Consider the following 57,671-nt stretch of genomic DNA (forward strand, 5'->3'; position numbering starts at 1 on the left):
CTTATCGGCCAGATCCGAAGACCCAACCTCGCGTTCGCCATCAAGCGCCCACACTTATCGACTGTAAATTTTTAAAGATCGCGTCGCTCAACCAACCAGCACCGAAAGAAGCCTTTCTAGCACCGCCTGTCTTGCGTTGCTGCGTCAGCAGCAGAGAAACGAGATTATGCAGAGTCTTTCACATCACGTCAACTGTTTTTTAGCGCTCACGCTATCGAACCGCCACCGCACCTGCCCCCTGCAACCCCGGCGCAAACCCACTCGCCACAAGGCCCCGCTTCCCTTCGCTCAGTCGCATCGACTGCGCGAAAGGGCGTGATTCTAGGCGCGTTCCGAACGCGCCGCAAGCGAAATTTCGCAGCGGCACGCGGCGGCCATTTCGAGCCTATCAACGAGGGCCCGCCCGGCGCACACCGCAACCCTTGACGACACCGTGCGCTTGCGGGTTCCATACGGGCTCCGCGAGTCATCGCGCCCCGTTCAAGCAAGGGGCAAAGGCCGCGGCGAGGCCTCTCGCGCCTATCGATCTATGTATCGGCCTATGAAACGAACCACTCAATGAGCCAGCAACCGAACTACGCGCACCTTCTCGAGCAGATCTATCGTGATATCGCCCCATGGCGAACGAAAGGCCGCATCGCCAATTACATACCCGAACTCGCCAAGGTGCCCGCCGAGCGCTTCGGCATGGCCGTCGTCACCTTGGATGGGGACGTCTTTACCGTCGGCGATGCGCACGAGCGCTTCTCCATTCAGAGCATCTCCAAGCTCTTCGCCTGCACGCTCGCCTTTCAATTGCTCGGCGACGCCCTCTGGCAACGCGTCGGGCGCGAGCCGTCGGGCACGGCGTTCAATTCGCTCGTGCAGCTCGAAACCGAGCGCGGCCTGCCGCGCAATCCGTTCATCAATGCCGGCGCGCTAGTTGTCACCGATGTGCTGTGCCGACGCTTCGTGCGCGCCGAAACCGCACTCGTGCAATTCGTGCGGCGGCTGTCCGGTGCGCCGGATATCGATTACAGCTCCCGCGTCGCGCAGTCCGAACTGCAGCATGCCGAGCGCAATCGCGCGATGGCGCATTTCATTGCGAGCTTCGGCAACCTGGAAATGCCCCCGGAAACCGTCGTCGACGCCTATTGCCGCCAGTGCGCCATCGAAATGAATTGCGTGGAACTGGCGCGCGCGGCCCTGTTCCTCGCCAATGGCGGCGTGTCGCCCGCGACGCAAGAACAAGTATTGGATCCCAGCCCGGCCAAGCGCCTGTCGGCGCTGATGCTGACCTGCGGCACCTATGATGCCGCCGGAGACTTCGTTTTTCGCGTCGGCCTGCCGGCCAAAAGCGGCGTCGGCGGCGGAATCGTCGCCGTGCTGCCCGGCGAAATGGCCGTCTGCGTCTGGTCGCCGGGCCTCGACGCCAATGGGAATTCGCTTGCCGGCACACTCGCTTTGGAATGGCTGACAACGTATTCCGGACGATCCATCTTCTAAAGCACGAGGTCTCGCGCGGTGGATCTGGCGCAACGGCGAGAGGCTACCGACGCGCGCCAGCCTGCTCGATGGACAGGCCGCCCGCGGCAACAATCGCCAAGATCGGCCCCTCTCTGCCAGCCATCGATGGAACGATGGCTGGCAAGGGGGCGCCTAGTGCTGGTGGATCGACGAAAATCCTGGCCGGCAGTCACGCCACATATCCCGCGATGCTGACGAATTGGCACAAGCTGCCGCCGAGCACGAACAGGTGCCAAATACCGTGTCCGTGCCGGATGCGCTCGTCGTTGATGAAAAAGTAGATGCCGGCGCTGTATATCACGCCGCCGGCAAGGAGCCACGCCGTCCCAGCCGGGGGAAGCGCATGGATCAACGGGCGGAAAGCCACCAGCGCAAGCCATCCCATCAACACGTAAAGCATCATCGAGACGCTGCGGGTGCGCCGCCCGAGCGTCAGTTCCTGCGCGATGCCCAGCGCAGCGAGTCCCCAACTCACGCCGAACAGAGACCATCCCCACGGCCCGCGCAGCGTGACGAGCGTAAATGGCGTGTAGCTGCCGGCAATCAGCAAATAAATCGCGGCGTGATCGCATTTCTGCAGAACGGCTTTCAGCAGTGGACGGCGCACGCTGTGATAAAGCGTCGAAACGGCGTACAGCACGCACAGCATTGCGCCGTACACGCTGAAGCTCACCACCTTGTACGCATCGCCCTCCACGGCGCCCATGGTCACGAGGGCGGCGAGGCCGGCCACCGACAAGACCGTGCCCACGAGATGGGTAATGCTGTTGAAACGCTCACCGACATGCACGACGCCATCCTCCCACCGGTGCATCGACACAAAGAGGATCGATCATACCGGCCCAGAGACGAACGCGGCGCGGCGGGCGGACCTTTTGACGCACCCGGCGAGCAACCGCCACTTCGCGGTGCGTCGATCGTCGACCGCCCTCGCCAGCAGATTGCGCTCGGTTTCGCACCGTCGTCTGTTAGCGAAGCCCCGGGAATCGTCCTAATCTTTAACCGTTAGGGCAGCCGTTCCGCCGGCGGCGGCGCCACCCCGCGCCGAGTGAAAACGATGAACACCCACCCGTTGCCGAGGATTGCGTCGGCGCTCGAAGCACCGCTAGCCACGCGCGTACGGCTCGTTCGCCGCTTTGCGACCTGCGTTGCCCTTCTAGCCTACGTATGCGTGTGCGCCGGCCTCGGGGCGGCGGCGCCCGTCAGCGGGCCCGGCGCCACGGATAGCCGGGTCGTCGTCATTCCTGTGATCGGCGCCATCGGTCCCGCCAGCGCCGACTTCATCACACGCTCGCTCGCGAAAGCCGCGGCGCAGCGGGCGCAACTTGCAGTCATAGAACTCGATACGCCGGGCGGGCTCGATACCTCCATGCGGCAGATCATCAAGGCCATACTCGGTTCGTCCGTGCCCGTGGCCGCATTCATCGCGCCTGGCGGCGCTCGCGCGGCAAGCGCAGGTACCTACATCGTGTATGCCAGCCACATCGCGGCGATGGCCCCGGGCACGAATCTGGGCGCGGCCACGCCGATCCAGCTAGGCGGGCCGGGCGGCGCCGCGCCTGGGACGCCGAACGCGCCCGATGGCCGAACCCGAGCCGCTTCCGCCCCAGTCGCCACCGATTCGCGATCGACCGAGACGCGCAAGCAGATCGACGACGCGGCCGCCTACATTCGTGGACTCGCACAGCTGCGCGGGCGCAACGCCCAGTGGGCCGAGCGCGCCGTGCGCGAGGCCGTCAGCCTATCTGCCAACGAAGCGCTCGAACAGCACGTCGTCGACCTCACGGCTCGCGATCTGCCCGATCTGCTCGGCAAGCTCGACGGCCGCACGGTAGAGACCAAGAGCGGCCCGCACGTACTGGCAACGGCTCACGCCGCCGTCGTCACGCTCGAACCCGACTGGCGCAGCCAAGTGCTGGCGGTCGTCACGGACCCGAACGTCGCGCTGATTTTGCTGACCATCGGCATGTACGGCCTCTTTTTCGAATTCGCCAATCCAGGGTTCGTGCTGCCGGGCGTTGCCGGCGCCATTTGCCTCTTGATCGGTTTATTTGCATTGCAGTTGCTCCCGATCAGCTATACCGGCCTTGCGCTGATCTTGCTCGGCATCGCTTTCCTGATCGCGGAGGCGTTCCTGCCGACGTTCGGCACGCTCGGCTTCGGCGGCATCGTGGCGTTCGCCGCCGGAGCGCTGATGCTCATCGATACCGAGGCGCCCGGCTATGGGGTGCCGCTCTCCTTGATCGCAGCCATCTCCGCGGTCGGGGTGGTTTTCGTCTTTTTCGTTTCGAACTTCGCCTATCGCGCGCGACGGCGGCCCGTGGTCACCGGAAGCGAAGCCTTTATCGGCAGTCTGGGTGAGATCATCGACGGCCCCCTGGCGCCGGCGGATGGCCAGCCCGGCAGCGAGAACGTCGGGTGGGCCCGCGTGCACGGTGAGCGCTGGCGCGTATGCGCGCCGACACCGATCGCGCCGGGCGCACGCGTTCGCGTCACCGGCCGGCGGGGGCTGACGCTCACGGTCGTGCCCATAGAAGAACTACCAAAAGGAGTGTCGCCATGATCGGATTCACCTACAGCTTCGGCACGTTGCTGCTTTTGATCGTCCTCGTCGTCATTGCTTCGTCGATCCGCATTTTTCGCGAATACGAACGCGGCGTCGTGTTCATGCTCGGGCGTTTCTGGAAAGTCAAAGGGCCGGGGCTCGTCCTGATCATTCCGGTCGTCCAGCAGGCCGTGCGCATGGATTTGCGCACCATCGTCTTCGACGTCCCGCCTCAAGACGTCATTACGCGCGACAACGTGTCCGTGAAGGTCAACGCGGTCGTGTACTTTCGCGTCGTCGACCCGGAAAAGGCCGTGATTCAAGTCGCGAAATATTTCGAAGCGACGAGTCAACTGTCGCAAACGACGCTGCGCGCCGTGCTCGGCAAGCATGAGCTCGATGCGTTACTGGCCGAGCGCGAGCAGCTGAACGCCGACATTCAGCAAACCCTCGACGCGCAAACGGACGCCTGGGGCATCAAGGTGTCGAACGTGGAGATCAAGCACGTCGACATCAACGAGTCGATGATTCGCGCCATCGCGCGCCAGGCCGAAGCCGAACGGGAGCGCCGCGCCAAAGTCATCCATGCGGACGGCGAGCTGCAAGCGTCGCAAAAGCTGTTGGAGGCGGCGCAAACGCTTGCGCGCGAGCCGCAAGCCATGCAACTGCGCTACCTGCAGACTCTGACGACGATCGCCGCCGACAAGAATTCCACCATCGTCTTTCCGCTTCCGATCGACCTGCTCTCCACCCTGCTCAATCGCCGCTGAGCCCTCGCCACGCCTCCTCGGGCGCCATGCGGCATGCGACGTGCATGCCGCGGCTGGCCTGCGCCAATAATCGCCATTACACTGTGCGGCTGATTTTTCAGCTACGCGCAACATACGACAGGAGACACGCGCCCATGGAACAAGCCAAAGCCTTTTCGTTGCTGGAATCGGCAAGACGCTACTTCGGCTTCGCAGAGGCAGGCACCGACCTGCGCACCGAGATCTTGGCCGGCGTCACGACCTTTCTGACGATGGCCTACATCATCTTCGTCAACCCAGCCATTCTCGGCGATGCGGGGATGCCCAAAGACGCCGTCTTCGTCGCCACGTGCCTCGTCGCCGCCATTGCGACGTTGATCATGGGCCTCTACGCGAATTACCCGATCGCCTGCGCACCAGGCATGGGACTGAACGCCTATTTCGCGTATACGGTCGTCAAGGGCATGGGCTTCACTTGGCAAGCGGCGCTCGGCGCCGTGTTCATTTCCGGATGTCTATTTCTGATCGTGACGCTGTTTCGCGTGCGCGAGGTGATCGTCAATGGCATACCGCGCTCGATCCGCGTCGCCATAACCGGCGGCATCGGGCTCTTCCTCGCGATCATTTCGCTGAAGACGGCCGGCATCGTCGTCGGCAACCCGGCCACCCTCGTCACGCTCGGCGATCTGCACAAGCCTGCCGCGATTCTCGCGACGATCGGCTTCTTCGCCATCGTGACGCTCGATTTCCTGCGCGTGCGCGGCGCGATCTTGATCGGGATTCTCGGCGTGACCGTGCTCTCGTTCTTCTTTGGCGGCAATGAGTTTCACGGCGTCATGTCGACGCCGCCGTCGATCGGCCCCACGCTCTTGCATCTGGACGTGCGCGCCGCGCTGTCCACCGGCATCATCAACGTGGTGCTCGTGTTTTTCCTCGTCGAACTGTTCGATGCAACCGGCACGCTCATGGGCGTGGCCAATCGCGCCGGGCTGCTCGTGCAAGGGAAGATGGACCGTTTGAACAAGGCGCTGCTTGCCGACAGCACGGCTATCGTCGCCGGCTCGCTGCTCGGCACCTCCTCCACGACGGCCTATATCGAAAGCGCCTCCGGCGTGCAAGCCGGCGGGCGCACGGGGGTCACAGCGATCACCGTCGCAGTATTGTTTCTGGCGTGCCTGTTCTTTGCGCCCCTGGCCGGCGTCGTGCCCGGCTATGCCACCGCGCCCGCGCTACTCTATGTTTCCTGCCTCATGTTGCGCGAATTGGCCGATTTGCCTTGGGACGATGCCACCGAGGTCGTGCCCGCGGCCCTCACCGCCCTCATGATGCCGTTTACCTATTCCATCGCCAATGGCGTGGCTTTCGGGTTCATCACCTATGCGGGTCTCAAGCTGCTGACGGGTCGCGCTCGGCAGGTGAAGGCGGTAGTCTGGATCATCGCCGCCATCTTCCTGTTCCGTTTCTTTTACTTAGGCTCGGAGTGACCGGGGAGCGCCGCCCGCGGGCGGCACGCGCAACGAGGCCGCCGCGACGCGGCGAGCGCCGGCGTGGCGAGGGTGTGGCGCAGGTGCACCGCCGATAAGCACAAACCGGCGTTCAGGCGCGAGCGTTGGCTTCGTAAAAGCGGACGTAGCCGCTGCGCAGCCTCGCGCACTGCCCGCCCGTCTCCGAAAGCAATCTGCGCGTGGCCGCTTCGATCCGCTGACGATGCGCGTCGAAGGCGCCGACCATATCTTCGAGTCGCGGGGACGCCGCGCCGAAATGGTCTTCGAGCGCTTCCGCCGTGATGCTGCACCAAATCCGCTCCCCGTTTACCACCGCGGGAAACGCCACGATCAACTCACGCCCCGAATACTCGGGGGCTTCTTTGGGAAAACTGATCTGCATGGGATTCGCCTTTGCCGTGACGAAAACACGCCGATAACCGCGCCGGTGGGAGGTGCTTCCTTCTTGCTGGAAGCGCGGGCTGCCGGCAGGGACATAGCGACATCCACGCCGATTGAATACACTCTAGGACTTTTATGCAGACGAGCAAGTTTTCCTTGCCAATCTGGCGAAATCGGCCATTGATCCAACAAAACGGCATGGCATTTGCATTCGACGCTTCCGCCACTTTCGTTTTCCTTTCGTTTCTGATGAAATCCCGGGGCGGGTCCGCCTTCCGACAAGGCAACTCGTACCGTTTCGCGCTTTCCCGTTCGCCCGGCCCATGACCGCATCGTCTGCTACTCGCGTCCCCATCGTTCGCATCGACCCGCAGGGCTACCGCTTCGAAGCGCCCGCCTCTCTTACGCTGCTCGAGGCGGCCGCCTGCGCCGGGGTACGGCTGCCGCGCTCATGCCGCAACGGAACCTGTCGCACGTGCTTGTGCAAGCTCGTGTCGGGAGAGGTCAGCTATCGAATCGATTGGCCCGGCGTGAGCCGCGAGGAACAGGGCGAGGGATGGATCTTGCCCTGCATTGCGATAGCCGCTACCGATCTCGTCATTGCCGCACCCGACGCCGAACCGACCCGGCCGGCGCATGCTTCGCAAAGCCGGCGCGGCGCACGCCGCTTTTGAATCCCATCGATAAACACGGACGCCACCCCATGGATTTCGACGTCGTCGTTCTCGGCGCAGGCATCGTCGGCGTGTCTTGCGCCATTCATCTGCAGGATCGCTCGCGCCGCGTCGCGCTCGTCGATCGCCGCGCCCCCGGAGAAGGAACGAGTTTCGGCAACGCCGGGCTGATCGAACGCTCGGCAGTGGTCCCTTACGCTTTCCCGCGCAGTTTGAGCACCCTCGCTCGGTACGCGCGCAATCGCTCTACCGATCTCTATTGGGACTACAAGGGGCTGCCGTCATTCTTGCCCTGGCTCGCACGATATTGGTACGAGTCGGCGCCGCACCGCTTGGCCGCGGCCGCGCGCGACATGCTGCCGCTGATCCGCGCATGCGTAGACGAACACGAGGCGCTGATTGCGCGGGCGGGCGCCGATGCACGCGCCCTCGTTCATGACGGCGGATGGATCGAAGCGTTTCGAACGCCCAGCGAGTTCGCCGTCGCCGCCGAGCGAGCGCAGCAGATCGCCGACGCGCAAGGCTTGCACCTCGATACGCTGGACGCCGCGGCGCTGCACGGCCGGGAGCCGGCGCTCTCGGGCGTCTTCTGCGGCGGCCTGCATTGGAAAGATCCGACGCGCGTGACGAACCCCGGCGCGCTCACCAAGGCCTATGCCGGTTTATTCCAAAGCGCCGGCGGCCGTGTATTGACCGGTGACGCCGCCACCGCGCGCGTGGAAGGCGACGGCTGGATCGTGCAGACGACGAGCGGCCCGATCACCGCGCGCGAGGTCGTCGTGGCCCTCGGCCCTTGGTCCGATACCGTTTTCGCCCCGCTGGGCTATCGCATCCCGCTGCGCGCCAAACGCGGGTACCACATGCACTACGAAGCGACCAGCGCCGCGCCGCTCGGCCGGCCGGTTCTCGATCGCGAACAAGGTTATGTGATTGCACCGATGCAACAAGGGCTGCGCCTGACCACGGGCGTCGAAATCGCGGCGCGCGAGGCTCCGCCCACGGGCGTGCAACTTGCCCGCGCCGAAGCATACGCGCGCCCGGCATTCGGGCTCGGCCGACGCCTCGATGCCCAGCCTTGGCTCGGGCTGCGCCCTTGCATGCCCGATATGCGGCCGGTGATCGGCAAAGCCGAGCACCATCGCGGGCTGTGGTTCGCCTTCGGCCACGCGCATCACGGGCTGACGTTGGGTCCTGTCACCGGCAAGCTGCTTGCCGAAATGATGATGGGGGAAACGCCATTTACCGATCCTCGGCCCTATAGCCCCTCCCGCTTTTGACCGAACGCATGCCACCGGATACCGAGGCCTAATATCGGCGGCCGGCGCATTAGTTGTCGCGAAACAACGCCGTTGCGATATCGTGTGCATAAAAGTGTGCAAATTAGCGTAGCGGCGCTTTGATTGTTTCCGTTTTAAGAATGGTGTTTCTACGGATATAACGATAGCGGTTGAGCCCGGACCCGAATACATTTAGGGGGCTCGATGCCAGGAGCCGCTATGAGGACAAAAAAGTCTTGCGCCATAGACGCTAGCCGCGTCCAAATCGAAATACTCGAACAATCCGATACCACACTGATCATTCGCTGGGTCGAGCCGGGCCGCTGTCACTACGGTGAGCAGCGGTGGCGGCGCCGTTCGGCCAATTCGTCGGGAACGTGCGTGGTCTCTCGCCGGGCGATTCGCCGCGGCGATGCCGTGTTTCGCCCAGCCGAACGTCCGGCGCCGGCGAATGCGGGCGCAATGATCTCGGTCGAGGCATTTCTTGCCACGGTCGAGGATTAATTCCAATTGATCTGACGGTTTTCACTACTGTTTTCAGTAGTTGACAGCAATCGTCGATTTACGGCGAATTTTCGCCATAGGCGATCAAGCGTTTGCCCTGCTCGCCATCGTCTTGCTCGCACCGTTCGCGCCGCATCCGCTTCGCGTCCTTGTCGTAATTGATCATGCCGCTGTCGCCTATCGACAATAGGCGCGCAGCTGGGGTGCCGATATTCCTGCGGTAGGCGCTGTTCCTTGCGCTTTCCTGAACGCCCGCACGCGAGTATCGCCATGTTCAAATCGCTTTCGATTCGAGGCGGCCTTGCCGCCACCATAGCCGGTTACACGGCGTTGCTGATGCTCGTCATCGGGGGCGCGCTCGCCCTGCTTTACGCCGGCCGAGAGGATCTTGCCGCCATGTATCGCGACGATACGGCCTCTCTGCTGCACTTGAAAACGAGCTCCGAACGGCTGCTCATGTTGCGCGGCGGATCGAGCGAAGTCGAACAATTGATCAGCGCGGGTCAGCCTGCGCAAAAGCAGATTGCCCGCCTTCATCAATTGCTCGCACAAAGCAATGAGGAACTCGCCGCCTACCAGCACGGGCATGCGCCCGACGCGGCCGAGCAAAAGATTCTGGAAGCATTGCTTGCACGCCGCCAAACGCTGTTGACGCAGACCTTCCAAAAGGCGCTGTCGCAATTGGACAGCGACAACATGGTCGATTTCCTCGCGACGCAGCGCGAGGCGTCGCCCGCATTGTTCGCGGACTATCAAGACGCGATGACGGCATTGGAAGACGTGCAATTGGCTCGACAGAAATCGCGTTTCGAGCAAGCCGACGCGCGTTTTCATCGCGCGTTGTGGGTGCTTGGCGCAGCCGCCGCGATCGCGCTGATACTCGGTTTGCTCATGCAACGAAGGCTGGCTCGCGCCATCGTTACACCGGTCAATTCGGCCGTCGAACACTTCGATCGGATCGCCCTAGGCGATCTGACCCACGACGTCATCGTCGAACGCGCCAACGAAATGGGGCATTTGCTCGCCCGCCTCGGCCAAATGCAAACCGGATTGGCGCAAACGGTGGGCCAAGTGCGCGCCGGCGCCGAAGCCATTGCAGGCGACGTGCGCACGATCGCCCACGGCAACATGGAGTTGTCGGATCGCACCGAAGAACAAGCGTCATCGCTGGAACAAGCGGCGGCCAGCATCGAGCAATTGACCGCCACCGTGCGGCAAACGGCCGACAATGCGCGCAGCGCGCGCGCCTACGCGGGCAACGCGGCCGAAATTGCCATAAAGGGAGGCGACGCCATGGCGCGTGTCGTCTCTACGATGAATGCGATTTCGGCTAGCTCGACGCAGATCGCCGGTATCGTCGGCGTGATCGAAGGCATCGCGTTTCAAACGAACATTCTCGCGCTCAACGCAGCGGTCGAAGCGGCGCGCGCAGGAGAAAACGGACGCGGCTTCGCGGTCGTCGCCTCCGAAGTGCGCAACTTGGCGCAGCGCTCCGCAGCGGCCGCGAAGGAGATCAAAGCGCTGATCGGCGATTCGACGCTGCGCGTGGACAGCGGCAGCGCGCTCGTCGGCGAGGCCGGCGCGACGATGACCGAACTTACCGACGCCGTCGATCGCGTGCGCACCATCATCGCCGAGATCAGCCTCGCCTCGGAGCAGCAGTCGATCGGCATCGAGCAAGTCAATGCGTCGGTCTCGCACATGGAGCAAGCGATGCAACGCAATGCGGCGTTGGCCGAGGAGGCGTCGGCAACTGCCGTGTCGCTCGAAGATCAGAGCCGGCGCCTCGGCGAGGCGGTGTCTCGGTTCCAACTGCCGTTGAGCGCGCACTGACGCCCGGATACCATCGCCACGGCGATTCGGTTCTATCGTCGCGAAGCGCGCCCTGCTCTACTGGCATATGCCGCGCGAAGGTACGCATACGGGTATCGCGCGCTTTCTCATGGAGACCAGGGCTATTCCTATGTCCACACCTGACCGTTCTCATCAATTCATACTGACGCTCGCTTGCCCGAGCGCAGCGGGCCAAGTCGCGGCCGTTGTCGCGCTGCTCGACAAACACGGCGGCTATATCGACGAGTTGTCGGTTTTCGACGACGATCTCAGCGAGCGCTTCTTCATGCGCTGCGTCTTTCACGGCGCGCGCGGACAGAATGCGCCGCTGGATCTGAAGGCGCTCAAAGCCGAATTCACGCCGACTGCCGCTTCATTCGATATGACGTGGGCGATTCACGATGCGAATGTGCGGCCCAAGGTGCTGCTGATGGTATCGAAACTCGAGCACTGTCTGGCCGATTTGCTATTTCGTTGGCGCATGGGCGAATTGAAGATGGACATCGTCGGCATTGCGTCGAATCATACGACGCTCGAGCCGATGGCCGTTCAGCACGGGCTGCCGTTTCACTATTTGCCGTTGACCGCCGACACGAAAGCGCGGCAGGAAGCGCGGCTACTCGATCTGTTCGATACGACGGGCGCCGAGCTGATGGTGCTCGCCCGATATATGCAGATTCTGTCTGAAGCGACGAGCCGCACGCTGGCGGGCCGCGCGATCAATATCCATCACTCGTTTCTGCCCGGCTTCAAGGGCGCAAAGCCCTATCACCAAGCGCACGCCCGCGGGGTGAAGCTTATCGGGGCGACGGCGCATTTCGTCACGGACGACCTGGACGAAGGGCCGATCATCGAGCAAGTGGTCGAGCGCGTCGATCATTCGCATAGTCCCGAGCGGCTGCTGGCAGTGGGGCGCGACGTCGAATGCATCACGCTTGCGCGAGCGGTGAAGGCTTTCATCGAGCGGCGCGTATTCATCAACGGCGAGCGCACGGTCGTTTTGCAATAATGCAATAACGCAGTAACTCGAACCTCGATCCAGCGATAAAAAAACGGGGTACGGCGGCCTCAAGGCCACGTACCCCGTACAGGGACACTCAATTCTTAGGATTACTTAACGTCCGCCACCCAGCTGGCGACGCGATCGGGGTGAGCCGACACCCATGCCTTGGCCGCTTCTTCCGGCTTCGTGCCGTTCTGCGCCGCGAGCATCACGCTGTCGATCTCACCCGGTTTCCACTGGAACTTCTTCAAGAACTCGACCACCTGCGGCGCCTTTTTGTCGAGTTCGGGGTTGATCACGCTGTCCACATGCTCCGCGCCGCCGAACACCTTCTTCGGATCTTCCAGGAACTTGAGCTTCCATTTGGCGAACATCCAATGCGGCGCCCAGCCCGTCACGACGATCGGCTTGTTCGCATGGATATCGCGTGCCAACTCGGCCGTCATCGCGCTGCCCGAGCTCGGCATCAATTGATAGCTGAGGTTGTATGCCTTGATCGCATCGTCCGCTTTCTTCATCACGCCCGCGCCCGCATCGATACCCACGATCCGTCCGCTGAAATCGCTCTTTTGGGCCTCGAGATCGGCGATCGTCGTCGCTTTGACGTCGACCGGCACCACCAAGCCGATTTTGGCGTCAGTGAAGTTGGCGCCGACGTCCTCGACCTTCGATTTGTATTGCTCCCAATACGCGCCGTGCGTGGCCGGCAGCCAAGCCGACAGCGTGGCGTCGAGATCGCCGCGCGCCACTCCGCCCCACATCACGCCGGCCGCTACGGGCACGAGCTTGACCGGGTAGCCGAGCTTCTTTTCGATGACCTGCGCAGCGACATTGGACGTCGCCACGCTATCGTCCCATCCTTCGACGTAACCGATCTTGATGGTCGGCTTACCGTCGGCAAACGCCGGCGCCGCACTCGCTAGCGCCGCGCCCAATGCGGCGCTCAGCAGCAATCGTTGAAGCAGTTTCATAGTGGTCTCTCCTGGTCGTCCATCCGCGGCGCGGGTGATACAGGCTTTAGATTGAATAGCCAAAAATCGTCGGTGAGTGCGTTTTCCGACATGCGTTTGCACGCAAGCGACCGCCGGATGTCGCTATTTGTCGACGACTAGATCGCTGAGCGGTTTGCTGCAGCAAAGCAATACCATCCCTTGATCGATCTCGCGCTGACGGATGCCGCCGTTGTGGCGCATGTCGACCTGCCCCGAGACCAGTTTCACCTTGCACGTCCCGCACATGCCCTGCGTGCACGACGACGGCAGGCGCAAGCCCGCCCGCTTGGCGGCGTCGAGCACGTGTTCGTTCGCGGCGCACTCGATGTCGCGGTGAGTCTTGGCGAAGGTCACGGCATATCGGGTCTCGCCGGATGCAGCCTCGCCCTCCACCGGCGCGCTCGCGCCTTCGCTGGCCGCGGCCTGCTCGGCAGGCGAAAGGGAATCGAAAGAGAAGCTTTCCTCGTGGTAACGCGCGCGATCGAAGCCCGCTTCATCGAGCAGGTCGCGCACCGCCTTCATGTAAGGCGCCGGACCGCACGTGAAAATCTCGCGTTCCATGAAATCCGGCGCGATCAAACGAAGCAAAGGCAACGTCAGGAAGCCGGTGACGCCAGGCCAATTCGTCCGCTGGCCAATGCGCTCGCAGACAAAGGACGTCCGGAAACGCTGCTGATTCGACGCGATGAGATCGAGCTCGCGCGCGAAAATGATGTCGTCGGGCGTACGCGCGCTATGGATAAAAACGATATCGCGATCTTCGCCGAGCTCATGGTGAGAGCGGCTCATCGACATCAGCGGCGTGATGCCCGAGCCCGCGGATAAGAACAGGTACTTGCCCGCGGGATGGCGCGCGCACGTGAATTCGCCGGCCGGCCCCAACACCCGCACGGCGTCGCCGGCGCGCAGGTTCTCGTGCAGCCAATTCGATACCTTGCCGCCCGGCACGCGCTTGACCGTGATCGAAATCGTGTGCGGGCGAGTCGGAGCCGACGAGATCGTATAGCAGCGATTGATCGTCTCGCCGTCGATTTCCAGTTCCAGCGTGATGAACTGCCCCGGCTCGAACGAGAAGGTCTTTCCCTCGCGCGACATGAAGAAAAAGCTCTTCACGTCGTGCGTTTCCTGCCGCACTTGGCAGCAGACGAGCGTTTCCTCGTCGTCGCTGCTCCACGGCGCGCCGAGCGCGCGCCAGAATGCGGGGCGCGCGAGGCGTCCTTCTTGCGGCTCTAAGGTTTGCGCGTCTCGCATCATGCTATGCCTCGTCACTTGCTGACCGACCGATCGTTAGGCGCCGACGTGAGCGCCGAGGCGGCCGATATACCAATCGCAGAATTTTTCGACGAGCCCCTCCGTGAACGGCGAGTACGGACCCGGCTCATAGGCGCTGCTGCCCGCGCCGCGCTGCGAGAATTCGACCAGCGTACGGTCTTGCGCGTTGGTCGCATTCCACACCGCCGTCAGGTTCGGGACGTCGTAATCGACACCCTCGACCGCATCCTTATGCACCATCCACTTCGTACGCACGAGCGTTTTTCCGGCCGAGAGCGGGATCACCGAAAAGGTGACGATGTGATCGCTCATGAAGTGGTGCCACGAATTCGGCTGGGTCCAGAACGACAGGCCGCCCAAATCGGCGCGCTTGAATTCGCCCAGCAGCTTTTTGGAGGCGACTTTCGCATCGAGCGTTTGCGATTCGCCGCTTCGATCGAGCGGTAAGCGCTGGGTGCGAAAACCGGTGACATCGCTCAGCCGCTCGATTTCGACCGACGGCAGACTCATCGCTTCCCACTGGGCCGCGCGCTCGACGCAGGTGCGCTGAAATGCGGCCATACCTTCGGCATTGGCCGGCGACGGTTGATAGCCGAAGCCGTATTCATAGAGCGAGACGGTCAACTCAGGATGGTTCGCGACGCAGTGATAGCACTCGCGATTGTTCTCCATCGTCAGCTTCCAATTGCCTTCCTCGATGATGTCCACTTGCGCCGCGATCTTGCAGTTGGGAAGGTCATGGGGCAGCAGGTACGGCTCCATCGCGGCGCGCATGACCGAAAAATCGGTGGGGGGCTCCGGAGCCAGGCAAATGAAGATCAAGCCGCCCAAACTCTCCACGTGGACCGACTTCAGGCTGTGCTTGCAGCGGTCGAACTTCTCGCCCATGTGCTCGGCGAACATCAGCGCGCCGCTCAGGTTGTAGGTCCAACTGTGATAGGGACAGACGATGTTGCCGACCGTGCCGCGTTCTTCGTTGCACAGGCGCGCGCCGCGGTGGCGGCAAACGTTGTGGAATGCGCGGATCGACATGTCGTCGTCACGCACGATCAGCACCGATTCGCCAGCCAGCTCGACGGTCACGTAGTCACCAGGCTCGGGGATATCGGGTTCGACCGCTACATGAATCCAGTGCTTGCGAAAAATCGCTTCCATATCGAGCGCGAAAATTTCTTCGCTACGGTAAAACGGGGCTTCGAGGCTGTAGCCTTTTTTGCGCCGTTCGATGAGCGCGCGAATGTCTGCGGATACGGTCATGTCTGCTCCGGATGCTTTTGACTTGCTGTACAAGTGCTTGTCGCTAAGTTCGTGTCTTCGAGGCCGGGCGGCCTTTCGATTCAATAATCGACGAGTCGATGCTCTCGCAAATAACTGAGGATCACTTGTGCTTTTTCGACCGAAGTCCCCTCAATTACGACGTTTCCGCCACGGCTTTCCGTCGTCGTGGCCGTCAACATGCGCGCATGCCCGGAACGCTTTTCAGCTGCGGCGAGCTTGATCGGTTTGCGCTGCGCCGGCCCGATTCGCCACGCGTGCGCGTCGCTGTCGGCCAAAGCGGGTTCGAGATGCGACTCGATCGCGCCGGCCGCCGCGCGCGCATACGCATAGCGCGGCGTCACGGCCGCCTGCGGATGGACCGCGACGACGGCGGGCAGGCTCGCTTCGATGCTGCGACGAAAGCCCTTCGGCAGGAACTGCGTGATCGCTACGGCGTCTCGTTGAACGGCAACGTCTAGCGCCGATTCGACCAGCGCATATCCCAGGGCATCAGCCAACCGATACGGAAGCATGCCCGTATCGTAGGCGCCTTCCGCGCGGGTGCCCGTCAGGACCAGCGGGACGCCCCGCAAGTGCCGCGCCAGCAGCAGCGCCGCGTCGTCGGTATCGCTGCAGGCCAATACGTCGATGCGCGACGCGCCCAATGCCAGATAGTCCGTCAACGCCAAATTCGATGCGTCCCCGGCATGCAGCACCTCTAGCCGAGCGCCGTGTTTCTGCGCTAGCGTGCGGGCGATTTCGAGCGCGGCGGCGTCGTTGCGGCTGTAGCACGAGACCCCGCTCACGCGGTGGCGCCCCACCGAAACCAGTACGGCGATCCGATCCAGCTTCTCTATCGTATTCATGCCGCGACCCCTTCACGAACGTTGCCGCTCGCCTGCACCACAGGTAGATGACTCGCTTGCTTGGCCCGCTCGACCTGGCCCGTCAGCGCCTCGATCGTCGATTGCGCATCGGCGATCACGGTGAGATTGGCGCGCTTGACGATCGGTGCGCTGCCGTCGAGATTGACGGCGATGACGTGCCGGCAGTCCTTGATCCCTTGCAGATGCTGAACGGCGCCCGATATCCCGAAGGCGATATAGACGCTCGCGTTGACGGTCTTACCCGTCGCGCCGACTTGTTTGTCGCGCGTGAAGTGGCCATTATCGACCGCCACTCGGCTCGCCCCGATCGCCGCACCTAGCGTTTTCGCGAGTGCTTCGAAAGCGGCGATGTCGGTCACGCCGTTGCCGGCGGAAACGATGAAATCGGCCTCCTCGAGCGCCACTTGTGCGGCGTCGAGTTGCGTCGTGCCTCGGTCGACATATCGCGTCACATCCGACGGCGCGTTGGCCGTGCTCGGCGCCGCCACGCGTTCGCCGGCGCCGACGAACGGCAGCTTTACCGCCACGGCCTCGGGATCGAGCAGGATGACGTCGGGCCACGCACGCGTCGCAAACGACGCGCCGGCCTGCACATAGCAGCCGACATGCTCGGCGTCGATTTCGACCACGTGCGTCGCAATGCTGGCCTTGGCCCGCGCGGCGTAACGCCGGCCGAGATCGCCGTCTCCTGTGGCGTTGTCGGGCAATAGGACATGCGCGGGCCCGAACGCGGATACGCAGTCGCGTAACGCCGCGAGTGCACGATCGGGCGCGAATGCGGGCCGCGCCAACTCAGGCAATTCGACGATCCTATCCGCGCCGAGCGCGGCGGCATCGTCCGTCAACTCCCCGAACACGACCAAGATCACTTCCGTTGCCGCATCGGCCACGATGGCCGCCGCGGCCACCACCTGCCGCGCGTGCTCATCGAGCGCGCCGCGATCGCTGTGCGCGGCGACGAGCAGCGCGCGCGCGCCGGCTTCATGCACGCGGCGCGGCTTCACCTTCTGCGCATGGGCGCCATGCAACGCGGCATGCGCCGCTTCGTCCATGGCGCCCGCGATGTGTTCCGCACCGAGCGTGATGCGCTTGAGCCCCGATGGCGCGATGATGAACGGCCGGCGCGGATCGATTCGTTTGACGTTATTCATGGCCTCACTCCAGCGCGGCGGCGACGAGCTCGGCGACGTCGAGCACTTCCGGCCGCGGACCCACCACGCCTTCGAGCATCGCGGTACAGTTCGGGCACCCCACGGCGACCACTTCCGCGCCGATCGCGCGGGCGTCGGCCATGCGGATGTCGGGAATCCGCGCCTTGCCCGGAATGTCGGTCAGCGGCGCGCCTCCGCCCCCGCCACAGCAGCGTCCGCGCATGCCGTGGCGCTCCATCTCGATCACCTTGATACCGATCGATTTGAGCAGGCGGCGCGGCGCCTCCGTTTCGCCGTTGTAGCGGCCCAGGTAGCACGGATCGTGATAGGTGATGCGCTTGTCGGCCAACGCGGCGGAGGCCTTCGGTGAAAGGCGGCCCGCTTGCACGAGCTCGGCGACCAGGCTCGTGTGATGCTGAACCTCATAGCGCGCGCCCAACGCTCTGTATTCGTTGCGCAGACTGTGCATGACGTGCGGATCGGCCGTCACGATTCGCTTGAAGCTGAGCGCGCCCAGCGTCGACATCATCCGTTTCGCCATGCGCTGAAACGTGGCTTCATCGCCCAACCGGCGCGCGACGTCGCCCGTGTCGGCCTCGGCCCCGCCCAGCACCGCGAAATCGACTCCCGCCTTGTTCAACACTTTGACGAGCGCGCGCAGCGTGCGTTGGTACCGCATGTCGAAGGCGCCTTCACCGGCGATCAGCAACACATCGACGGCTACGCCCGGTTGTGCGACGCGAGCGTTCAGGTCGACCGCCCAGTCATATCGCGCCGCGATGTCGTAGCCGCCCGCACTCCCCGTCTCGCGCAGATTGGCGAGCACCTCGGGCGCCTTTCCCGGGACGTCGCCCTCGGTCAACGTGCGATGGCGTCGCATGTCGACGATGGCGTCCACATGCTCGATCAGCATCGGGCATTCTTGAACGCATGCACGGCAGGTGGTGCATGACCAGATCGTGTCCGCTTCGATCAAGCCGGAGACGATGGGGCCGTTCGGCTGGCCGCCGTGACGCCCGACCGCGATACCGGGCGTGGGGCTACCCGCATACGTTGCATCGGTGCCGCCCACCATTCCGGTGACGAGGTCTTGAATCAGCTTCTTCGGATTGAGCGGCTGGCCTGCGGCGAAGGCCGGGCAGGCTGCCTCGCACTTGCCGCATTGCACGCACGCATCGAAGCTCAACAATTGATTCCAGCGAAACTCGACCGGTTTCTCGACCCCATAGTCGCGATGCTCGATATCGGGCAGCTTCAGTGCGGTCGGGGGCGTTGCTTCGCCGTTTCCGGTGTACGACTCCCGCGTTTGGGCAAAGCGTTCCTGGCGGGGATGGAAAGCCAGGTGCAGCAAGCCGGCGATCGCGTGTTTCATCGGGCCGCCCTTGGCTGCGCCCATCGTCATCGCAAATGCGCCGACGCCGATCAGCACCGCACAAATCACGGCGAACCCCCGCGACATCGCGGCGGCCGGCACGAGCGTAAAGAGCGCGAGACCTAGTGCAAACGAGCCGAGCAGCCAGGGCAACGTGTTCCAGGGGCCGCGCGACAACCGGGCCGGCACGTCCTTCGCTCGACGACGGCGCCACACGAAGACCGCCCCGATCAGCATCGCGAGCGCCGCGAGGAAAATCAGCTTATCGAGCCACGGCGAGTAGATGGCGAGGCCATAGTTGACGAACACGAGCGCCAGCGCGGCGATCGCGCCTCCGGCCGTGGCGACGTGGGTCTTCGCGATATACGGGTCACGCGCGACGACATGATGCAGATCGACGAAATAGCGCTTGGGAATGGCGAACAGGTTCGAAACACCGAACGCGCCAGGCGTCGTGGCTCGCCCGAGACGCCAGTACGCCGAACGTTTGGCGACGGCGAAGACGAGCCCGCCGACCGACAGCCAAAGCAGCACGGTGATGAGAAATGCCGGGCTCATGATCAGAAGTCCTTGCAAAGCCGCAGCGAGTCGTAGATTGCGCCGTGAATGTTGTGCATCGAAATGCAATCTCCCACGCGGAACAACAGGAACCGGCCATTGCCCAATTCCTCGGACAAGCAAGGCTGCGGCTCGGCGGCAAAGAGCTTGTGCACATCGATTTGCCCGCGATTGAGCGACTCCGGCTTGAGCTTCCAATAGAGCGAATCGTTAGGAGTGCTACCGTTTTCGATCACGACTTGATCGACGGCGCGCTCTTCCTGCTCTTCCGTGTACTCGTTGCGCAGCACGGCGATCTTCTTGCCGTCGTCCTCGTAGACGCGGTCGAGCCAATAGTTCGGCGTATGGATCACGCCCTGAGCGTAGAGTCGCCGATAGAAGATCGGGAAAGTCGTGCCGCCGCAATCGTCGGCAACTTTCACGTCGGGGGTGACGATCTCGACCTTCGAGCCGCGGCTCGAAATGAAATCGGCCACGCCCGCGCCAGCATGTGTGCTGACGCCGTCGTAGACGAGCACGTTCTGCTTCGGTTCGACTCGCCCGGAGAGGATGTCCCACGAACTGACCGCCAGCCCTTCGGCCACACCCCACTGTGCGCCCTGGTCGGAGAACGCACGGCCGCCCGTGGCGAGCACGATGATGTCGGGCTTCTCCGCCAGGATGGCTTTGTCGTCGGCCTCGACGCCCAAACGGCGGTCGACGCCCAGACGCTTGGTCTCCATATCGAACCAGCGCACGATGCCCGCCATCTGCTCGCGCTGCGGCGCTTTCGCAGCGAGCAGAATCTGCCCGCCGACTTCAGTGTTCTTCTCGAACAGTACGACGTCGTGCCCGCGCGAGCGCGCGACGCGCGCCGCCTCCAGCCCGGCCGGCCCCGCCCCCACGACCACGACTTTGCGCTTCGGCCCGCGCGATTTCTCGATCACGTGCGGCATCGTCGCTTCACGCGAGGTTGCGGCGTTTTGCACGCAAAGCACGTCGAGGCCGTTGTATTGCCGGTCGATGCAATAATTCGCGCCGACGCACTGCTTGATTTCGTCCTCTCGCCCATCGCGGATCTTGATGACCATATGCGGATCCGCGATTTGCGCGCGCGTCATGCCCACGAGATCGATCATTCCCGATGCCAGCAACCGTTCGGCTTGGCCCGCGTCGCGAATGCTTTGTGCGTGCATGACGGGGATATCGACCACCGATTTGATGCCGGCCGCCAGATGCACGAAGGGCTCGGGCGGCAGCGCCATCGGCGGCATGCAGTTCGCCAACGTGTTGTGCGTATCGGCGCCCGAGCCGATCACGCCGAGGTAATCGATGAGGCGCGTCTCGGCCATCGCATGCGCGATTTCCTTCAATTGTTCGTGATCGAGACCGTCCTCGTGAAACTCGTCGCCGCACATGCGCAACCCGACGACGAAGTCGGGCCCGACGGCTTCGCGCACGGCCGTCAACGCCTCGACGCCGAAACGCAGGCGATTGGCGAGGCTGCCACCCCACTCGTCGGTGCGAAAATTCGTGCGCGGGCTCCAGAACTGATCGATCAAGTGCTGATGCGCGGCGGAGATCTCGATCCCATCCATGCCGGCCTGCTTGACGCGCTTGGCCGCAGCGGCGAAATCCTGAATGATGCGGCGAATTTCTTCTACTTCGATCGTCTTCGCATTGCCGCGATGGACGGGCTCGCGCACGCCGGAGGGTGTCATCAGGTGCGGCCAATGCTCGCCGTGAAACGCGGAGCGACGACCCATATGCGTCGCTTGAATCATGATCTTCGCGCCGTGGCGGTGCATCGTCTCGGCAAGCCGGTTCAACGGATCGATCACGCGATCGGTCGCCAGGTTGACCGACTTCCACCAGCCTTGTGGGCTGTCGATCGACACGGGGCTCGAGCCGCCGCAAACCGCCAAGCCCACGCCGCCCTTCGCTTTTTCCTCGTAGTAGCGGATATAGCGATCGCCGGGCAGGCCGCCCGGCTCCGCATAGACTTCCGCATGCGCCGTGCTGACGATGCGATTGCGCAGCGTCAGTTGGTTCAGCGTCATCGGTTTGAACAGATGGGGGTAGCGCATGTCGATCGACCTCGAACGAATTCTGTGACGAGCTTTACTGCCGTAACGCCTTGACGCGTTGTAGCTGCGACGACGAGCGTCGTATTAATGGGGAAGCGGCGAGACCTCGAACACGCAGTACTCGTGCCCTTCGCCGGCGCATTGCGTTTCCTTCGATTGCGAGCGGGGGCCCTTGCGCCCGCTCGCATCGGTATCGTTGACCCAATCCATTGCCCCGGCGAACCAACCGGCGAACATGTAGCAAAGCTTGCCTTCCTTCTCGGGCTGGGCGAGCACGAACGAGGAATGACGCAACTCGATCCGCGCGTGCGCGCTCGCCGGGTCCGCCTCGGAGATCTTGAACAGCCCCCAGCCGCGCTGCGAGAGGCGTTTCAGATAGTGTTCGAATACCGCCATGCCGCTCAGGCCGTGTTGCTTGGCTTCCTTATCGCACCAGTGATAGGCCGACTTGTAGCCTGCCTTGTAGAGAATGTCGGCATAGGCCTCGCGTCCCAGCGCCTCTTCCACGGCAACGTGGTTGTTCGTGAAGAAATGACGCGGCACGTAGAGCATTGCCAGCGCGTCCGTCGTCCATACGCCGGTATCGGGATCGACGTTGATCGGAAGTTGCGGTTGCATGAGAAAGGTTCCTGACTAATCGACTAATCGGTAATGGCGCCTCACGCGCCCCACACGTCGCGGAATACGCGCACCCAGTTCTCGCCCATGATCTTGCGGATCCGCGTCTCGCTCCACCCTGCGCGTTCCATCGCGGCCGTGAGATTCGGGAATTCGCCGATGGTCCGGATGCCTTCCGGGTTGACCACCTTGCCGAAGTTCGTCAAACGGCGATAGCGGCCCTTGTCGTGCGTGAGCCAATCGAAGAAATCGACGCTGTAGCCTTGCGTGAAATCGGTGCCGATGCCGACTGCGTCTTCGCCGATCAAGTTGACGACGTAGTCGATCGCTTCGATATAGTCCTCGACCGTCGCATCGATGCCGCGCTTGAGGAACGGCGCGAACATCGTGACGCCGACGAAGCCGCCGGCATCGGCGATTTCCTTCAGCTGCGCATCGCTCTTGTTGCGCGGATGCTCCTTGAGCCCCGACGGCAAGCAGTGCGAATAGCAAACCGGCTTCTTCGAGAACGCGATCGCCTCCGACGACGTGTTGCCGCCGACATGCGAAAGATCGACCATGATGCCCACGCGGTTCATCTCCGTGATGACTTCGCGGCCAAAATCGGAAAGGCCGCCGTCGCGCTCATAGCAGCCCGTGCCTACCAAATTTTGCGTGTTGTAGCAAAGCTGCACGACGCGCACGCCCATATCGGCGAAGGCTTCGATGTAGCCCAGGTTGTCCTCGAACGCGTGCGCGTTCTGAAACCCCAGGATCACCCCGGTTTTGTTCTCGCGCTTCGCGCGTGCGATGTCGTCGGTCGTGCGCACGAGCGTCAAGATTTCCGCGTGCTCGCGAATTTGCTGCTTCATGAGCGCGATGTTGTCGACGGTTTTGGCGAAGCTCTCCCAGACCGAGACCGTGCAATTGGCGGCCGTGATGCCGCCCTTGCGCATGTCTTCAAAAACCGATCGTTCGAACTTGGAGATGTTCAAGCCGTCGATGATGATGCTGTTCTCGTGCAAAGTAGACATCGATTGCTCCGGGCGTGGGCTAATGCAATGAAAATCGGTATGAGCCGCTAAAGGTGTAGCGTCCAACTCGCGGGCGCCTCAATAAATCGGGTATTGCTCGCACAATGCAAAAATCTCGCGCCGCACGCGCTGCTCGGTCTGCGAGTGGCCCTCGGGGTGGTGCGTCAACGCCTCGAACACCTCGAGAATCAAGCGGCCGATCTGCTCGAACTGCTCCGTGCCGAAGCCGCGCGTGGTGCCCGCGGGCGTACCGAGGCGAATGCCCGAGGTCACCGTCGGCTTCTCGGTGTCGAACGGAATGCCGTTTTTGTTGCAGGTGATGCCGGCGCGCTCGAGAGCAGTCTCCACTTGGGTGCCTTTGAGGCCCTTCGGCCGCAGATCGACGAGCAGCAAATGATTGTCGGTGCCGCCCGTCACGAGATCGACGCCGCCTTCGCGCAGCACCGCGCCCAGCGCCTGCGCGTTGGCCAAGACGCGATCGATGTAGCGCTTGAAGCCGTCTTCGAGCGCCTCGCCGAAAGCCACGGCCTTGCCCGCGATCACATGCATGAGCGGCCCGCCTTGCAGCCCCGGGAACACGGCCGAGTTGATCTTTTTCGCGATGTCTTCGTCGTTGGTCAGTACGAAGCCGCCGCGCGGGCCCCGCAGCGTCTTGTGCGTGGTCGAGGTGACGACATGGGCATGCTCGATCGGATTGGCGTGGCGCCCCGCCGCGATGATGCCCGCGATGTGCGCCATATCCACCATCAGCTTCGCGCCCACCCGATCGGCGATGGCGCGAAAGCGCGCGAAATCGAGTGCGCGCGGGTACGCGGAAAAGCCCGCGATGATCAGGCTCGGGCGATGTTCGTCGGCCAGCGCCTCGACGCGGTCGTAATCGATAAGCATCGTGTCGCGGCTCACGCCATACTGCACGGCGTTGAACCACTTGCCCGAAAGCGCAGGCTTGGCGCCATGCGTGAGGTGGCCGCCCGCGTCGAGCGACATGCCCAGGATGGTGTCGCCCGGCTTGGCGAGCGCCAGCATGACCGAGCCGTTCGCCTGCGCGCCCGAGTGCGGTTGGACATTGGCGAACTGGGCGCCGAACAATCGCTTGACGCGCTCGATCGCGAGCGACTCCACTTCGTCAACGAATTCGCACCCGCCGTAATAGCGCTTGCCCGGATAGCCTTCGGCATACTTATTCGTCAGCACAGAACCTTGCGCTTCCAGCACGGCCCGGGAAACGATGTTCTCCGATGCGATCAGCTCGACCTGCGACTGTTGTCGCTCGAGTTCGCGAAGGAGCGCCGCGCGCACGGGCGCATCGCGTTCGGCAAGTGTCTGCGTGAAAATCGGCTCTGTATTCGACATGGCGGGTCCGTATTGATGGCGCGGCGCGCTTGTGCTGCGGCGCCGCCGCCGTTCGTTGGCGACGACTCTATTCTTGTCGTTCGCCCATTTGGCGGATTGACGAATTCAGACGCGTTCTTTGCCTTTTCCGACACGGGCGTCCGTTTTGGACAAGTTTGGCCGGATGCGGCGGAAGTGAAGGCACCGCCCGTCGTCGCCTCGCTCGCTCCATCGGTCGCGCTCATTGGTCGCAGCGCGATCGAACCCGCTTTGCGTTTGGTGCCGCGCACCATTTAGGCGTCGAACGATCTCGCATCAACGCCACTGCAGGGCAGTGCACGCACGTTTGCGGTGCAACATTAAAGCGCATGCCCGCGCATCCTAGGGTTAAGCCGTATGGCATGCTTGTTGCCCTGGAACCCACAATGAAAACGCGCCTTTGGCTCGGAAAGACCAGCGGCAGCACACGATTCGGATTCGAAGGAACACCCCACATGTCGCCTGATCGCACTGCGTCGCTTTCAAACTTCGCGTTCATGGCTTTGCCCAACTTCACGATGATCGCGTTCTCGAACGCGGTCGAAGTGCTTAGGATGGCGAACTACCTCAGCGGCCAGGAGCTTTATCGCTGGACCGTCGTGAGTCCCGATGGCGGCCCGGTCACGGCCAGCAATGGCCTGGCCGTCGAGACGGCGCCGGTCGCATCGCTCCAGCAGCAACCGGATGTCGTGTTCGTGTGCGGCGGCGTGGACGTCCAACACGCGACGACGAACACGCATCTATCGGAGCTGCGCCGCTTCGCGCGCTCGGGCATCGCACTCGGCAGCCTTTGCACCGGCACTTACGCGCTCGCGCGCGCGGGGTTGCTCGACGGTTACGCGTGCGCGATCCATTGGGAGAACATGTCCGCGCTGAAGGAAGAGTTTCCCGGCACGCGCTTCTTGAAGGAGCTGTTCGTCATCGATCGCGATCGCATCACCTGCACGGGCGGGGTCGCGCCGCTCGACATGATGTTGCACCTGATCGCGCCGCGAATCGGCACGCCGCGCGTCACGCAGATCGCCGAGCAATTCATCGTCGAGCATGTCCGCGATACGAGCGCTCAGCAACGGATGCCGCTGGTCGCACGGTTAGGGTCCGCGAACAAGTCGTTGTTCGAAGTCATTGCGTTGATGGAGAACAATATCGAGGAGCCGCTATCGCGCGAAGAGCTCGCGCGGCTCGCGAACATGTCGCAGCGCCAGCTTCAACGCTTGTTCAGAGAACATCTGGGCATGACGCCCACGCACTACTACCTGACGCTACGCCTGCGCCGCGCGCGCGAACTGCTGTTGCAAACCGACATGTCCATCATGCACATCACGATGGCCTGCGGCTTCCAATCGGCCTGCCACTTCAGCAAGAGCTATCGCGATGCGTTCGGCACCGCACCCACGCGCGAACGCCGCAAGCAAGTGGCGCCGTTCGCCGGTGCGCCGAGCGCTGCGCCGATAGCGCCTGCGCTGCACGTTTGAACCTCAATCGATAGCAAACGCATCGCGCAGGCGGTGCGCGATCTCTCCCGCCTGCGCGGGCGATCCTACGTTCGTGAACCCCATCAGTAAGCCTTGGCTGCCGCGACGCGGCGCCGCCGTCGCGTACCGCTCCGAGAGGGCCTGGCACGCGAATCCCGCGCTTTGAGCCCGGCGCGCCAGCGTGCGATCCCCAACTCGTGCGCGAATGCGCACGACCAGATGCATGCCGCCACGGGTCGGGTCGACCTCCAGCCGCTCGCCGAGCGCCTCGCGCAATGCCTGCACCAGCCAAGCGCGACGCCGCGCATAAAGGGATCGCATCTTCTTCAAATGACGGGCAAAGTGCCCTGCCGTCAGCATCTCGGCCACCGTCTCCTGCAACAAGCGCGAACCGCGGCTGGGCGCCGCGCGAAGCGCGCTTTCGAATGCGGGTGCGGTTGCCTTCGGGGCGACCACGTACCCGAGCGATAGCGCGGGGAACAGCACTTTCGAAAAGCTCCCGCCATAGACGACGCGGTCGCGCGCATCGAGGCTTTTGAGCGCGGGCAAGGTAGGCCCGGCGTAGTGAAACTCGCCGTCGTAGTCGTCTTCGAATATCCAAGCCTTCGCCCGCGCCGCCCAGTCGAGCAACGCGAGCCTGCGCGATACCGTCATCGAGACGCACAGCGGCGCTTGGTGCGACGGCGTCACCACCGCCATTCGGGCGTCGGGCGCTTGCTCTCGGCCGGCCGCGTCGATCAGGCCGTCGGCGTCCACCGGAATCGGGTGGGCAATCCACGATCCGCGTTCCAACACCGTGCGCGTGGGCGGATAGCCCGGGTCTTCGATCCATACCGTATCGCCACGCCGCAGCAGCACGCTCGCCGCCAACGTGAGGGAGGCGCAATAGCCTGTCGTGACGAAGACCTGATCCGCGCTGCACAGAACGCCGCGCGACACGAGCAAATATGCGGCGATGGCCTGCCGAAGCGAGGCCTCCCCGCACGGATCGCCATACCCGAGATCGGCTGTCGAGGTGGTCCGAACGCGGCGTGCCGCGAGCCTTGCCCACACCTTGCGCGGAAATGCATCGAGCGCGGGGATGCCCAGTTGAAGCGGCAGAGGCAAGGGCGGCGGCAGCGGCGAACGAGCCCGCCGCGACTGTGACGCGGGCGCCTTCGGCTTGGGCGCCGTCGCGGCCCGCCTCGCCGGCGCCGGGGTGTGAGTGCGGGCGTCACGCAACGAGAGCGGCAGATGCGGCGAGACGATCGTCCCGGCCGGCCCGCGCGCCAATAGATAGCCTTCCCCGGCCAGCCTCTGGTACGCGGCCTCGACCGTGCCGCGCGCCACGCCCAACTCGCTCGCCAGCGTTCGCGCTGACGCCACGCGTGCCCCGGGCGCGAGCACGCCGGTCTCGATCGCCATCAAGATGCGCTCGTAGATTTGGCGTGCGAGCGGCACTCGCGTTCGCCGGTCGATGGGGGAAATCGACGCACTCCGAAGTATTTCGCGCTGCGTGAGCTTTGACGATGGCCTAGTCATTTCACCTGATTTTGGTTCTTTTCACTGGTGCATCGTACGCGCAAACTCGCACGATCCACAACCGAGGACCCAATCCATCATGCGAGAAAAAATCTTCCTGGCCGGCGCAGCCGGCGCGATCGGCGCCGCACTCACGCCGTTGCTGGTCGAAGCTGGCTATGATGTCTACGGCACGACCCGGCGTCTCGATCGCACGGACTGTATTCGGGCGGCGGGCGCCCATCCGATCCTCGTCGACGTGTTCGATCGCGAAACGTTGGCCGATGCCATCGAGCGCATCGCACCGACGATCGTGGTCCATCAATTGACGGACCTGCCGCCCGGACTCGATCCCAAAGCCATGGGGGATGCGATCGCGCGCAATGCCCGCATCCGCGCCGAAGGAACCGCCAACCTAGTTGCAGCGGCGCGCGCCGCCGGCTGCAAACGTATCGTCGCGCAAAGCATCGCTTGGGCCTACGCGAGCGGGCCGGCGCCGTATGCGGAGTCGCAGCCGCTCGACACCGAGGCGCAAGGGGCGCGGGCCATCACGGTCAACGGCGTGATCGCGCTCGAGCGCTGTGTCTCGAGCTTCACCGAATCAGGCGGCGTCGGCACTGTGTTGCGCTACGGGAATCTGTATGGCCCGGGAACGGGCCGCGAGACGGCTCAAGGGGCGAGCCCGCTGCATGTCGAGGCTGCCGCGTGGGCCGCCTTGCTTGCCGTGCAGCTCGCGCGCAGCGGCGTCTTCAACATCGCGGAAGACGGCGCGGAAGTGACGAGCGAGAAAGCCAAGCGCGACCTAGGCTGGCATGCGGATATGCGATTCGCGCAGTCCTCCGCGCAATGAACGGTTCGCCGATGCGAGCCTAGCGGTCTGCTTCGCGCCGGCGCACGGAATGCGCAGCACTTGCCGCCGGGTATTCGGTCACGCCCCGCTCTTGGCCGAACCGGCGGCGCATAGCATCGCGACGCCGGCTTCGGCCGTCGCCCGCAGCGCTGCGCGCTTGTCTCCGCCACGCGAGCGTACCGCTAACGTGTGCAGGATGGCCGAAGCGATCTTCGCCAACATGGCCGCATCCGCATCGGTAGCCAATTCGCCTCGCGCTTGCGCGCGAACGAACCGCGCCTCGAAGGCACGATCGAAGGCTCGAAGCCCCTTTGCGAGGATCTCGCGCACGGCGTCGTCATTTACCGCCTCGACGGCCGCGGTGCCAATCAAAAAGCACCCCTTCGGCGGGCTACCGGCGCGAAAGTAAAGGCCCAGGGCAAGATCGTAGACATGCCGCAGCGCATCCGCGAGCGGCGCGTCGCCGCTCAACGCTCCTTCCATCGCGATCCGATTGACTTCGACATAGCGCTCGAGCGTGGCGAGATACAGCGCACGTTTGTCTCCAAACGCGCCGTATAAGCTCGGGCGATTCATGCCCATCGCGGCGCTCAGGTCGTCCAGCGTCGTCGCGCTATATCCGTTTTGCCAGAATGTGTCGCGCGCCCGCTCCAACGCCTCCTGAGCGTCATAAGCGCGTGGACGTCCGCGCGAGCGCCGCGCGCTCACCTCATCTTTTTGTACCATATCGAATAAAAATGCTTGACGCAATGAATTTATGTTCAATATAGTACAAAAACCGAACGATGAGGAGATGGGACATGGAACTGTACTTTTCGCCGCTCGCCTGTTCGCTGGCTACGCGCATTGCGCTTTACGAAGCCGGGTACGAGGCCCGCTACGTGCAGGTGGACACGAAGCGCAAGCAGGTGCTCGGAGGGGGCGATTTCTTCGAGATCAACCCGTTGGGGCAAGTGCCAGTCCTCCGCACGGACGAGGGGGCACTGCTGTTCGAGAACACGGCCATCTTGCCGTACGTGGCGGATCGCCTCCCTGCTGCCAAGCTTGCGCCCGCCGGCGGGTTCGAACGTGCCAGGCTACAGCAGTGGCTGGGCTTCATCAGCACGGAATTGCACAAGGCGCTGTTCGTGCCGATGCTCGATCTCGCGGCGCCGGAGGACGTCAAATACTATGCGCGCGAAAAGGTCGCGCTGCGGATGAGCGTGCTCGAACGACACCTGAGCGCCCGGGAATGGTTGCTCGACGCGTTCAGCGTTGCGGACATTTACCTGGCGGTGGTGCTCAATTGGGCGCGCTACTGCGATGTCGAAATCGCTCATTGGCCGGCCGTCCACGCCTATTTCAAGCGGGCGTTGGCGCGGCCGGCCGTGGCGCGAGCGTTCGAAGAGGAAATGGCGCTTTATCGGGAAGCGCTCGTGCGCGAAAACGCGTAGCCCACGGCACGGCACTGCGAGACACTGCACAACATTGCGCGGCGCGCACCCTCGCGCCGCGCAGCTTCCTTTGCGCTCGGCTCAATCGACGAGATCGAGCACGCTGAGCCCATTTGCTTCGCAGTACTGACGATAGGCACTCAACTGCGTCGCGGCGGAAACGCGGTTGCGCACGGCGCCATCGGCGCCCAGGAACTCGACCTCGCCGTATACCACTACGAATACAGTCAACGGCGCCTCGCCCACCACTTTCCACCAATCGGTATTACCCGGCGGCTCATACACGTACTCGCCCGGGCCGACGCGTTCCCCCGTGCACAGCACCCGCTCGCCTTCGAGATTGAATGCGTGAATCTCGCCCGTGTGCCGATGCAGAGGCATCGTTGCGCCGGGGCTCATGCGCATCATCTCCACGAAGCCGCGCCCATCGGCGAAGAAACGCAGCGGCTTCCACGACTTGACCGGCGATTCGGGAATCCACGGCATGTCGTGTGCGTTCGCGATGCGCGCGGGAAGATATTGGATCGTCGATTCGAATTCGCTCATGAGCGTGGCTCCGGTACGTGCGGCAAAAGCGCCGTTTCACGACCCCACTTTAGCGGTACACTGGTTCGTTTATTGAGCCGGCTCTCATACGTTTCATGGAACCAGTTTTCGCGTTTCCGCTCTCGTTCGATAAGCGTGGCCCACAGACCCTCGCGCGGCGGCTCCACCTCCAGCTGCGCGCCGCGATCGTCGAACAGCGGCTGGCCGCCGGGACACGGCTGCCGTCGACGCGCCGCGTGGCGCAGGCTTATGGCATCGCGCGTAATACCGTCATTGCCGCCTACGACTTGCTGATGGCCGAAGGTTTCATCGTGACGCGCCCGGGTGCGTCAGCCGAGGTGGCAGATCTGGCGAAGTGGCGGCAGGTGGCCCCCAGCAAGCGCACACGAACACGGCCCGTGCTACCCCCCTCCATCGATTGGCGCGAAGCGGAATCAAGCGAGGAGCATGCCGCCTGCACCGCGACGGCGACGGCTCGGCCGCCCGCGGCGTCCGCTCGCGGCTTCCACCTGGGCCTGCCCGATCATCGCTGGTTTGCCGCGGACGTTTGGCGCCGCTTGTTGCTGCGCTCGAGCAGCTTCGCGCTGGCCGACGCGTTCGGCTACCCGCCCGCCGAGGGCCGCCCATTACTGCGCGCCGCAATCGCGCAGTGGGTCGCCTACACGCGCGCAGTGGTCTGCACGGAGCGAGATCTCGTGGTCACATCGGGCGCGCAACAAGCGTTCGACCTGCTCGCACGCGTGCTCGTCACGCGAGGCCATACCAAAGTCGCTGTCGAAGACCCCGGTTATCCACCGCTTCGCGCCGCCCTGCTGGCGGCGGGCGCGCAACTCGTTCCGGTGCCGGTCGACGAACATGGGCTCGTCGTCGATCGGCTGCCGATCGACGTCCGGCTCGTTTGCGTCACGCCATCTCACCAGTTCCCGACTGGCGTCGCGATGTCGCTGGCGCGTCGGCAAGCATTGCTCGACTTCGCACAGCGCACCGGCGCCGTCATCATCGAAGACGACTACGACGGCGAATTCCGTTATGGGACCGATCCGCTCGATGCACTGCAAACGCTCGACCGCGACGCGAAAGTGATCTACGTCGGCACGTTTTCGAAAATCATGTTTCCGTCGTTGCGGGTGGGTTACGTCGTGGCGCCACCATGGTTGATCGGCGCCTTGGCCGCGGCTAAACAATGCACCGACAACGGCGGCAACGTGGCACTTCAAGAAGCGCTCGCACGCTTCATCCTCGACGGCCACCTAGCGAAGCACACACGCCGGATGCGCAAGCGCTACGCGAGCCGGCGCGATGCGTTGCTGAGCGCAATCGAGCGCGAGCTCGGCGATTGGTTGATAGCGGTCCCGCCTAGCGCAGGCATTCACTTGTTCGCAAAGTATCGGGACCGCCGCCAAACGAAGCGCATTATGACGCTTGCTGCGCACCATGCTATCGGTGCGCAGCAAGCCAGCGACTTTCTCATCGATCGGCAAGCGGCTGGCGCAGGCATGGCGTTCGGCTTCGGCTGTATTGACGAAGCCGACATCGAGCGCGCGATCGGACGATTCGCAAGAGCGTTGCACGGCGGCGACGGAAACACCGATCGATGAGGTCCACCGGTCATTGCATCGGCCGCCGATGCGCTTCGAACGTATGCTGCGCATCTGCGATAGGGCCTCATTCGCATGCTCGCGAGTATTCGTGCGCCTTCGTCGTCGATCCCGGTATGAGCCGCATTAAGCGAAGACAGCGGCAGGTCCGCCAAATATTTCAGCCCGGCCGACGAGGTGGCACTACCCCGGCACTCGCTCAGATCGATATGGCGCAATGACGGCGGCAGTCCCGCCAAATCGTCGGCCGCAAAAGTGCCGCTCAGACGCAGGCTTTGCGGCCGCATTCCTGTTTGCTTTAGCTTCGCGAGGTCCTCGCCGCAAGTGATCGTCAGGGGTACCTCTGCCGCGCGGCGCAGATGTTCGTTGACTGACCGCAACGCCCAACGAGCGGTCCTCCCGCTGTAGAGGAACGTCGCCTCCCATGCGCCTGCGGGAAAGTTTGGCATGTTGGCTGGGGCAGATGGCAAACGGTCGGCCTCCGACACGCTGCGACGGTGACGAGCTGCGCCCGTTCGCAAACGATCAGGCGATGCACGTTCGGGAGCGGCCGCCCCGGGCGGTACCCAGCCGGGTGTCAGCATTCGGGGCCCGCGCCTGCGGGAGAACCAGCGGCGAGTCGGAAGTGTTTCGGCGCTCTCGTTCGCTTCGGGCGGCATCGGTTGGAGTCGAGCTCGGTCGCGAGCTTCGGCCATGTGCGGCTCACGAGGCGGCGCCGGCGAGCGCGGCGCAGGCGCCGAACTCGCTGGCGCCGCGCCGTTTCTGGAAGCAAAGTGGCGCAGCATCGCAGACGCCGTCGCAGTCAGCGAGCGGGACGAAGAAGCGCCAGTGCTGCCGCGAGCGGCGGCCAGCGGCTCTGCGTGTGCGCCACTTTGCGCGCCATCGGCCGCGAGTTCGACCGCCGCCTGAGAAATGTCCTGTCGCGAAGTTCTCGATACCATTCACTGGCTCCATTTCCTAATCGCAGGACAATGAATGAATCTCGCGGCGTAACTGGATTGAAATAACGAAACCTCGGGGAAAGCAGCGAATCGAGTGGATGAAGACCACGCCGCGTAATTCGACGTTTGTCGAAAAGCTCGGAACCCCGAGCCCGCACCGCTTATGCCTCCCGCGCCGACTCCTCGTCTTCAGCGATCGACTCCATCGGTTTTCGCGAGCGCCGCGCGATTGCGGGCAACGTGTCGGACGTCCGTATCGGGCCGGCGGTGCGCGTCCAGTTCGGCGCGCGCAGATGGTCGAAGGCGGGATCGTCGAGGACTTGCTGCTCGCGATCCGTGCAAAAGCGCGCGAGCGCATTCGCAAACTGCCGCGGATCGACGTGATAGCCCATTCCAGGCGGTCCGCTGGTTTCCGGACGGCCACCGCGGTAACCGTCCGTGTCGGCCAAGCCGAGCTTGAGTTGAACGAGCCCGGGGTAGCGATAACCACCCGGCCCCTTCATGATCCCCATCAGCCCTCGCCGCGGATCCTTCGCATAGTCGAGCGTAACGGCAACGCCGCGCGGCTGCTCATAGTCGACGCCGAGCGTGCCGCCCTTCGTTGCACGGCGAGCCTGGTTATCGTTCAACAGTTGCGGATCCATCAAGATCATCGATGGCTGCTTCGGCAGCAAAACCCGGCTTTCGACGGTCGCGCGAAACGTTTGTGCCATCGCGCCGCCCATCGAATGGCCCCCGATGAAGTCGAGCTCGACATGGTCCGGGTGCGACAAGATCTTCGCAAACAACTCGCCTGCGCGCTTCGCCGCACGGTCGACTTCTCCGATCCGGCCGAATGCACTGCCGATGTCCTGCCGGAAATCCCGCGCGTTTTGCGTGCCGCCGAAGAAAACGCGCAGGCGCAACGGCTCTAGAAGTCTCCCGCCCGGTCCACGCTCAGCAGCAACTCGCAAATGTGCGATGTCCATTACTCTCCTGAGCTCGTCGCGCTCTTGCGGCGATAGCGGAGCATTCAGCGCTTCGTGATCGAGTGCGGCGTTGTCGTAGTCGGCGAGTGCTCGGTCGATGTCCGACCGCAACCGCGCGAACGTCTCGCGGATCGCGACCTTTTGCTTCACGCGTTTTTCGTGGTCCAGCGACAGCTTGCCGAAACCGAGTGCCTCCGATAGTGCTTCGACATTGCGATCGTCGAGCTCATCGAACGCACGTTTTGGATCGTTGACGAAACTCAGCTTGGGACCGGACTTGAGGGAGTTGATCGATAGCCTCTTCGCGTTCACCGAGGCCGCCGCCAACCTGAGTTGCGGCTCGATACGAAGCTCCTCCTGGGGAACCAGCCGCTGGCTCGCCCGCGACGCACTGTGAGACACTGGCTCGTGGTCCCGCAGGTTGCCCAAAAATGGAGTTTCACGCGCCGCCAATTCGAGAAAGGCTTTCGCTCCGGCCGCCGTTTTCGGAATGACGTCGGCCGCCCCGCCGAATCGGGCTGTCAGAAGCTGTGCGAAGGTACGGTTCGACTCGTTGCGAACGCCGATGTCCGGATTGTGTTCGAGTACGGCGAGCACCGCGTCGCGCGTACCCGCCTGCGCGATCCGCATGATTGCCGTATTGCCATTTCGATCTCGGGCATCGATCGGCGTCCCGGCGCGCAGCAGCGCGTGGGCGACCTCAGGCGAACGTGCATCGAACAACGCCGTCGCGCCACGACGATTCGACGCACTCGCGTCCGCGCCGGCGGCAAGCAACCGCGATACGATGTCCACCCCGCGCCCGGCGGCCAGATGCAGTGGCGTATTGCCGAGCTCGTCGCGTACGTTCGGATCCGCGCCATGATCGATCAACGCCTTCGCGAATTCGAGATTGCCGCCCGTCAGTGCATTCACCAACAGTGTCGCGCCGCTGTGGTCGGGCGTATCCACGAGCTCAGGAGAGCGCGCGAGGATGTCGTTCACCCGGGCGGATGGGAAATCGAGGTCCCACGCCATGTCGAGCAGCGCTTCGCGATCTTCTTCGATCCGGGCGCCGCTCGGATCAAGGTCGATACCGCCTTCGGCGCGTGCGCGGTGCATGTCGAGCTTCGGCGACAGACCGCTACGAACCGACGACGAGCGCGACTGTCCGCTCAGCGAGGCTCGCGGGGAATCGGCTTTGCTGGACGGCGGCGTCCAGACCGCCGCCGCGCGAATCGCGGCGACCGCCTCCCGAAGCTCTTCGTCATCAAATGACGAAGCGCGCGGCGGGGGACGATGCAGTGACGACGGTATCGCGTCCGGCATCACCCGTCGCGCGTTCTGCCGCTTCAGTGCGCCGAGCGCTGGCGCGACCGTCATTTCGCGGCTCGAGCCGCCGCGCGTCTTCGGTGCCTGTTGGGACGCGCCGGCACCGGATGGCGCGGTCGATGTGCCGAGCCAGGCGCGAACGCGGGAAATCGGATTCTTCATCGGCAGGACACCTGATCGGACACATTGACGGAGCGTGAGTGCTTCGTCCCATTGTGTCCGTGCCTGCACGATTCATATCGCATGGCGCGACGAAAACTCGCGCCTGTCGGCGAATGAATCCCCTCGCACCATCAATGTCGATAGTTGAAGAATTCGCCTTCAGCCCTTCCTTTATTTCTCGCCCGAATACCGTGTGTCTCCATCCCCCGGAGCGCGCCGCTGCCGCGGCGCCCCCCCGGATACCGTTGGCCCTATGCCCTCACGCTCAAGCCGCCTGGAGCATGCCGTGCGGGTCGATGACGAACTTGCGCGGCGCGCCGCCGTCGAATGCGCGGTAGCCCTCGGGCGCTTGATCGAGCGAAATGACGGTGACGTTGACGATCTTCGCGATCGGCAATTTGTCCCACAAGATCGCCTGCATCAGATTGCGGTTGTATTTCATCACCGGCGTTTGGCCCGTATGGAACGAATGGGACTTGGCCCAGCCAAGGCCCAGCCGCAAACTCAAGCTGCCGCGCCGCGCCGCTTGATCGGCCGCGCCCGGATCGTCCGTGACGTAGAGGCCGGGGATGCCGATGGCGCCGGCCGCACGCGTGATCTCCATCAGCGAGTTCAACACGGTAGCCGGCGCTTCTTGCGTGTGCGCGTTGCCGTGCCCATGCGCTTCGAAGCCCACGCAATCGACGGCGCAATCGACTTCCGGTTTGCCGAGAATTTGCTCGATCTGCTCGCCGAGCGAAGCGTCGAGCGACAGGTTCACGGTTTCGAATCCCATTGCCTTCGCGTGCTCGAGACGCTGCGCATTCATATCGCCGACGATCGTCACCGCCGCGCCGAGCAAACGCGCCGACGCCGCGGCCGCCATCCCGACGGGGCCTGCGCCGGCGATATACACGGTCGAGCCGGGTTTGACACCCGCGGTGACGGCGCCGTGATAACCCGTCGGCAAGATATCGGACAAGCACGTCAGATCGCGGATCTTAGCGAGCGCTTGATCGCGATCGGGAAACTTCAGCAGATTGAAATCGGCATACGGCACGAGCACGTACTCGGCTTGCCCGCCGATCCATCCACCCATATCGACATAGCCGTAGGCGCCGCCCGCGCGCGACGCATTGACGTTCAAGCAGACGCCGGTGTGCTGGTCCTTGCACATCGGGCAGCGGCCGCAGGCGACGTTGAACGGCACGGAAGCGAGATCGCCGATCTTGAGTGTCTCGACGTCGCGCCCCACCTCGACCACCTCGCCGGTGATCTCGTGGCCGAGCACGAGTCCAACGGGCGCCGTCGTGCGGCCGCGCACCATGTGTTGATCGGAGCCGCAAATATTCGTGCTGACGACCTTCAGAATCACGCCGTGCTGGATCGAGCGGCCGCTCGGATCGACCATCTTCGGATAGTCGATCGACTGCACTTCGACCTTGCCCGCGCCTTGATACACGACACCTCGGTTGCTGCTCATCGCATTCGTCTCCTTTCGTCTCGATCGCCGACCGGCGATCCTCTTGCGGCGGATTGCGCGACGCCGTGAATCGCAAAAATGCGGGATGCGCGCCACTCGCTCGCTGCCGTTTGCAGCGTAGTCCGCAACGGGCCGTCGCGATCGTACAAAACGCGACACGCGCTTGCTAGAACACGACACGCGGCGTGCGATCCGGTCCAGATCGATTGAACGGCAGGCGCAAAACGCCTATCGTGGAAGCCTTCGAAAGACTGACGAAAAATTCTGGAGAGTTCGATGACCTTGTCCTCCGTCTACGGTCCGCAGCGTCTTTACATCGGAGGGGCCTACGTCGATGCGACATCCGGCACGCATTTCGAAACGTTCGACCCGGCAACGGGCGAGCGTTTGGCGACGCTCGAACATGCGAGCGCCGCCGATATCGACCGCGCGGTGGCGTCGGCACGCGAGGGTCAGGCTACGTGGGCCTCGCTCGGTGCAATGGCGCGCTCGCGCATTTTGCGCCGCGCGGTGGAGCTGCTGCGCGCGCGCAACGACGAACTGGCCGAGCTCGAAATGCGCGATACGGGCAAACCGATCGCCGAAACGCGCACAGTCGATATCGTGACGGGCGCCGACGTGATCGAGTACTACGCCGGGCTCGCGCCCGCGCTCGAGGGACGCCAGATCCCCTTGAGAGAGGACTCGTTCGTCTATACGCGGCGCGAGCCGCTCGGGGTTTGCGCCGGGATCGGCGCATGGAATTACCCGATTCAGATCGCCTGTTGGAAATCGGCGCCGGCGCTCGCCGCGGGTAACGCGATGATTTTCAAGCCGAGCGAAATCACGCCGCTCTCGGCGCTCAAGCTCGCGGAAATCTACACGCAAGCCGGCGTGCCGCCGGGCGTCTTCAACGTCGTGCAGGGCAACGGCGCCGTCGGTGCAATGCTGGCCGAGCATCCGGCAATCGCGAAGGTATCGTTTACCGGTGGCGTGGAGACGGGCAAGAAGGTGATGTCGCTAGCCGGCGCATCGTCGTTGAAGGAAGTCACGATGGAACTCGGCGGCAAGTCGCCGTTGATCGTGTTCGACGATGCCGATCTCGAACGCGCAGCCGATATCGCCGTCACCGCGAACTTCTTCAGCGCGGGCCAGGTGTGCACCAACGGTACGCGCGTATTCGTTCACCGTTCGATCATGGCGCGATTCGAAGCGCTCGTCGTCGAGCGCGTCAAGCGTATTCGCATCGGCAAGCCCTCCGATCCCGAAACGAGCTTCGGGCCGCTCGCAAGCGCCGCTCAGCTCGACAAGGTGCTCGGCTATATCGAGAGCGGCAAGCGGGAAGGCGCGCGCGTACTCATCGGCGGCAAGCGTATCGTCGACGGCGAATTCGCCCGCGGCCAATACGTGGAGCCGACCGTATTCGGGCAATGCCGCGACGACATGCGCATCGTGCGCGAAGAAATTTTCGGCCCCGTGATGTGCCTGCTTGCGTTCGACGAAGAGAACGAAGCCATCGCGCGAGCGAATGCAACGCAGTACGGTTTGGCGGCGGGGGTCGTGACCGAGAGCCTCGCGCGCGCGCATCGCACGATTCACCGTCTGGAAGCGGGTATCTGCTGGATCAACACGTGGGGCGAATCGCCGGCCGAGATGCCGGTCGGCGGCTATAAGCAATCGGGCGTCGGTCGAGAAAACGGCATCGGCACGCTCGAGCATTACACGCAGATCAAATCGGTGCAGGTGGAACTCGGTCCTTATCGGCCGGTGTTCTAAGGTGTGTTGCCAAGGAGAGCGCTCGTGAGTGCTAACGAATACGACTACATCATCGTCGGCGCGGGGTCGGCGGGCAACGTGCTCGCAACGCGATTGACGGAAGACGCCGATGTCACCGTCCTGCTGCTCGAAGCGGGCGGCCCGGACTATCGCTTCGATTTTCGCACTCAGATGCCTGCCGCCCTTGCCTATCCGCTGCAGGGCCGGCGCTACAACTGGGCCTACGAGACCGAGCCCGAGCCCCACATGAACAACCGCCGCATGGAGTGCGGGCGCGGCAAAGGGTTGGGCGGTTCCTCGCTGATCAACGGCATGTGCTACATCCGCGGCAATGCGCTGGACTACGACGGCTGGGCGCAGAACGAAGGCCTGGAGGACTGGAGCTATCTCGACTGCCTGCCCTACTTCAAAAAGGCGGAAACGCGAGACGTGGGGCCGAACGATTATCACGGCGGCGACGGGCCCGTGCACGTCACGACGAGCAAACCCGGCAACAACCCGCTGTTCGGGGCAATGGTCGAGGCCGGCGTGCAAGCCGGCTACCCGCGCACCGACGATCTCAACGGCTATCGACAAGAAGGCTTCGGCCCAATGGACCGCACGGTCACCGCACAGGGCCGCCGGGCCAGCACGGCCCGAGGCTATCTGGATCGAGCCCGGCAGCGGCCGAACCTGACCATCGTCACGCATGCGCAAGCCGACCGCGTGCTGTTCGCCGGAAAACGCGCGCACGGCGTGGCTTACCTTCGCGGCGACGCGGCCGCGACCGCCTACGCTCGCCGCGAAGTACTCGTATGCTCCGGCGCGATCGCATCCCCGCAATTGCTGCAGCGCTCAGGCGTCGGCCCCGGGGAGTGGCTGAGCGAACTCGGTGTCCCGATCGTGCTCGATCTGCCCGGCGTCGGCCGCAATCTGCAAGACCATCTCGAGATCTACATGCAGTACGAGTGCAAGGAACCGGTCTCGCTCTATCCCGCGCTGAAGTGGTACAACCAGCCGGCGATCGGCCTGGAATGGCTGCTCGAGGGAACGGGCATCGGCGCAAGCAATCAGTTCGAGGCTGGCGGCTTCATTCGCACGCGAGACGACGACCCGTGGCCCAACATTCAGTACCACTTCTTGCCGATCGCGATCAACTACAACGGATCGAACGCCATCGACATGCATGGGTTCCAAGCGCACATGGGATCGATGCGCTCACCTAGCCGAGGCCGCGTCAAACTTCGCTCGCGCGACCCGCGGGCTCACCCGAGCATTTTGTTCAACTACATGGCCGATCCGCTCGATTGGCGCGAGTTCCGTGACGGCATTCGCATCACGCGCGAGATCATCGCTCAACGCGCGCTCGATCGCTATCGCGGCCGCGAGTTGAGCCCGGGCGCGGAGTTGAAAACCGATGCCGAGCTCGACGCCTTCGTCCGCGCCCGCGCGGAAACCGCCTACCACCCGTCGTGTTCGTGCGCGATGGGTTCCGACGATATGTCGGTCGTCGATGCTCAAGGCCGTGTGCATGGCGTCGAAGGATTGCGCGTGGTCGATGCGTCCATCATGCCGCGCATCACCACCGGCAACTTGAATGCGCCCACCATCATGCTCGCCGAAAAGATCGCCGATCGCATTCGAGGCCGCACACCGCTGCCGCGCGTGGATGTGCCATATTACGTAGCGAACGGCGCACCCGCGCGAGCCGCCGCAGGCATATCCGGTCGGACGGACCCGCGGCCGTCGCCACCCATGCGGTCGAAAGCGGCCGTCGCCGGTTGAAGCAAACGCACGGACGGATTCAAAGCGAGCCGGTCGTCGAACGGCCCGGCAAAAACATCAGGCCGATGGTGTGCGGACGCTTGGGGGTCGTGCTGCCGACCTTCGGGCAAAGCGGCGTCTTCACGCTAGGGGCGTGTTCGTTCGCATTGGCGGCCATTGCAGTCACCGCGATGGGCATCGAGACGAAGGACCTTGCGCTCGAAGCATTGGGGCAGTCACGCGACGACAGTGCGCCATCTTCCCTTCGAGCTCGCATGCCGAGCGAAATCCCCTTCGATCGATTATGAACAAAACTGCAACGGTGACTTCTTCAAATAGGTATTAACCCTAGGCCTCCGAATCTCTACACTGCAGTCATCGGTTCAACGCAACGAACACGATGCAACAGCAAACATAAACAACTTTTGGAGGTAGTAATCATGAAATCGCTCGTCCAAGCAGTCGTTATCGCCGCCGCCTTTGCCGCTCCCGTAGCCGCTTTCGCGCAATCGAACGCCCCGGTGACACGCGCCCAAGTCAAGGCTGAACTCGTGCAGTTCCAACAAGCAGGTGGCCGCACGAACTTCAGCAACGATCCGCGCTACCCGGAAGACGCGCAAATCGCGCAAGCCAAGGTCAACGCGCAAAACGGCAACGATCAAGGCTTCGGCGGCGTCCAGGCGGGGTCGTCGGCGTCCGGCGCTCCGGCCCGGGCCGACAGCGTGAAGCCGATTTTCTTCGGCAACTGATTTCGCCATTAGAAGGCCGTCGGGCCGCCGGTGAACGGCCCGGTCGGCGGCATCAAAACATCTTCGCCGAGTCGAATGGAACAGCGGTCGCTGCATCGTAAAGAGAGCGCGCCGACTCCACCTCGATACCTCCGCCGCCGGTGACCGGCGGTTTCGCCTAGCCCTTTATTCGGCTAGGCGCTTTTTGCTCGGTTGGCAGCGTCGGCCCGGCTAGCCAGTGGGCTAGCGCCGCGCGCTGCAACTGACCCATTACTAAAACCGCTACGGCGATATCTTCGGCGACCACATGCGGCAGCAGGCTTCGGCGCGACGGCATCGGCAGAAGTCGGCAAACCGTACGCGCCCGGCATCGTCACGCCGGGTTCGGTTACTGTCGCAGCGAATCGAGGTCGATCACGAAGCGGTACTTCACATCGCTCTTGAGCATCCGCTCGTACGCTTCGTTGATACCCTGCATCGGAATCATTTCGATATCCGATGTAATGCCGTGCTCGCCGCAAAAATCGAGCATTTCTTGGGTTTCGGCAATGCCCCCGATGAGCGAGCCGGCCAGCCGGCGGCGCTTGAAGATCAGGTTGAACACCTGCGGCGACGGGTGATCGTGCTCGGGCGCGCCGACGAGCGTCATCGTCGCATCGCGTTTGAGCAGCGCGATGAATGGATTGAGATCGTGCTGCGCGGCCACCGTATTGAGGATGAAGTCGAAGCTGTTCAAGTGGGCCTGCATTTGCGCCGGATCTTTCGAAATCACGACTTCGTGTGCACCGAGGCGCTTCGCATCTTCGATTTTCGACGGCGAGGTCGTGAACAGCACGACGTGCGCACCCATCGCGCGCGCAAGCTTCACCCCCATGTGGCCGAGGCCGCCCAAACCGACGATGCCGACTTTCTTGCCGGGGCCCGCGCCCCATTGGCGCAGCGGCGAGTAAGTCGTAATGCCGGCGCACAACAGCGGCGCGGCGCCCGCGGGGTCGAGGTTGTCGGGCACGCGCAGAACGAACGCTTCGTCTACGACGACACTCGTCGAATAACCGCCGTAGGTCGTCTCGCCGCTCACGCGATCGACGCCGTTATAGGTGCCGACGAAGCCGTTCTCGCAGTACTGCTCCAGGCCCTCGGCGCAGCTCGCGCACGTCCGGCAGGAATCGACGAGGCACCCTACGCCAACGAGATCCCCGCTTTTGTAACGCGCGACGGCAGGGCCGACTTGCGTGACGCGGCCAACGATTTCATGGCCCGGAACGACGGGATAGACGGTGTTGCGCCATTCGTTGCGCGCTTGATGCAGATCGGAGTGGCAGACGCCGCAGAACAGCACCTCGATTTGCACATCATGCTCGCGCAAGTCGCGGCGTTGAATGTCGAACGCAACGAGAGGAGAATCGGCGTCCTTTGCCGCGTAGCCGTGGGTCGTATACATATCTGATCACTCCTGCAAGGATGCGACGCTTCGACATGAAGCATCGCAGCAGCACATAGTAGAAAGTCCCACGCCCCTACGGAATGCCTGAATCTATCGAACGTTTGCCTATTTCTCTCCGCGGCAAGCGAAATCGCCGAATCGGCGCTATATTTCGAGCCCGATTCTCCTAAATTTTGCGTTCGACGGCCATGTCCCTCCCCGCCTCGACCCCTTCATTCGTCAGTCCTGCGCAAGCGCGCATGGTGGAACTATTGGCCACGCTCGCCCCCGGCGAGGGCTACACCTATTCGGCGCTCGACGGCGTGAAGTTCATGCGAACGAACGTATCGATCCCGCGCGTGCCGGTCATGTACGAGCCGTGCATCGTCATCGTGGCTCAAGGGCGCAAGCGCGGCTTTCTCGGCAGTCAGGCGTTCATCTACGATGCGCAGCACTATCTGGTGCTGTCCGTGCCGTTGCCGTTCGAGTGCGAAACCGAAGCGACGCCGCACGAGCCGATGCTGGCCATTTCGATTCGCATCGACTTGAGCGTGATAGCCGAAATCTTGATGACGCTCAACGATACGCGCGGCCCCATGGACAGCGAGCCACGCGCCGTCTACGCGACGCCGCTCGATCGCACGCTGAGCGACGCGGTGTTGCGATTGCTCGAGTCGCTAGCTTCGCCCCACGACGCGCGCATCCTCGGTCCTTCGATCGTGCGCGAAATCTGCTATCGGGTGCTGACCGGATCGCAAGGGGACATGATCCGAGCGGCGCTCACCCATCAGGATCATTTCGGCAGAATTGCAAAAGCCTTACGACGCATCCATACCGGCTTCGCCGACAACCTCGACATCTCCACGCTCGCACGCGAAGCGGGGATGAGCCCCGCCGTGTTTCATGCGCAGTTCAAAGCCGTGACGGAGACCTCGCCGATGCAATACGTGAAGACGACGCGGCTACATCAGGCGCGGTTGCTGATGATGCAGAACGGACTGAACGTCAGCGCCGCGGCGACGCGCGTCGGTTACGAAAGCGCCTCGCAATTCAGCCGCGAATTCAAGCGCTTGTTCGGGTTGAGCCCGGTCGATGACGTCAAGCGCTTGCGCGGCGACGATCTCCCTCGTGCCGGCGCCCACGCGGCTGCGACGCAAGCCAAGCGCAGCGCCCTGCGGCGGGTGGCCGGCGAATAACCAGCGAAGCGCCACCGAGTCGCACGGGGCATGGCGCGTGGCGCGCGCTGACCGCGCCCCGCACTCAGCGCGTCGCGTCGCCGAACCGGTATTCGTGCGTCAGTTCGTCGAGCTTCGCCTTCAATTGCGGATCGAGCGCCAGGTCCAGCGCCGCGAGCGTGTCGCCCAACTGCTCCGGCCGGCTCGCGCCGAGGATCGCGGAGGTCACGACGTCGTTCGCGAGCACCCATGCAACTGCGACCGTCGATAGCGTCAGGCCCGCGTCCGCCGTCAACTGCTTGAGCGCTTCGATGGTCGCGAACTCGCGCTCGTGCCAATAGCGAGACTGATATAGCGCTCCCGCCGTGCCCACGGTGAAGCGGCCTTCGGGCGGAGGCGCCTCGCGCCGGTGCTTGCCGGTCAACAACCCGCCCGCGAGCGGGTTGTAAGGCAGAACCGCCAAGCGTTCCTCCTGCGCAAGCGGCAGCAACTCGCGTTCGATCTGACGAAACAGCAGGTTGTAGCGAGGCTGAACCGAAACGAAGCGCGCCGTGCCCAACGCATCGGCGCGCCCGAGCGCGCGTGCCAGGCGATACGCCAGAAAATTGGAGACGCCGACGTAGCGTGCGCGGCCCGTGCGCACGATTACGTCGAGCGCTTCGAGCGTCTCGTCGAGCGGCGTATCGAGATCGTCGGAATGGAGTTGATAAAGATCGACGTAATCGGTACCGAGCCGCTTGAGCGAGGCGTCGATGGCGCCGAGCAGATGCTTGCGGGAAGCCCCTCGGTCCCACGGGGACGGGCCCATTTCGCCGACGGCCTTCGTCGCGAGCACGAAGCGATCGCGTTTGCCCTTGAGCCAGCGGCCGACGATCTCCTCGGTGCTCCCGACACGCGATAGACCGCCCCCGAGCGGGTAAACGTCGGCCGTGTCGATGAACGTCACGCCGGCATCGGCTGCCGTATCCATGATGCGGATGGACGTCGCCTCGTCGATCTGAAAGCCGAACGTCATCGTCCCAAGACAAACCCGCGACACGTTGAGCCCGGTCGCGCCGAACTTGCGGTATTGCATTCACTATCTCCCGAAGCGAGCCGCAATGCGCGGCGAAAGGGCAAGGATAACCCTATGCCGCGGCGGATGCGTCGGGCCCGTGCTGGCGCCGCCGCCGCGCAAGCGCACGTTCGCCCGCCCCTCGCGCCCATCGAATGCGGCGGCAATGGGCCGAAACAGCGCCCGATCGCCGTTCTATTCGACCCATCGCGTTGCAACGATTGGCCTTACCCTGCATTAGTCGAAGAGGGTCTCCCCACCCGTCCCGAATAGGAATCGGAATCGCAATGCAAACGCCTTCTTATCCGTCCAACGAAGCCGCCCGAATCGCGGCGCTGCACTCGCTGCACGTACTCGATACGCCGCCCGACGAGCGCTTCGACCGCCTGACCCGCTTGGCCAAGGCCCTGTTCGACGTGCCGATTTCCGCGGTTTCCCTGGTCGATGCCGACCGGCAATGGTTCAAATCATGCACTGGCCTGCCGGTGCGGCAAACCGCGCGTGACGTGTCGTTCTGTGGGCACGCGATTCTCGAGGACGCGCTGTTCGTCGTCGAAGACGCCTTCACCGATCCGCGCTTCGCGGACAACCCGCTCGTGACGAGCGCGCCGTGCATTCGCTTTTACGCGGGCTTCCCATTGACGCTGCGCACCGACGTTCATATCGGCGCGTTTTGCATCGCCGATACGAAACCGCGCGGGTTCGATCCGAAGCAGCGCGCGTTGCTGCGCGATCTGGGCCGAATCGCCGAACGCGAGCTCGAGGCTCTGGAACTGGCCGCGACCGACGATCTGACCGGCCTTTACAATCGGCGCGGCTTCGAAGCGATGGGACTGCACCTCCTGCGGTTGTGCAAACGCGCGCAATCGCGCGCGTCGTTGCTCTTTTTCGATTTGAATGGGTTCAAGCTGATCAACGATGGCTACGGCCACGCGGAAGGCGATCGCGCGATCGTCGGTTTCGCCGACGTGTTACGCGCATCGATGCGCGAGACAGACGTGCTCGCGCGGCTGGGCGGCGATGAGTTCGTGGCGCTCGTCGTGGGCGTCGACCCGGGATCGGAGGCACAAATCATCGAACGCGTGCAACGAGGCGTGCACCGTTACAACGCTGAGGTGCGACGCGGATACGACCTGCGGTTCAGCGTCGGCCTCGCGCCCTACGATTCGTCGGAAGAACCTTCGGTGACGCATTTGATCGATGTCGCGGACCATGCGATGTACGCGAACAAACGCGCCGGGCAAGCAGCGCGTGCGCTGGATGCGCAACTCATGCACGAGTGAATGACGTACAGACCGTCCCATTTAATAAAAATAGAAAATAAATCACGGTCTCGCGTCAAATTTTCAGATTCCGAATAACACCCGGAATACATTACCTCAATCACCGCCACCAAATCCCATCGCCCACTACAAATAATCGTAGCCCGCACCGCGGCATAATCGACACAGAAATAAAATTTTGAAAGGAAGTTGACACGCGCGATAGTGCGCCCCTAATCTCTCTGCATCGCCGCCCCGCCGCTCGGGCACAGTTCGGATGGCATGCGCATCATCGCCTGACGCCACGGCTCGGCGCCCCCCCGAAAGACAGTCCTGTTCTATTTTGTTTTGTTCGCGCCTTATATCGCTTTTAATTAGCAGTCCTATCTAACTATGCAACCTTAGGTTCAAGCGTAAAACGAGCCTGGGCTATGCACGCCCGAGAATATCGAACGACTCGATCGCTCGCGGGCACTGCTTTGCCTTCTCGAGATAGCGGGGAAAAGAAATTTCATATCGCAGCTGAATGAACACTTTCCAGTCGAGGGTTGAAAAATGCGCTTTTCCTTTCCACTGAATACACTCAACACCAAATTGCATTGCATCTCGCTGGCCGCGGCCCTGGCGTTGGCCGGGTGCGGCGGGGGAGACGGCTCGTCCGCGGCGGGCACGCGCGCAGGCGCCGCCACGACGCCTTCCACGTCGCCCGCGGCCGTCACCTCCCCTGCAACGCCAGTTGCGGCGACGCCCGGGATCGACAAGACCGTCGCGCCGGTGGAGATGCCGGACACCGTCACCCCCGTCAACTACCGGCTGTGGTTCCGGCCCAATCCAGCGCTGAACGCGTTCGACGGGCGCGCCGACGTCGAGATCAAGGTGCTCAAGAGCGTCAATGCCATCGTCGTGGCCGCACACCGGCTCACGTTCACGAACGGCACGCTGATGTTGCAACCAGGGAACATTGCGCTGATCGCGACGCCGCAAGACGACGGCGACTACTATCAGTTGCGCCCCGCGAGCGGGCAGATCGCACCGGGCACCTACTCGCTGCACATGGAGTGGAAGGGCATCATCAACTTCAAGACTTACGACGATCCCGCCACGAAGACGGGCGGCAGCTGCGGCAACGATCCGTATCCGGGTTGCTCGGCCGCCGAAGGCGTGTTCCGTATCGACTTGAAAGCGACAGACGGCAAAACCAGCGGCGCGATCCTCACGCAAGGCGAATCCGATCTTGCGCGGCAATGGTTTCCGGGCTGGGACGAACCTGCGTTCCGCCCGACCTACGAGGTCAGCGCGGACGTGCCGCAAAATTGGCGCGTCGTCTCGAACGCCGCCGAGAAGGATGAAGTGGACGTCGACCAGGGTTACAAGCGCGTCACGTTCGAAAAAACGCCGCCCATGCCCTCGTATCTATTGTTCTTCGGCGGCGGCCAATTCGACATCTTGGAGGACGATTTCTCGACCCCTCTGTCGGACGGCAAGGGCCTGCATTTGCGCATCTTCACGCCGCCGGGCATGAAGGACTGGGCCAAACCCGCCATGCAGGAGACGAAGCAGGCACTCGATTTCTACTACCGCTACACGGGCGTGCCGTTGCCGCTCAAGAAGTTCGACACGATTGCCGCCAACGACGCCTTCAAGGCCGAAAAAGACCTGAACTTCGGCGGCATGGAGAACTGGGGCGCCATTCTCGAATTCGCCGACGACATTTTGCCCCCGCCGGGCACGACGATGTCGAACTATGGCGTCACCGTGCTGACGCACGAGGCGGCCCACCAATGGTTCGGCGATCTCGTGACGCTGGACTGGTGGGACGACGTCTGGCTCAACGAATCGTTCGCGACGTTCTTCGAGAACAAGACCAAGGTTGCCTTCTTCCCGGATCGATTCAGTTGGGAGGGCGAAGTCAAGAACAAGTACCGCATCATCGCGGCCGATCTGGCCTCGACTTCCTACCCGATTCAGCCGAACTTCAACGCATGGGCGTCGAACGACTTCGTCATCAACGCCGCGCCGTTCGTCTATGACAAGGGGGGCCAGGTGCTCAAGATGTTCGAGGGCTATCTCGGCGAAGACGTGATGCGCAAAGGGCTGCAGCAATACTTGACCGACTATGCCTTCGGCAACAGCACGCCCAAGCGGCTCTGGGACGAGCTAGCTCGTGCCAGCGGCGAGCCGATGAACGCCATCGGCGATAGTTTCGTGCGTCAAACCGGGGTGCCGCTCGTTTCACTGGAAACCCAATGCGATATGACGAGCGACCAGACCGTCGTCTCGCTCAAGCAGCAGCCGTTCCCGAACAAGAACCTGTATCCGGGCTCGCAGTGGACGATTCCGCTGACGCTCGCGTACGGCGACAACCTGGCAAACAGCAAGACGATCGCGATGAAGGACACGAGCATGCAGGTGCGCTTGCCCGGTTGCGGCGCAGTGCTGGCGGATCCGAGCGGGCAGGACTACTACGTCGTCAATTACGGCGATAACGCTTGGGGGCAGTTGCTGGCGCAACGCAACGCGCTGCAAGATCCGCCGCGCCTCACGAACCTGAAGCTCGAAGCGCATTTGCTGGTGGGCGCGGGGCTGGCCGATCCGTCGCGCGAGCAGAGCATCGGTTCGATCTCGGTCGCGCCGGGCGTCGCGGCGCGGATGCAACGTCTAGAGAGCACGCCGGTGGAGACGGTGGTTCGCCGCGTGCCGTTCTATCAAGGGCAATTGAAGGCTACGCGCAAGCCGAAGTCGAATTGATCCTAGCGGTGCGGCAGCGGGCGTCGTAATCCGCCCGCGTCCAATCCAGCTCGATGCCGATACGCTGCGTGCCCGGCCGAATCTTCGGCTTATACAGCACCAGCGTAACGGTATCGAGCGCGCCCCATTGCTCGAACGACAGCGCCGCCAACTCCACCGCCAGCGTTTCGAGCAATCTCGTATGCGGCTTCGTTTCCAAAAACCGCGTCAAGCACTCGCAATACTGTTCGTAATCGATCCATTCGTGCGCATCCGTTTCGGCCGGCGGGCATCGATACCCCAGCCGGGCATCGATCACGACCGGCTGAGGCGCCTCATGCTCACAGGCATGAATGCCGACGCGCGTGTGCGCCTCGAGCCCATCGACGAACACGGACCATCCGCGCCCGGCGCGCCCCGCTTGCGGGGCGGCAGCGCGCCACAGCGCCTCGTCGACGGCGAAAGGCTCGCTCGGCTTCACGATACGATCGGCGCGGCCGCGTCGAGCATGATGCGGCAGAAGTAATCGGCGAAGCTGCGACGCACGACCAGCTCGTACGCATCGTAGGCAGTCGGAATCAGGATGATCGACGCCTTGAAGTAATGGCTCTGCGCGCATTGCCCCGGCTGCAGCGCCTGCGGGTGCAGATCGAGCGGACAACCGCGGGCGATCACCTCCCGCACGCGATCGCCGCTTGCCTCCAGCACGGTATAACCGCTGCCGACGTCCACGGCCGAAGCGAACAGCGTCCCCATTGTCGTGCGCAATTTGCCTTCGAGTTCGGGCCTACGCGCTTCGTTCGACCGCACGAGCCATTCGTCCGGCCCGAGCCAAAGCGCGTCGTACTCCGCCCCTCGGGCGACCGTGTTCGGCTTGGCCGGCAAGCGAACCCCGATGGCGCGCTCCACGGCGGCGGCGAACTCGCGATCGCGCGCATCGCCGCGCACGTTTGCCAGATCCAGGAAGGGCCTCTCGCGCAGGCGAAACGCCTTCGACTGCAGCGCCTGATTGGCATCGAGGAGCGCCTGTGCGCCGACGAGGGGCGATTCGAGCGGCGAACGCACGCCCGCTACCGCCGCATTGCTTCGGTTTTCATTCCACATGTTGACGCACTCCTTCGACGTCATAGAAGACGGGGCTCGCGATCGTCGCCGCCATCGATTTGCCGTTCAGATCGACCGAGACCTTCTGCCCCATCTTGCCCAGCCCGCCCTTGACCACGGCCATCGCGATCGAGCGCTTCAGAATCGGGCTGTAGTAGCTCGACGTGACGTGCCCGAGCATCGGCGCCGGCTCGACGGCGATTTGGTTCGCAGCCGGTCCGCTAACGCCCTGCGGCAAGATTTGGCTGCCTTCCGGCAGGACGTAAGCGGGATCATCGGTGAGGAGCCCCACCAATTGTTTTCGCCCCTCCTTCGCCGTGTCGGAGCGCGTCAGCGAGCGCTTGCCGAGGCAATCCTTCGTCTTGGCCACGAGACCGCCCATGCCCAAGTCGAATGGTGTCATCGAGCCGTCGGTATCTTGCCCGACGATGATGTAGCCCTTCTCGGCGCGCAGAACGTGCATCGTCTCCGTGCCGTAAGGCGTGATGTCGAACTCTTGGCCCGCCGCCATCAACGCTTCCCAGACCGCACGCCCCGCGTTGGCCGGGACATTGACCTCGTAGGCGAGTTCGCCGGAGAAGCTGATGCGCATGATGCGCGCGGGAACATCGGCAACCTTGCCCTCCCTGAACGTCATGAACGGGAACGCTTCGTTCGAGAAATCGACGTCGCGACACACCTTGCGCAGCACCTTGCGGCTGTTCGGGCCGACCACCGCAAACGTGGCGAAGTGGTCGGTCACCGACGTCATGCGCACCTTCATGTCGGGCCATTCGGTTTGCACCCAACGCTCGAGCCAGGTCAGCACGCGTGCGGCGCCACCGGACGTCGTCGACATCAGATAGTGTTGCTCGCCAAGACGCACCGTCACGCCATCGTCGAACACCATGCCGTTCTCATCGAGCATCAAGCCATAGCGGCACTTGCCCACTTCGAGTTTCGACCAGGGGTTCGTGTAGACCCAATTCAATAGCTTGGCCGCGTCGGGACCCTGCACGTCGATCTTGCCGAGCGTCGACGCATCCATGATGCCGACACTCGTTCGCACCGCGAGGCATTCGCGCGCAACCGCGACATGCAGATCCTCGCCGTCTTTCGGGAAGTACCAGGGGCGCTTCCAGTTGCCCACGTCCTCGAACAATGCGCCGTGCTCGACATGCCATTCGTGAATGCAGGTCTTGCGGATCGGATCGATGAAATCGCCGATCTCGCGGCCCGCGATGGCGCCGAACGTCACCGGCGTGTAATTCGGGCGGAACGTCGTCGTGCCCGTTTCGGGAATCGTCTTGCCCAGCGCCTGGGCGAGGATCGCCATGCCGTTGATATTGCCGAGCTTGCCCTGATCCGTGCCGAAACCCATCGCCGTATAGCGCTTGACGTGCTCGACCGATTCGAAGCCTTCGCGTGCAGCAAGCAGGATGTCGGCCGCCGACACGTCGTTCTGAAAATCGACGAACTGCTTCGGGCCGCGCGATGCACGCTCATGGCTGCCGACGAGCCACAGCGGAAGCATCTTCGACTCCTTGATATCGGCCACCTGGGGCGACGCCGGGCGCGAGGCGTCCTTGAAGCCGAGCGCACGCGCAGCCTCGACACCCGCGTCGATTGCCAGCCGCACGCCGCGCGCGAGACCGAACTCGCCCGCTGCGGCGCCGACACTGACCTCGGGCTGCATCCCCTTGCCGGGCACGAAGCAGGCTTTCTCGTCGTGCCAGTGCGCCTTGCCGCCCGACTGCGCGAACAGATGCAGCACCGGGCTCCACCCGCCCGACATCGCCACGAGGTCGCACGACAAATTCGCGACGGTCTCGCCCACCTTGCCGCCCGCGAACGACGCGACTTCCACCGACGTCACGTGGCGCTTGCCGGCCGCTTGATTGACCACCGCGCCGGTCATCACGATCACGCCGTGGCGGCGCGCCGCAGCTGGCAGCGAGCCGTCGGTTTGCGCGCGCGGGTCCACGACCGTGACCTTCGCGCCGCTCGATTTCAAATCGAGCGCGCATTGATAGCCGTCGTCGTTATTCGTGAAGACGACCGCTTCGCGCCCAGGCAGCACGCCGTAGCGATGGATATACGTGGACACGGCCGAGGCCAGCATGATGCCGGGCAGGTCGTTGTTGCCGAACACGAGCGGCCGCTCGTGCGCGCCCGTCGCCAAAATCACGCGTTTGGCGCGAATCTTCCAGATCAGCTCACGCGTGCCCTTGCGCATCGACACGGGCAAGTGATCGGTCAGCCGCTGCACGACGGTCACGAGATTGTGGTCTTGATAGCCGAACGCGGTGCTGCGCGAGAGCACCTTGACGTCGGGCATCTGCACGAGCGCCTGCTCGATCTTCTCGACCCACTGCACTGCGCTTTTGCCGTCGATCTGCGCGCGGCAGGAAAGGAGCGAGCCGCCCAACTCGCGCTGATCGTCCACGAGGATCACGCGCGCGCCGGAGCTGCCTACCGCATGGGCCGCCGCGAGTCCTGCGGGACCGCCGCCGACGACGAGTACGTCGCAATGGGCGAAGCACTTGTCGTAGCGGTCGGCGTCGGGCCTATCGGGCGCCTTGCCCAGCCCGGCGGCTTCGCGAATCTTCTCCTCGTACTTGGGCCACCACTTGCGCGGCCACATGAACGTCTTGTAGTAAAAGCCTGCCGGAATGAAACGCGCGATCTTCTGATTGACGGCGAGCTTGTCGTTCTCCAAAGAAGGCTCCGCATTGACGCTGCGCGCAACGAGCCCTTGATACAACTCGACTTCGGTCGCGCGCGCGTTCGGCACGGTGTAAGCGCCGTTTTCGAGTTGAACGATCGCATTCGGTTCTTCGACACCGGCCGTCACGATGCCGCGCGGCCGGTGATATTTCCAGCTTCGCGCAACGAAATGCACGCCGTTGGCAAGCAACGCCGAGGCGAGCGTATCGCCTTGATAGCCCTGATAGGTGCGCCCGTTGAACGTAAACGTCAGCGGGATCGCCCGGTTGACCCGGCCGCCGGAAGCCAAGCGGTCTTTTTGATTGCTCATGTTATTTGCCCCCTTGCGTGCTGGTGCGCGCAGTCTGATTCGGCTCGCTCGCACCCGGCGCCGCCGCGCCGCCGAACGTTTCATAGCCTTGGAACGCATAGCTCACGGTATCGCGCGTAGCCATGAACCAGCGCCGGCAGCCTTGCGCATGCAACCACTGCTCGCGATGCACGCCGCGTGGGTTCTTCCGCATGAAGAGGTAATCGCCCCACTCGCGATCGCTCAGTTTCTCCGGCTCCAACGGGCGTGCAATATCGGCCTCTCCGCCGCAAGAAAACTCGCTTTCGGCGCGCGGCCCGCACCAAGGGCATTCGATCAGCAACATGTGATTCTCCTTCGTAGCGGTGCGTCAATGCGCGACGGCGGCAGCGCCGTGCTCGTCGATGAGGTGGCCCGTATAGAAACGATCGAGCGAAAACGGCGCGTTCAGCGGATGGGGCGCGTCGTTCGCGATCGTATGCGCGAACACCCACCCCGATCCGGGCGTCGCCTTGAAGCCGCCCGTTCCCCACCCGCAGTTGAAATACAGCCCCTTGACATCGGTCTTGCTGATGATCGGGCAGGCGTCGGGCGAGACGTCGACGATGCCGCCCCACTGCCGGTTCATGCGCACACGCGAGAACACGGGGAACATTTCGACGATGGCCTGCAACGTGCCTTCGATGACATGAAAACTCCCGCGCTGCCCGAAGCCGGTGTATTGATCGATGCCCGCGCCGATCACGAGATCGCCCTTATCGGATTGGCTGATATACGCATGCACGGCGTTGGACATCACGACGGTGTTGACCACGGGCTTGATCGGCTCGGACACGAGCGCCTGCAGCGGGTGGCTCTCGAGCGGCAGTCGCACGCCGGCCATGTCGGCGAGCGTGGTGGTATTGCCTGCGGCAACCACCGCCACTTTCTTCGCCTTGATGAAGCCCTTCACCGTATCGACGCCCACCACGGCGCCGCCTTCGCGGCGAATCCCGGTCACCTGGCAGTTTTGGATGATGTCGACGCCATGCGCGTCCGCGCCGCGCGCGAAACCCCACGCCACCGCATCGTGCCGCGCCACGCCGCCGCGGCGTTGGAACGACGCGCCGAGCACCGGATAGCGGGCGTTCAGGTTGATCGTCGGCTCGATTTCCTTGATCTGCTCGGGCGTCAAGAATTCGGCATCGACGCCGTTCAGGCGGTTCGCATTCACGCGCCGCTGCGTATCGCGCACGTCCTGCAGCGTATGGGCCAAATTCATCACGCCGCGCTGGCTGAACATGACGTTGTAGTTGACGTCTTGCGAGAGCCCTTCCCAAAGCTTCATCGCCTTCTCATAGAGCGCGGCCGATTCGTCCCACAGATAGTTCGAGCGAATGATGGTCGTATTGCGCGCCGTGTTGCCGCCGCCGATCCAACCTTTTTCCAGCACGGCGATATTGCGCACGCCGTGCTCCTTGGCAAGGTAGTAGGCCGTGGCGAGGCCATGGCCGCCTCCGCCGACGATCACGACGTCGTACTCGCGCTTGGGTTCGGGGCTGCGCCACTGGCGCTCCCAGTTCTCGTGGTACGACAACCCGTTGCGCACCAAACTGAATATTGAAAAGCGGCTCATAGCGGTGGTCCCGATGGGTCGATTAGCATTCGATGACGTTCACGGCCAACCCGCCGCGGGACGTCTCCTTGTATTTGGTCTTCATGTCGGCGCCCGTCTCTCGCATCGTCTTGATGACCGAATCGAGCGAAACATAATGCTGGCCGTCGCCTTTGAGCGCCATGCGCGAGGCGTTGAGCGCCTTGATCGCCCCCATCGCATTGCGCTCGATGCAGGGAATCTGCACGAGGCCGCCGACCGGGTCGCAGGTCATGCCGAGGTTGTGCTCCATGCCGATCTCGGCCGCATTTTCGACTTGCCGGGGCGTGCCGCCCATGACCGCCGCCAGCGCCGCGGCGGCCATCGAACAGGCGACGCCCACTTCGCCCTGGCAGCCCACCTCGGCGCCGGAGATCGACGCGGTCTCTTTGTAGATGATGCCGATCGCGGCCGCCGTCAGCAGGAAGTCGACGATTCCATTCTCGTTCGCGCCGGGGACGAATTTGACGTAGTAGTGCAGCACCGCCGGAATGACGCCGGCCGCGCCGTTCGTCGGCGCGGTGACGACACGGCCGCCCGCGGCGTTCTCCTCGTTCACGGCCATGGCATACAGATTGACCCAGTCGAGCATCGACAGCGGATCGCGCAGCGACTCCTCCGAACGCGCACGCAGATGCTTGGCGAGTTCCGCGGCGCGGCGCTTCACGCGCATCGGGCCGGGTAACTCCCCCTCGGTGCGGCAGCCGCGCTCCACGCAAGCGGCCATGGTGCGCCAAATGGCGAGCAAGCCTTCGCGCACCTCGGCGCTCGAGCGCGAGGCGCATTCGTTTTCGAAAGCGACCTGGGCGATCGACAATCCGCTCTCGGAACACGCGCGCATCAAGTCGGCGCCCGTGCGAAACGGATGCGGCACTTGTGCGCCGGCGCGCACCCCATTGACGCGATCGCCTTCGCGATTGACGACGAACCCGCCACCGACGGAGTAATACTCTTTTTCAACCAGCAGTTGGCCGTGCTCGTCGAAGGCTTGAAACCGCATCCCGTTGGGGTGGACGATGGTCGTGCCGCTCATCAGCTTGCGATAGAACGAGAGATCTTCCTTTTCGTCGAAACGGATTTCCGAGCGGCCCAGCAGCCGCATTTTCTTGCTCGAGCGAATCGCAGCGAGCCGCGGCTCGATCAGATCGGGATCGATCGCATCGGGCAAATTGCCCTCGAGGCCGAGCAAGACCGCCTTGTCGGTGCCGTGTCCCTTGCCGGTGGCGCCGAGCGAGCCATAGAGCTCGACTTTGATGCGGCGCACATAAGCGAGCAGATTGGCGTCCTCTACGTGCGCGACGAAGCCGCACGCCGCGATCATAGGCCCGACGGTATGCGAACTGGACGGGCCGATGCCGATCTTGAACAGATCGAAGACGCTTACGTTCATGAGGCTGCCTCGCGTTGAAATCGGTCGAGCGTTTGGTCGATCGATCGTTGAGAGAGACGATTTACGCGGATGGATGCCGCTACGCATGGACTCAAGTACACCAAAGCGTAGAATTCCCAGATAGAACAAAAACGGCATCGCCTTGGGATGCCGCCGCCAAACGCCGGGCCGTTAGGCCATTGGAGGCGTTTGCACTATGATTGGCGGCGGAAAAACACAAGCGCCTCAGGTGCGCTGCGGCGACGCTGTATGCATATGCCACCCGTTGCGCCCTTTATTTTTCATTAGCATGAACGCCGCCGATCCGTCACCGCTCGTTTCTCCCGTCTCGCGAGAGCGCATCCGCTTCGGCATCGTGTTGCTGCCCAATTTCACGCTGACGGCGTTTTCCGGCTTCGTCGACATGCTGCGGCTCTCCGCCGACGATAGCGACTTCAGCAAGCCGGTACGGTGCGCTTGGAGCGTCGTGGGCAAGGCGCTCGCGCCCGTGCGCGCGAGTTGCGGCATTCAAATCACGCCATGGGAGACGTTCGACGAGGCAGAGCCTTTCGACTACGTGGTCGTGGTGGGCGGGTTGCTGCATTCCGGGCCGCAGGCGGACGACGAAACACTGGCCTTCATTCGACGGGCCGCAAGCGCCGGCGCCACGATAGTCGGGATTTGCACGGGCGTCTTCACGCTGATGCGAGCGGGCGTGCTCGAGGGCCACCGCGTGTGCGTGAGCTGGTTTCACTACTGGGATTTCATCGAGCGTTTTCCATCGGCCAACGCCGAGATGCTCGTGGCCGATCGCCTCTTCGTGATCGATCGGCGCCGCATCACGTGCTCCGGCGGGCGGGCGTCGATCGACGTCGCGGCGGCCATCTTGCTGCGGCACCTCGAGCATTCGACGGTGCAGAAGGCGCTGCGCATCCTGCTCGTAGGCGAAATGCAGAAAGGCAACGCGCCCCAACCGCATCCGCCGGGGCTCGAACCGGCGACGCATCCGAAAATCAAGCGCGCGATCCTATTGATGGAGCAGCATGTCGGGCGCGCACTGCCGCTCGAAGAGCTGGCCTGCAAACTCGATCTTTCCCCGCGTCAACTCGAGCGGCTTTTCAAGGCGCACACGGGAAAGACGCCGCAGACGTTCGCCAAGCACGTTCGGCTGCGCACGGCCGCCTGGTTGTTGACGAGTTCCGATAGAAGCGTCGCGGATATCGCATCGAGTTGCGGCTTCTCCGACGCGTCGCATCTGGGCCGCGAGTTTCGCAAGCAGTACGGCATGCCCCCCGTCGCGTTCCGCGAGCAACGGGCGGGCAGCGAGCCCGAGGATAAGGAATACGAAGAATATTCTTCGGCGTCGGGAGCGCTATCGTAGCTATCGTAGCGGCCGGGAGCCGCCCGAGCCGGCCTCGCTGTCTGCGCGTTGCGAGCGTTTAACGCGTTTCAAGCCTTTAGCGACTTCTGCGTCATTCGGCGCCGGCACCCGTGCAACGCACTGCCGAGGCAAGTACGTTGCACGAGCGCTGCCCGCACTCAATGCGCCGCGATATACGACTTGACGGCTGTCAATCCATCCTTGCCGTCGAGCGTCGTCACACCCGTCAGCCATTTGTCGAGCACTTGCGGGTTCTTCTTCAACCACTGCGCAGCGGCCTTGTTCGGGTCTTGCTTGTCCATGATCGGCATCATGACGTGATTCTCGATGTCGGTCGTGAAATGCAGATTCGACACGAGTTTCGCGGCGTTCGGGCAGCGCGCGGAATAGTCCGGCGGCGTTGCCGTGAAGACTTTCGCCTCGCCGTAGTTCGGGCCGAAGACATCGTCGCCGCCGCTCAAGTAGTCGATCTTCATCTGCACGTTCATCGGATGCGGCTCCCAGCCGAGGAATACGATCCACTGCTTTTCGCGCGTCGCTTT

General features: G+C 63.5%; 45 protein-coding genes and 3 pseudogenes (1 of these 48 running past the window's edge). 21 read left to right on the plus strand and 27 right to left on the minus strand.

Features of this window, described 5'->3' with window-relative positions; all coding sequences use genetic code 11:
- Positions 1-558: 558 nt before the first annotated feature.
- Positions 559-1,485: a glutaminase gene (locus tag QQS38_RS04095; RefSeq protein ID WP_479644106.1), complete on the plus strand. Its 927-nt coding sequence runs from the start codon at positions 559-561 to the stop codon at positions 1,483-1,485.
- 190 nt (positions 1,486-1,675) lie between these two features.
- Here QQS38_RS04095 and trhA read toward each other — a convergent pair whose 3' ends face one another.
- A complete protein-coding gene (gene trhA, locus QQS38_RS04100; protein ID WP_479644524.1) occupies positions 1,676-2,296 on the minus strand; it encodes a PAQR family membrane homeostasis protein TrhA in 621 nt (206 codons plus the stop codon).
- Positions 2,297-2,563: 267 nt separating this feature from the next.
- On the opposite strand from trhA, the gene QQS38_RS04105 reads away from it, so the two are divergent.
- From QQS38_RS04105 to QQS38_RS04115, 3 genes are all read left to right on the plus strand, one after another.
- On the plus strand, positions 2,564-4,069 hold the full coding sequence (locus QQS38_RS04105) for an NfeD family protein (protein WP_479644107.1): 1,506 nt from the start codon (positions 2,564-2,566) through the stop codon (positions 4,067-4,069).
- Positions 4,066-4,821 (plus strand): slipin family protein, encoded by a 756-nt coding sequence (locus QQS38_RS04110; RefSeq protein ID WP_479644108.1) that lies wholly within the window; start codon positions 4,066-4,068, stop codon positions 4,819-4,821. The genes QQS38_RS04105 and QQS38_RS04110 overlap by 4 nt, the downstream gene beginning before the upstream one ends.
- A 161-nt stretch (positions 4,822-4,982) precedes the next feature.
- Positions 4,983-6,284: an NCS2 family permease gene (locus tag QQS38_RS04115; protein WP_479644525.1), complete on the plus strand. Its 1,302-nt coding sequence runs from the start codon at positions 4,983-4,985 to the stop codon at positions 6,282-6,284.
- Positions 6,285-6,396: 112 nt separating this feature from the next.
- Here the strand turns inward: QQS38_RS04115 and QQS38_RS04120 are convergent, their stop codons facing one another.
- Positions 6,397-6,687 carry a DUF1488 family protein gene (locus QQS38_RS04120; RefSeq protein ID WP_479644109.1) on the minus strand — a complete coding sequence of 97 codons (291 nt, stop codon included), beginning with the start codon at positions 6,685-6,687 and terminating at the stop codon, positions 6,397-6,399.
- A 322-nt stretch (positions 6,688-7,009) separates the two neighbouring features.
- On the opposite strand from QQS38_RS04120, the gene QQS38_RS04125 reads away from it, so the two are divergent.
- The 5 genes from QQS38_RS04125 to purU all read left to right on the plus strand — a co-directional run bounded on the left by QQS38_RS04125 (position 7,010) and on the right by purU (position 11,983).
- The gene (locus QQS38_RS04125) at positions 7,010-7,360 is read left to right on the plus strand and encodes a 2Fe-2S iron-sulfur cluster-binding protein (protein ID WP_479644110.1); all 351 of its coding nucleotides are present in this window, start codon (positions 7,010-7,012) and stop codon (positions 7,358-7,360) included.
- 29 nt (positions 7,361-7,389) lie between these two features.
- Positions 7,390-8,637, plus strand: coding sequence for an NAD(P)/FAD-dependent oxidoreductase (locus tag QQS38_RS04130; protein ID WP_479644111.1), 1,248 nt, complete (start codon positions 7,390-7,392; stop codon positions 8,635-8,637).
- Between the two features lie 219 nt (positions 8,638-8,856).
- Positions 8,857-9,141, plus strand: coding sequence for a DUF3331 domain-containing protein (locus QQS38_RS04135; protein WP_277428966.1), 285 nt, complete (start codon positions 8,857-8,859; stop codon positions 9,139-9,141).
- Positions 9,142-9,411: 270 nt separating this feature from the next.
- Entirely contained in the window at positions 9,412-10,974 is a 1,563-nt protein-coding gene (locus QQS38_RS04140) for a methyl-accepting chemotaxis protein (RefSeq protein ID WP_479644112.1), read from the plus strand.
- A gap of 130 nt (positions 10,975-11,104) precedes the next feature.
- The gene (gene purU, locus QQS38_RS04145; protein WP_479644113.1) at positions 11,105-11,983 is read left to right on the plus strand and encodes a formyltetrahydrofolate deformylase; all 879 of its coding nucleotides are present in this window, start codon (positions 11,105-11,107) and stop codon (positions 11,981-11,983) included.
- A gap of 101 nt (positions 11,984-12,084) precedes the next feature.
- On the opposite strand, the gene QQS38_RS04150 is transcribed toward purU, so the two are convergent.
- The 11 genes and pseudogenes from QQS38_RS04150 to QQS38_RS04200 form a co-directional block, all read right to left on the minus strand.
- On the minus strand, positions 12,085-12,948 hold the full coding sequence (locus QQS38_RS04150) for a glycine betaine ABC transporter substrate-binding protein (protein ID WP_479644114.1): 864 nt from the start codon (positions 12,946-12,948) through the stop codon (positions 12,085-12,087).
- Between the two features lie 123 nt (positions 12,949-13,071).
- Positions 13,072-13,329 (minus strand): annotated as a pseudogene (locus QQS38_RS04155) (2Fe-2S iron-sulfur cluster-binding protein); the annotation flags it as partial.
- 77 nt (positions 13,330-13,406) lie between these two features.
- Positions 13,407-14,223 (minus strand): annotated as a pseudogene (locus QQS38_RS04160) (FAD-binding oxidoreductase); the annotation flags it as partial.
- Positions 14,224-14,256: 33 nt separating this feature from the next.
- Positions 14,257-15,498 carry an aromatic ring-hydroxylating oxygenase subunit alpha gene (locus QQS38_RS04165; protein ID WP_479644115.1) on the minus strand — a complete coding sequence of 414 codons (1,242 nt, stop codon included), beginning with the start codon at positions 15,496-15,498 and terminating at the stop codon, positions 14,257-14,259.
- Between the two features lie 80 nt (positions 15,499-15,578).
- A complete protein-coding gene (locus QQS38_RS04170) occupies positions 15,579-16,364 on the minus strand; it encodes an electron transfer flavoprotein subunit beta/FixA family protein (RefSeq protein ID WP_479644116.1) in 786 nt (261 codons plus the stop codon).
- Positions 16,361-17,536, minus strand: a complete 1,176-nt coding sequence (locus tag QQS38_RS04175; RefSeq protein WP_479644117.1) for an electron transfer flavoprotein subunit alpha/FixB family protein — start codon at positions 17,534-17,536, stop codon at positions 16,361-16,363. The genes QQS38_RS04170 and QQS38_RS04175 overlap by 4 nt, the downstream gene beginning before the upstream one ends.
- 4 nt (positions 17,537-17,540) lie before the next feature.
- A complete protein-coding gene (locus QQS38_RS04180; protein WP_479644118.1) occupies positions 17,541-19,466 on the minus strand; it encodes a (Fe-S)-binding protein in 1,926 nt (641 codons plus the stop codon).
- A gap of 2 nt (positions 19,467-19,468) precedes the next feature.
- A complete protein-coding gene (locus QQS38_RS04185; RefSeq protein ID WP_479644119.1) occupies positions 19,469-21,532 on the minus strand; it encodes an oxidoreductase in 2,064 nt (687 codons plus the stop codon).
- Positions 21,533-21,616: 84 nt separating this feature from the next.
- Positions 21,617-22,150: a DUF5943 domain-containing protein gene (locus QQS38_RS04190; protein ID WP_479644120.1), complete on the minus strand. Its 534-nt coding sequence runs from the start codon at positions 22,148-22,150 to the stop codon at positions 21,617-21,619.
- A gap of 41 nt (positions 22,151-22,191) precedes the next feature.
- A complete protein-coding gene (locus QQS38_RS04195; RefSeq protein WP_479644121.1) occupies positions 22,192-23,163 on the minus strand; it encodes a dipeptidase in 972 nt (323 codons plus the stop codon).
- A gap of 78 nt (positions 23,164-23,241) precedes the next feature.
- Entirely contained in the window at positions 23,242-24,516 is a 1,275-nt protein-coding gene (locus QQS38_RS04200) for a serine hydroxymethyltransferase (RefSeq protein ID WP_479644122.1), read from the minus strand.
- A 473-nt stretch (positions 24,517-24,989) separates the two neighbouring features.
- Between QQS38_RS04200 and QQS38_RS04205 the strand changes: the two genes are divergently transcribed.
- Entirely contained in the window at positions 24,990-26,009 is a 1,020-nt protein-coding gene (locus QQS38_RS04205) for a GlxA family transcriptional regulator (RefSeq protein ID WP_479644123.1), read from the plus strand.
- Positions 26,010-26,012: 3 nt separating this feature from the next.
- Here the strand turns inward: QQS38_RS04205 and pdxR (QQS38_RS04210) are convergent, their stop codons facing one another.
- Positions 26,013-27,449: a MocR-like pyridoxine biosynthesis transcription factor PdxR gene (gene pdxR, locus QQS38_RS04210; protein ID WP_479644124.1), complete on the minus strand. Its 1,437-nt coding sequence runs from the start codon at positions 27,447-27,449 to the stop codon at positions 26,013-26,015.
- Between the two features lie 160 nt (positions 27,450-27,609).
- Here pdxR (QQS38_RS04210) and QQS38_RS04215 point away from each other — a divergent pair, with 160 nt between their 5' ends.
- Positions 27,610-28,359 carry an NAD-dependent epimerase/dehydratase family protein gene (locus QQS38_RS04215; RefSeq protein ID WP_479644125.1) on the plus strand — a complete coding sequence of 250 codons (750 nt, stop codon included), beginning with the start codon at positions 27,610-27,612 and terminating at the stop codon, positions 28,357-28,359.
- A gap of 78 nt (positions 28,360-28,437) precedes the next feature.
- Here the strand turns inward: QQS38_RS04215 and QQS38_RS04220 are convergent, their stop codons facing one another.
- Positions 28,438-29,085, minus strand: coding sequence for a TetR/AcrR family transcriptional regulator (locus tag QQS38_RS04220; RefSeq protein ID WP_479644126.1), 648 nt, complete (start codon positions 29,083-29,085; stop codon positions 28,438-28,440).
- A 74-nt stretch (positions 29,086-29,159) separates the two neighbouring features.
- Here QQS38_RS04220 and QQS38_RS04225 point away from each other — a divergent pair, with 74 nt between their 5' ends.
- On the plus strand, positions 29,160-29,792 hold the full coding sequence (locus QQS38_RS04225; protein ID WP_479644127.1) for a glutathione binding-like protein: 633 nt from the start codon (positions 29,160-29,162) through the stop codon (positions 29,790-29,792).
- Positions 29,793-29,873: 81 nt separating this feature from the next.
- On the opposite strand, the gene QQS38_RS04230 is transcribed toward QQS38_RS04225, so the two are convergent.
- On the minus strand, positions 29,874-30,338 hold the full coding sequence (locus QQS38_RS04230; protein WP_479644128.1) for a cupin domain-containing protein: 465 nt from the start codon (positions 30,336-30,338) through the stop codon (positions 29,874-29,876).
- A 95-nt stretch (positions 30,339-30,433) separates the two neighbouring features.
- Here QQS38_RS04230 and pdxR (QQS38_RS04235) point away from each other — a divergent pair, with 95 nt between their 5' ends.
- Entirely contained in the window at positions 30,434-31,936 is a 1,503-nt protein-coding gene (pdxR, locus tag QQS38_RS04235; protein ID WP_479644129.1) for a MocR-like pyridoxine biosynthesis transcription factor PdxR, read from the plus strand.
- Between the two features lie 1,102 nt (positions 31,937-33,038).
- Here the strand turns inward: pdxR (QQS38_RS04235) and QQS38_RS04240 are convergent.
- Positions 33,039-35,207 (minus strand): ankyrin repeat domain-containing protein, encoded by a 2,169-nt coding sequence (locus QQS38_RS04240; RefSeq protein ID WP_479644130.1) that lies wholly within the window; start codon positions 35,205-35,207, stop codon positions 33,039-33,041.
- Positions 35,208-35,583: 376 nt separating this feature from the next.
- Positions 35,584-36,780 carry a formaldehyde dehydrogenase, glutathione-independent gene (gene fdhA / locus QQS38_RS04245; protein ID WP_479644131.1) on the minus strand — a complete coding sequence of 399 codons (1,197 nt, stop codon included), beginning with the start codon at positions 36,778-36,780 and terminating at the stop codon, positions 35,584-35,586.
- A gap of 276 nt (positions 36,781-37,056) precedes the next feature.
- On the opposite strand from fdhA, the gene betB reads away from it, so the two are divergent.
- From betB to QQS38_RS04265, 4 genes and pseudogenes are all read left to right on the plus strand, one after another.
- The gene (gene betB, locus QQS38_RS04250) at positions 37,057-38,535 is read left to right on the plus strand and encodes a betaine-aldehyde dehydrogenase (RefSeq protein ID WP_479644132.1); all 1,479 of its coding nucleotides are present in this window, start codon (positions 37,057-37,059) and stop codon (positions 38,533-38,535) included.
- 24 nt (positions 38,536-38,559) lie between these two features.
- The gene (gene betA, locus QQS38_RS04255; protein WP_479644133.1) at positions 38,560-40,299 is read left to right on the plus strand and encodes a choline dehydrogenase; all 1,740 of its coding nucleotides are present in this window, start codon (positions 38,560-38,562) and stop codon (positions 40,297-40,299) included.
- A gap of 35 nt (positions 40,300-40,334) precedes the next feature.
- Positions 40,335-40,586 (plus strand): annotated as a pseudogene (locus QQS38_RS04260) (hypothetical protein); the annotation flags it as partial.
- Positions 40,587-40,718: 132 nt separating this feature from the next.
- On the plus strand, positions 40,719-41,027 hold the full coding sequence (locus tag QQS38_RS04265; RefSeq protein ID WP_479644134.1) for a DUF4148 domain-containing protein: 309 nt from the start codon (positions 40,719-40,721) through the stop codon (positions 41,025-41,027).
- Between the two features lie 367 nt (positions 41,028-41,394).
- Here QQS38_RS04265 and QQS38_RS04270 read toward each other — a convergent pair whose 3' ends face one another.
- A complete protein-coding gene (locus QQS38_RS04270; RefSeq protein WP_479644135.1) occupies positions 41,395-42,447 on the minus strand; it encodes an NAD(P)-dependent alcohol dehydrogenase in 1,053 nt (350 codons plus the stop codon).
- A 191-nt stretch (positions 42,448-42,638) separates the two neighbouring features.
- Here QQS38_RS04270 and QQS38_RS04275 point away from each other — a divergent pair, with 191 nt between their 5' ends.
- On the plus strand, positions 42,639-43,625 hold the full coding sequence (locus QQS38_RS04275) for an AraC family transcriptional regulator (RefSeq protein WP_479644136.1): 987 nt from the start codon (positions 42,639-42,641) through the stop codon (positions 43,623-43,625).
- A 64-nt stretch (positions 43,626-43,689) separates the two neighbouring features.
- Here QQS38_RS04275 and QQS38_RS04280 read toward each other — a convergent pair whose 3' ends face one another.
- Positions 43,690-44,679, minus strand: a complete 990-nt coding sequence (locus QQS38_RS04280; protein WP_479644137.1) for an aldo/keto reductase — start codon at positions 44,677-44,679, stop codon at positions 43,690-43,692.
- A gap of 266 nt (positions 44,680-44,945) precedes the next feature.
- Between QQS38_RS04280 and QQS38_RS04285 the strand changes: the two genes are divergently transcribed.
- Positions 44,946-45,941, plus strand: coding sequence for a GGDEF domain-containing protein (locus QQS38_RS04285; protein WP_479644138.1), 996 nt, complete (start codon positions 44,946-44,948; stop codon positions 45,939-45,941).
- 534 nt (positions 45,942-46,475) lie between these two features.
- Positions 46,476-48,668: a M1 family metallopeptidase gene (locus tag QQS38_RS04290; protein WP_479644139.1), complete on the plus strand. Its 2,193-nt coding sequence runs from the start codon at positions 46,476-46,478 to the stop codon at positions 48,666-48,668.
- Here QQS38_RS04290 and QQS38_RS04295 read toward each other — a convergent pair.
- From QQS38_RS04295 to QQS38_RS04320, 6 genes are read right to left on the minus strand one after another with little or no spacing between them, the layout of a single operon-like run.
- A complete protein-coding gene (locus QQS38_RS04295; protein WP_479644140.1) occupies positions 48,643-49,128 on the minus strand; it encodes a dihydroneopterin aldolase in 486 nt (161 codons plus the stop codon). The two genes, QQS38_RS04290 and QQS38_RS04295, sit on opposite strands and share 26 nt — an antisense overlap.
- Complete coding sequence (locus QQS38_RS04300) at positions 49,125-49,751, minus strand: sarcosine oxidase subunit gamma (protein WP_479644141.1); 627 nt, start codon at positions 49,749-49,751, stop codon at positions 49,125-49,127. The genes QQS38_RS04295 and QQS38_RS04300 overlap by 4 nt, the downstream gene beginning before the upstream one ends.
- Complete coding sequence (locus tag QQS38_RS04305) at positions 49,741-52,767, minus strand: sarcosine oxidase subunit alpha family protein (RefSeq protein WP_479644142.1); 3,027 nt, start codon at positions 52,765-52,767, stop codon at positions 49,741-49,743. Before QQS38_RS04305 ends, QQS38_RS04300 begins: the two co-directional genes overlap by 11 nt.
- 1 nt (position 52,768) lies before the next feature.
- Positions 52,769-53,092 carry a sarcosine oxidase subunit delta gene (locus QQS38_RS04310; RefSeq protein ID WP_479644143.1) on the minus strand — a complete coding sequence of 108 codons (324 nt, stop codon included), beginning with the start codon at positions 53,090-53,092 and terminating at the stop codon, positions 52,769-52,771.
- A gap of 24 nt (positions 53,093-53,116) precedes the next feature.
- Complete coding sequence (locus QQS38_RS04315) at positions 53,117-54,361, minus strand: sarcosine oxidase subunit beta family protein (protein WP_479644144.1); 1,245 nt, start codon at positions 54,359-54,361, stop codon at positions 53,117-53,119.
- 22 nt (positions 54,362-54,383) lie between these two features.
- Positions 54,384-55,769 (minus strand): L-serine ammonia-lyase, encoded by a 1,386-nt coding sequence (locus QQS38_RS04320; RefSeq protein WP_479644145.1) that lies wholly within the window; start codon positions 55,767-55,769, stop codon positions 54,384-54,386.
- A 289-nt stretch (positions 55,770-56,058) separates the two neighbouring features.
- Here QQS38_RS04320 and QQS38_RS04325 point away from each other — a divergent pair, with 289 nt between their 5' ends.
- On the plus strand, positions 56,059-57,129 hold the full coding sequence (locus tag QQS38_RS04325; RefSeq protein WP_479644146.1) for a GlxA family transcriptional regulator: 1,071 nt from the start codon (positions 56,059-56,061) through the stop codon (positions 57,127-57,129).
- 158 nt (positions 57,130-57,287) lie between these two features.
- On the opposite strand, the gene QQS38_RS04330 is transcribed toward QQS38_RS04325, so the two are convergent.
- Positions 57,288-57,671: the 3' portion of a choline ABC transporter substrate-binding protein gene (locus QQS38_RS04330; protein WP_479644526.1), read on the minus strand. The gene runs 552 nt beyond the window's last position; 384 of the gene's 936 nt are visible here — the last part of the coding sequence; the start codon falls outside the window, past its right edge; its stop codon occupies positions 57,288-57,290.

It is taken from the genome of Trinickia sp. Z7, assembly GCF_056498045.1.

What these genes read in the sequence shown, in the direction of transcription:
- QQS38_RS04270 (WP_479644135.1), bottom strand. Translation starts at nt 42,447, where the DNA reads ATGTATACGACCCACGGCTACGCGGCAAAGGACGCCGATTCTCCTCTC.
- QQS38_RS04190 (WP_479644120.1), bottom strand. Translation starts at nt 22,150, where the DNA reads ATGCAACCGCAACTTCCGATCAACGTCGATCCCGATACCGGCGTATGG.
- QQS38_RS04300 (WP_479644141.1), bottom strand. Translation starts at nt 49,751, where the DNA reads ATGTGGAATGAAAACCGAAGCAATGCGGCGGTAGCGGGCGTGCGTTCG.
- purU (WP_479644113.1), top strand. Translation starts at nt 11,105, where the DNA reads ATGTCCACACCTGACCGTTCTCATCAATTCATACTGACGCTCGCTTGC.
- QQS38_RS04185 (WP_479644119.1), bottom strand. Translation starts at nt 21,532, where the DNA reads ATGCGCTACCCCCATCTGTTCAAACCGATGACGCTGAACCAACTGACG.
- QQS38_RS04315 (WP_479644144.1), bottom strand. Translation starts at nt 54,361, where the DNA reads ATGAGCCGCTTTTCAATATTCAGTTTGGTGCGCAACGGGTTGTCGTAC.
- QQS38_RS04170 (WP_479644116.1), bottom strand. Translation starts at nt 16,364, where the DNA reads ATGAATACGATAGAGAAGCTGGATCGGATCGCCGTACTGGTTTCGGTG.
- QQS38_RS04305 (WP_479644142.1), bottom strand. Translation starts at nt 52,767, where the DNA reads ATGAGCAATCAAAAAGACCGCTTGGCTTCCGGCGGCCGGGTCAACCGG.
- QQS38_RS04280 (WP_479644137.1), bottom strand. Translation starts at nt 44,679, where the DNA reads ATGCAATACCGCAAGTTCGGCGCGACCGGGCTCAACGTGTCGCGGGTT.
- QQS38_RS04310 (WP_479644143.1), bottom strand. Translation starts at nt 53,092, where the DNA reads ATGTTGCTGATCGAATGCCCTTGGTGCGGGCCGCGCGCCGAAAGCGAG.
- QQS38_RS04120 (WP_479644109.1), bottom strand. Translation starts at nt 6,687, where the DNA reads ATGCAGATCAGTTTTCCCAAAGAAGCCCCCGAGTATTCGGGGCGTGAG.
- QQS38_RS04290 (WP_479644139.1), top strand. Translation starts at nt 46,476, where the DNA reads ATGCGCTTTTCCTTTCCACTGAATACACTCAACACCAAATTGCATTGC.
- QQS38_RS04165 (WP_479644115.1), bottom strand. Translation starts at nt 15,498, where the DNA reads ATGACCGTATCCGCAGACATTCGCGCGCTCATCGAACGGCGCAAAAAA.
- QQS38_RS04150 (WP_479644114.1), bottom strand. Translation starts at nt 12,948, where the DNA reads ATGAAACTGCTTCAACGATTGCTGCTGAGCGCCGCATTGGGCGCGGCG.
- QQS38_RS04175 (WP_479644117.1), bottom strand. Translation starts at nt 17,536, where the DNA reads ATGAATAACGTCAAACGAATCGATCCGCGCCGGCCGTTCATCATCGCG.
- fdhA (WP_479644131.1), bottom strand. Translation starts at nt 36,780, where the DNA reads ATGAGCAGCAACCGAGGTGTCGTGTATCAAGGCGCGGGCAAGGTCGAA.
- QQS38_RS04140 (WP_479644112.1), top strand. Translation starts at nt 9,412, where the DNA reads ATGTTCAAATCGCTTTCGATTCGAGGCGGCCTTGCCGCCACCATAGCC.
- QQS38_RS04195 (WP_479644121.1), bottom strand. Translation starts at nt 23,163, where the DNA reads ATGTCTACTTTGCACGAGAACAGCATCATCATCGACGGCTTGAACATC.
- QQS38_RS04215 (WP_479644125.1), top strand. Translation starts at nt 27,610, where the DNA reads ATGCGAGAAAAAATCTTCCTGGCCGGCGCAGCCGGCGCGATCGGCGCC.
- QQS38_RS04320 (WP_479644145.1), bottom strand. Translation starts at nt 55,769, where the DNA reads ATGAACGTAAGCGTCTTCGATCTGTTCAAGATCGGCATCGGCCCGTCC.
- QQS38_RS04225 (WP_479644127.1), top strand. Translation starts at nt 29,160, where the DNA reads ATGGAACTGTACTTTTCGCCGCTCGCCTGTTCGCTGGCTACGCGCATT.
- QQS38_RS04205 (WP_479644123.1), top strand. Translation starts at nt 24,990, where the DNA reads ATGTCGCCTGATCGCACTGCGTCGCTTTCAAACTTCGCGTTCATGGCT.
- QQS38_RS04135 (WP_277428966.1), top strand. Translation starts at nt 8,857, where the DNA reads ATGAGGACAAAAAAGTCTTGCGCCATAGACGCTAGCCGCGTCCAAATC.
- QQS38_RS04180 (WP_479644118.1), bottom strand. Translation starts at nt 19,466, where the DNA reads ATGAGCCCGGCATTTCTCATCACCGTGCTGCTTTGGCTGTCGGTCGGC.
- QQS38_RS04200 (WP_479644122.1), bottom strand. Translation starts at nt 24,516, where the DNA reads ATGTCGAATACAGAGCCGATTTTCACGCAGACACTTGCCGAACGCGAT.
- QQS38_RS04220 (WP_479644126.1), bottom strand. Translation starts at nt 29,085, where the DNA reads ATGGTACAAAAAGATGAGGTGAGCGCGCGGCGCTCGCGCGGACGTCCA.
- QQS38_RS04095 (WP_479644106.1), top strand. Translation starts at nt 559, where the DNA reads ATGAGCCAGCAACCGAACTACGCGCACCTTCTCGAGCAGATCTATCGT.
- QQS38_RS04275 (WP_479644136.1), top strand. Translation starts at nt 42,639, where the DNA reads ATGTCCCTCCCCGCCTCGACCCCTTCATTCGTCAGTCCTGCGCAAGCG.
- QQS38_RS04125 (WP_479644110.1), top strand. Translation starts at nt 7,010, where the DNA reads ATGACCGCATCGTCTGCTACTCGCGTCCCCATCGTTCGCATCGACCCG.
- QQS38_RS04265 (WP_479644134.1), top strand. Translation starts at nt 40,719, where the DNA reads ATGAAATCGCTCGTCCAAGCAGTCGTTATCGCCGCCGCCTTTGCCGCT.
- QQS38_RS04325 (WP_479644146.1), top strand. Translation starts at nt 56,059, where the DNA reads ATGAACGCCGCCGATCCGTCACCGCTCGTTTCTCCCGTCTCGCGAGAG.
- QQS38_RS04105 (WP_479644107.1), top strand. Translation starts at nt 2,564, where the DNA reads ATGAACACCCACCCGTTGCCGAGGATTGCGTCGGCGCTCGAAGCACCG.
- QQS38_RS04240 (WP_479644130.1), bottom strand. Translation starts at nt 35,207, where the DNA reads ATGACGGTCGCGCCAGCGCTCGGCGCACTGAAGCGGCAGAACGCGCGA.
- QQS38_RS04130 (WP_479644111.1), top strand. Translation starts at nt 7,390, where the DNA reads ATGGATTTCGACGTCGTCGTTCTCGGCGCAGGCATCGTCGGCGTGTCT.
- QQS38_RS04110 (WP_479644108.1), top strand. Translation starts at nt 4,066, where the DNA reads ATGATCGGATTCACCTACAGCTTCGGCACGTTGCTGCTTTTGATCGTC.
- QQS38_RS04285 (WP_479644138.1), top strand. Translation starts at nt 44,946, where the DNA reads ATGCAAACGCCTTCTTATCCGTCCAACGAAGCCGCCCGAATCGCGGCG.
- QQS38_RS04230 (WP_479644128.1), bottom strand. Translation starts at nt 30,338, where the DNA reads ATGAGCGAATTCGAATCGACGATCCAATATCTTCCCGCGCGCATCGCG.
- betB (WP_479644132.1), top strand. Translation starts at nt 37,057, where the DNA reads ATGACCTTGTCCTCCGTCTACGGTCCGCAGCGTCTTTACATCGGAGGG.
- pdxR (WP_479644129.1), top strand. Translation starts at nt 30,434, where the DNA reads ATGGAACCAGTTTTCGCGTTTCCGCTCTCGTTCGATAAGCGTGGCCCA.